This window comes from Streptomyces omiyaensis (assembly GCF_014650895.1).
Lineage (GTDB): Bacteria > Actinomycetota > Actinomycetes > Streptomycetales > Streptomycetaceae > Streptomyces > Streptomyces omiyaensis.
The window spans coordinates 1-53,144 of the sequence record NZ_BMVV01000036.1; the positions used below are offsets into that span (position 1 = coordinate 1).

The 53,144-nt window shown below is 71.7% G+C and carries 61 protein-coding genes and 1 pseudogene; 29 read left to right on the top strand and 33 right to left on the bottom strand.

The genetic code is table 11. The annotated features are described in order from the left end of the window. Both IE287_RS34460 and IE287_RS34465 read left to right on the top strand, forming a co-directional pair. Positions 1 to 715, top strand: a pseudogene (locus tag IE287_RS34460) (tyrosine-type recombinase/integrase); the annotation flags it as partial. Next, entirely contained in the window at positions 712 to 1,248 is a 537-nt protein-coding gene (locus IE287_RS34465; protein WP_189853253.1) for a DUF6262 family protein, read from the top strand. The pseudogene IE287_RS34460 and the gene IE287_RS34465, both read left to right, overlap by 4 nt. Before the next feature lie 89 nt (positions 1,249 to 1,337). On the opposite strand, the gene IE287_RS34470 is transcribed toward IE287_RS34465, so the two are convergent. Together IE287_RS34470 and IE287_RS34475 are read right to left on the bottom strand one after the other, a co-directional pair. Next, complete coding sequence (locus tag IE287_RS34470; protein WP_229883925.1) at positions 1,338 to 1,625, bottom strand: hypothetical protein; 288 nt, start codon at positions 1,623 to 1,625, stop codon at positions 1,338 to 1,340. Continuing rightward, entirely contained in the window at positions 1,622 to 2,050 is a 429-nt protein-coding gene (locus IE287_RS34475; RefSeq protein ID WP_229883926.1) for an RRQRL motif-containing zinc-binding protein, read from the bottom strand. Before IE287_RS34475 ends, IE287_RS34470 begins: the two co-directional genes overlap by 4 nt. A 97-nt stretch (positions 2,051 to 2,147) precedes the next feature. Here IE287_RS34475 and IE287_RS34480 point away from each other — a divergent pair, with 97 nt between their 5' ends. Both IE287_RS34480 and IE287_RS34485 read left to right on the top strand, forming a co-directional pair. Continuing rightward, the gene (locus IE287_RS34480) at positions 2,148 to 2,378 is read left to right on the top strand and encodes a hypothetical protein (RefSeq protein WP_189853255.1); all 231 of its coding nucleotides are present in this window, start codon (positions 2,148 to 2,150) and stop codon (positions 2,376 to 2,378) included. 10 nt (positions 2,379 to 2,388) lie between these two features. Beyond that, positions 2,389 to 2,892, top strand: coding sequence for a GIY-YIG nuclease family protein (locus IE287_RS34485; RefSeq protein WP_189853257.1), 504 nt, complete (start codon positions 2,389 to 2,391; stop codon positions 2,890 to 2,892). Between the two features lie 345 nt (positions 2,893 to 3,237). Here IE287_RS34485 and IE287_RS34490 read toward each other — a convergent pair whose 3' ends face one another. The 8 genes from IE287_RS34490 to IE287_RS34525 all read right to left on the bottom strand — a co-directional run bounded on the left by IE287_RS34490 (position 3,238) and on the right by IE287_RS34525 (position 8,338). Continuing rightward, positions 3,238 to 3,690, bottom strand: a complete 453-nt coding sequence (locus tag IE287_RS34490) for a zinc finger domain-containing protein (protein ID WP_189853353.1) — start codon at positions 3,688 to 3,690, stop codon at positions 3,238 to 3,240. Between the two features lie 45 nt (positions 3,691 to 3,735). Continuing rightward, positions 3,736 to 3,975, bottom strand: coding sequence for a hypothetical protein (locus IE287_RS34495; RefSeq protein WP_189853258.1), 240 nt, complete (start codon positions 3,973 to 3,975; stop codon positions 3,736 to 3,738). A 110-nt stretch (positions 3,976 to 4,085) separates the two neighbouring features. Beyond that, a complete protein-coding gene (locus IE287_RS34500) occupies positions 4,086 to 4,421 on the bottom strand; it encodes a hypothetical protein (RefSeq protein ID WP_189853260.1) in 336 nt (111 codons plus the stop codon). 100 nt (positions 4,422 to 4,521) lie between these two features. Next, on the bottom strand, positions 4,522 to 4,728 hold the full coding sequence (locus tag IE287_RS34505) for a hypothetical protein (RefSeq protein ID WP_189853262.1): 207 nt from the start codon (positions 4,726 to 4,728) through the stop codon (positions 4,522 to 4,524). Between the two features lie 14 nt (positions 4,729 to 4,742). Further along, positions 4,743 to 5,216 carry a DUF6197 family protein gene (locus IE287_RS34510; RefSeq protein WP_229883927.1) on the bottom strand — a complete coding sequence of 158 codons (474 nt, stop codon included), beginning with the start codon at positions 5,214 to 5,216 and terminating at the stop codon, positions 4,743 to 4,745. Beyond that, positions 5,213 to 7,384 (bottom strand): hypothetical protein, encoded by a 2,172-nt coding sequence (locus IE287_RS34515; RefSeq protein ID WP_229883928.1) that lies wholly within the window; start codon positions 7,382 to 7,384, stop codon positions 5,213 to 5,215. The genes IE287_RS34510 and IE287_RS34515 overlap by 4 nt, the downstream gene beginning before the upstream one ends. A gap of 67 nt (positions 7,385 to 7,451) precedes the next feature. After that, the gene (locus IE287_RS34520; RefSeq protein WP_189853266.1) at positions 7,452 to 7,844 is read right to left on the bottom strand and encodes a hypothetical protein; all 393 of its coding nucleotides are present in this window, start codon (positions 7,842 to 7,844) and stop codon (positions 7,452 to 7,454) included. A gap of 23 nt (positions 7,845 to 7,867) precedes the next feature. Next, positions 7,868 to 8,338 (bottom strand): hypothetical protein, encoded by a 471-nt coding sequence (locus IE287_RS34525; RefSeq protein ID WP_189853268.1) that lies wholly within the window; start codon positions 8,336 to 8,338, stop codon positions 7,868 to 7,870. A gap of 16 nt (positions 8,339 to 8,354) precedes the next feature. Here IE287_RS34525 and IE287_RS34530 point away from each other — a divergent pair, with 16 nt between their 5' ends. Further along, positions 8,355 to 8,771, top strand: coding sequence for a hypothetical protein (locus IE287_RS34530; protein WP_189853269.1), 417 nt, complete (start codon positions 8,355 to 8,357; stop codon positions 8,769 to 8,771). Positions 8,772 to 9,154: 383 nt separating this feature from the next. Here the strand turns inward: IE287_RS34530 and IE287_RS34535 are convergent, their stop codons facing one another. The 9 genes from IE287_RS34535 to IE287_RS34575 form a co-directional block, all read right to left on the bottom strand. Beyond that, a complete protein-coding gene (locus IE287_RS34535; RefSeq protein ID WP_189853271.1) occupies positions 9,155 to 9,373 on the bottom strand; it encodes a hypothetical protein in 219 nt (72 codons plus the stop codon). Positions 9,374 to 9,375: 2 nt separating this feature from the next. Further along, entirely contained in the window at positions 9,376 to 10,032 is a 657-nt protein-coding gene (locus tag IE287_RS34540; RefSeq protein ID WP_189853272.1) for a hypothetical protein, read from the bottom strand. A 208-nt stretch (positions 10,033 to 10,240) separates the two neighbouring features. Then, positions 10,241 to 12,481: a DUF2637 domain-containing protein gene (locus tag IE287_RS34545; protein WP_189853274.1), complete on the bottom strand. Its 2,241-nt coding sequence runs from the start codon at positions 12,479 to 12,481 to the stop codon at positions 10,241 to 10,243. 139 nt (positions 12,482 to 12,620) lie between these two features. Beyond that, positions 12,621 to 12,983, bottom strand: a complete 363-nt coding sequence (locus IE287_RS34550; RefSeq protein WP_189853276.1) for a hypothetical protein — start codon at positions 12,981 to 12,983, stop codon at positions 12,621 to 12,623. Between the two features lie 113 nt (positions 12,984 to 13,096). Next, on the bottom strand, positions 13,097 to 13,426 hold the full coding sequence (locus IE287_RS34555; RefSeq protein ID WP_189853277.1) for a hypothetical protein: 330 nt from the start codon (positions 13,424 to 13,426) through the stop codon (positions 13,097 to 13,099). A 226-nt stretch (positions 13,427 to 13,652) separates the two neighbouring features. Then, positions 13,653 to 13,922 carry a WhiB family transcriptional regulator gene (locus tag IE287_RS34560; protein ID WP_189853279.1) on the bottom strand — a complete coding sequence of 90 codons (270 nt, stop codon included), beginning with the start codon at positions 13,920 to 13,922 and terminating at the stop codon, positions 13,653 to 13,655. Between the two features lie 5 nt (positions 13,923 to 13,927). Next, positions 13,928 to 14,137, bottom strand: coding sequence for a hypothetical protein (locus IE287_RS34565; RefSeq protein WP_189853280.1), 210 nt, complete (start codon positions 14,135 to 14,137; stop codon positions 13,928 to 13,930). Between the two features lie 166 nt (positions 14,138 to 14,303). Beyond that, positions 14,304 to 14,729 (bottom strand): hypothetical protein, encoded by a 426-nt coding sequence (locus IE287_RS34570; protein WP_189853282.1) that lies wholly within the window; start codon positions 14,727 to 14,729, stop codon positions 14,304 to 14,306. A gap of 107 nt (positions 14,730 to 14,836) precedes the next feature. Then, a complete protein-coding gene (locus tag IE287_RS34575) occupies positions 14,837 to 15,697 on the bottom strand; it encodes a hypothetical protein (protein ID WP_229883929.1) in 861 nt (286 codons plus the stop codon). A gap of 344 nt (positions 15,698 to 16,041) precedes the next feature. On the opposite strand from IE287_RS34575, the gene IE287_RS34580 reads away from it, so the two are divergent. The 9 genes from IE287_RS34580 (at position 16,042) to IE287_RS34620 (ending at position 25,893) form a co-directional block, all read left to right on the top strand. Next, positions 16,042 to 16,791 (top strand): GntR family transcriptional regulator, encoded by a 750-nt coding sequence (locus IE287_RS34580; protein ID WP_189853284.1) that lies wholly within the window; start codon positions 16,042 to 16,044, stop codon positions 16,789 to 16,791. Continuing rightward, entirely contained in the window at positions 16,788 to 17,375 is a 588-nt protein-coding gene (locus IE287_RS34585; protein WP_189853286.1) for a P-loop nucleotide/nucleoside kinase family protein, read from the top strand. Before IE287_RS34580 ends, IE287_RS34585 begins: the two co-directional genes overlap by 4 nt. A gap of 229 nt (positions 17,376 to 17,604) precedes the next feature. Continuing rightward, on the top strand, positions 17,605 to 18,921 hold the full coding sequence (locus IE287_RS34590) for an NsdA family TPR-like regulatory protein (RefSeq protein ID WP_506004979.1): 1,317 nt from the start codon (positions 17,605 to 17,607) through the stop codon (positions 18,919 to 18,921). 4 nt (positions 18,922 to 18,925) lie between these two features. Then, complete coding sequence (locus tag IE287_RS34595; protein WP_189853289.1) at positions 18,926 to 19,606, top strand: RibD family protein; 681 nt, start codon at positions 18,926 to 18,928, stop codon at positions 19,604 to 19,606. Continuing rightward, positions 19,606 to 20,070 carry a deaminase gene (locus IE287_RS34600; protein ID WP_189853290.1) on the top strand — a complete coding sequence of 155 codons (465 nt, stop codon included), beginning with the start codon at positions 19,606 to 19,608 and terminating at the stop codon, positions 20,068 to 20,070. Before IE287_RS34595 ends, IE287_RS34600 begins: the two co-directional genes overlap by 1 nt. Further along, entirely contained in the window at positions 20,067 to 20,453 is a 387-nt protein-coding gene (locus tag IE287_RS34605; protein WP_229883930.1) for a helix-turn-helix transcriptional regulator, read from the top strand. Before IE287_RS34600 ends, IE287_RS34605 begins: the two co-directional genes overlap by 4 nt. A gap of 1,183 nt (positions 20,454 to 21,636) precedes the next feature. Next, positions 21,637 to 24,048, top strand: coding sequence for a hypothetical protein (locus IE287_RS34610; protein WP_229883931.1), 2,412 nt, complete (start codon positions 21,637 to 21,639; stop codon positions 24,046 to 24,048). Then, positions 24,045 to 24,890 (top strand): DciA family protein, encoded by an 846-nt coding sequence (locus tag IE287_RS34615; protein WP_189853294.1) that lies wholly within the window; start codon positions 24,045 to 24,047, stop codon positions 24,888 to 24,890. The genes IE287_RS34610 and IE287_RS34615 overlap by 4 nt, the downstream gene beginning before the upstream one ends. A 124-nt stretch (positions 24,891 to 25,014) precedes the next feature. Then, on the top strand, positions 25,015 to 25,893 hold the full coding sequence (locus IE287_RS34620; RefSeq protein ID WP_189853296.1) for a hypothetical protein: 879 nt from the start codon (positions 25,015 to 25,017) through the stop codon (positions 25,891 to 25,893). A gap of 190 nt (positions 25,894 to 26,083) precedes the next feature. Here IE287_RS34620 and IE287_RS34625 read toward each other — a convergent pair whose 3' ends face one another. Continuing rightward, positions 26,084 to 26,857 carry a hypothetical protein gene (locus IE287_RS34625; protein WP_189853298.1) on the bottom strand — a complete coding sequence of 258 codons (774 nt, stop codon included), beginning with the start codon at positions 26,855 to 26,857 and terminating at the stop codon, positions 26,084 to 26,086. Between the two features lie 188 nt (positions 26,858 to 27,045). On the opposite strand from IE287_RS34625, the gene IE287_RS34630 reads away from it, so the two are divergent. The 3 genes from IE287_RS34630 (at position 27,046) to IE287_RS34640 (ending at position 28,952) form a co-directional block, all read left to right on the top strand. After that, positions 27,046 to 27,540 (top strand): hypothetical protein, encoded by a 495-nt coding sequence (locus tag IE287_RS34630; RefSeq protein WP_189853300.1) that lies wholly within the window; start codon positions 27,046 to 27,048, stop codon positions 27,538 to 27,540. Positions 27,541 to 27,696: 156 nt separating this feature from the next. Then, complete coding sequence (locus IE287_RS34635; protein ID WP_189853302.1) at positions 27,697 to 28,074, top strand: hypothetical protein; 378 nt, start codon at positions 27,697 to 27,699, stop codon at positions 28,072 to 28,074. 260 nt (positions 28,075 to 28,334) lie between these two features. After that, positions 28,335 to 28,952 carry an NYN domain-containing protein gene (locus tag IE287_RS34640; protein ID WP_189853303.1) on the top strand — a complete coding sequence of 206 codons (618 nt, stop codon included), beginning with the start codon at positions 28,335 to 28,337 and terminating at the stop codon, positions 28,950 to 28,952. A 145-nt stretch (positions 28,953 to 29,097) separates the two neighbouring features. Here IE287_RS34640 and IE287_RS34645 read toward each other — a convergent pair whose 3' ends face one another. Then, on the bottom strand, positions 29,098 to 31,782 hold the full coding sequence (locus tag IE287_RS34645) for an ATP/GTP-binding protein (protein ID WP_189853305.1): 2,685 nt from the start codon (positions 31,780 to 31,782) through the stop codon (positions 29,098 to 29,100). A gap of 158 nt (positions 31,783 to 31,940) precedes the next feature. On the opposite strand from IE287_RS34645, the gene IE287_RS34650 reads away from it, so the two are divergent. Then, positions 31,941 to 32,228: a hypothetical protein gene (locus IE287_RS34650; protein ID WP_229883932.1), complete on the top strand. Its 288-nt coding sequence runs from the start codon at positions 31,941 to 31,943 to the stop codon at positions 32,226 to 32,228. Here IE287_RS34650 and IE287_RS34655 read toward each other — a convergent pair. The 6 genes from IE287_RS34655 to IE287_RS34680 form a co-directional block, all read right to left on the bottom strand. After that, the gene (locus IE287_RS34655; RefSeq protein WP_229883933.1) at positions 32,186 to 34,012 is read right to left on the bottom strand and encodes a zeta toxin family protein; all 1,827 of its coding nucleotides are present in this window, start codon (positions 34,010 to 34,012) and stop codon (positions 32,186 to 32,188) included. The two genes, IE287_RS34650 and IE287_RS34655, sit on opposite strands and share 43 nt — an antisense overlap. 96 nt (positions 34,013 to 34,108) lie before the next feature. Continuing rightward, positions 34,109 to 34,513 carry a DUF4357 domain-containing protein gene (locus IE287_RS34660; protein WP_189853306.1) on the bottom strand — a complete coding sequence of 135 codons (405 nt, stop codon included), beginning with the start codon at positions 34,511 to 34,513 and terminating at the stop codon, positions 34,109 to 34,111. Positions 34,514 to 34,732: 219 nt separating this feature from the next. Then, positions 34,733 to 35,515, bottom strand: coding sequence for a class I SAM-dependent methyltransferase (locus IE287_RS34665; RefSeq protein WP_189853308.1), 783 nt, complete (start codon positions 35,513 to 35,515; stop codon positions 34,733 to 34,735). Beyond that, positions 35,512 to 36,327 carry a class I SAM-dependent methyltransferase gene (locus IE287_RS34670; RefSeq protein ID WP_189853309.1) on the bottom strand — a complete coding sequence of 272 codons (816 nt, stop codon included), beginning with the start codon at positions 36,325 to 36,327 and terminating at the stop codon, positions 35,512 to 35,514. The genes IE287_RS34665 and IE287_RS34670 overlap by 4 nt, the downstream gene beginning before the upstream one ends. 26 nt (positions 36,328 to 36,353) lie before the next feature. Continuing rightward, complete coding sequence (locus tag IE287_RS34675; protein WP_229883934.1) at positions 36,354 to 37,370, bottom strand: hypothetical protein; 1,017 nt, start codon at positions 37,368 to 37,370, stop codon at positions 36,354 to 36,356. Next, positions 37,363 to 38,307 (bottom strand): phosphotransferase, encoded by a 945-nt coding sequence (locus IE287_RS34680; protein WP_189853311.1) that lies wholly within the window; start codon positions 38,305 to 38,307, stop codon positions 37,363 to 37,365. Before IE287_RS34680 ends, IE287_RS34675 begins: the two co-directional genes overlap by 8 nt. Before the next feature lie 48 nt (positions 38,308 to 38,355). Between IE287_RS34680 and IE287_RS34685 the strand changes: the two genes are divergently transcribed. The 3 genes from IE287_RS34685 to IE287_RS34695 all read left to right on the top strand — a co-directional run bounded on the left by IE287_RS34685 (position 38,356) and on the right by IE287_RS34695 (position 41,120). Continuing rightward, the gene (locus IE287_RS34685) at positions 38,356 to 39,027 is read left to right on the top strand and encodes a histidine phosphatase family protein (RefSeq protein ID WP_189853313.1); all 672 of its coding nucleotides are present in this window, start codon (positions 38,356 to 38,358) and stop codon (positions 39,025 to 39,027) included. 9 nt (positions 39,028 to 39,036) lie between these two features. Continuing rightward, positions 39,037 to 40,191, top strand: a complete 1,155-nt coding sequence (locus IE287_RS34690; RefSeq protein ID WP_189853314.1) for a hypothetical protein — start codon at positions 39,037 to 39,039, stop codon at positions 40,189 to 40,191. 176 nt (positions 40,192 to 40,367) lie between these two features. Continuing rightward, the gene (locus IE287_RS34695) at positions 40,368 to 41,120 is read left to right on the top strand and encodes a GntR family transcriptional regulator (protein ID WP_189853316.1); all 753 of its coding nucleotides are present in this window, start codon (positions 40,368 to 40,370) and stop codon (positions 41,118 to 41,120) included. Positions 41,121 to 41,217: 97 nt separating this feature from the next. Here the strand turns inward: IE287_RS34695 and IE287_RS34700 are convergent, their stop codons facing one another. After that, the gene (locus tag IE287_RS34700) at positions 41,218 to 41,667 is read right to left on the bottom strand and encodes a hypothetical protein (RefSeq protein WP_189853318.1); all 450 of its coding nucleotides are present in this window, start codon (positions 41,665 to 41,667) and stop codon (positions 41,218 to 41,220) included. 380 nt (positions 41,668 to 42,047) lie between these two features. Between IE287_RS34700 and tap the strand changes: the two genes are divergently transcribed. Further along, the gene (gene tap, locus IE287_RS34705; RefSeq protein ID WP_229883935.1) at positions 42,048 to 44,264 is read left to right on the top strand and encodes a telomere-associated protein Tap; all 2,217 of its coding nucleotides are present in this window, start codon (positions 42,048 to 42,050) and stop codon (positions 44,262 to 44,264) included. Between the two features lie 3 nt (positions 44,265 to 44,267). After that, positions 44,268 to 44,825 (top strand): telomere-protecting terminal protein Tpg, encoded by a 558-nt coding sequence (gene tpg / locus IE287_RS34710; protein ID WP_189853322.1) that lies wholly within the window; start codon positions 44,268 to 44,270, stop codon positions 44,823 to 44,825. Positions 44,826 to 44,912: 87 nt separating this feature from the next. On the opposite strand, the gene IE287_RS34715 is transcribed toward tpg (IE287_RS34710), so the two are convergent. From IE287_RS34715 to IE287_RS34725, 3 genes are all read right to left on the bottom strand, one after another. Further along, positions 44,913 to 45,512: a hypothetical protein gene (locus IE287_RS34715; RefSeq protein ID WP_189853323.1), complete on the bottom strand. Its 600-nt coding sequence runs from the start codon at positions 45,510 to 45,512 to the stop codon at positions 44,913 to 44,915. Between the two features lie 238 nt (positions 45,513 to 45,750). Further along, positions 45,751 to 46,575, bottom strand: coding sequence for a DUF6292 family protein (locus IE287_RS34720; protein ID WP_189853325.1), 825 nt, complete (start codon positions 46,573 to 46,575; stop codon positions 45,751 to 45,753). Positions 46,576 to 46,778: 203 nt separating this feature from the next. Continuing rightward, entirely contained in the window at positions 46,779 to 47,087 is a 309-nt protein-coding gene (locus IE287_RS34725; RefSeq protein WP_189853327.1) for a DUF6300 family protein, read from the bottom strand. A 132-nt stretch (positions 47,088 to 47,219) separates the two neighbouring features. Between IE287_RS34725 and tpg (IE287_RS34730) the strand changes: the two genes are divergently transcribed. The 6 genes from tpg (IE287_RS34730) (at position 47,220) to IE287_RS34755 (ending at position 50,981) form a co-directional block, all read left to right on the top strand. After that, positions 47,220 to 47,813 (top strand): telomere-protecting terminal protein Tpg, encoded by a 594-nt coding sequence (gene tpg, locus IE287_RS34730; protein ID WP_189853329.1) that lies wholly within the window; start codon positions 47,220 to 47,222, stop codon positions 47,811 to 47,813. A 101-nt stretch (positions 47,814 to 47,914) separates the two neighbouring features. Beyond that, complete coding sequence (locus tag IE287_RS38915; RefSeq protein WP_229883936.1) at positions 47,915 to 48,688, top strand: hypothetical protein; 774 nt, start codon at positions 47,915 to 47,917, stop codon at positions 48,686 to 48,688. Then, entirely contained in the window at positions 48,685 to 48,840 is a 156-nt protein-coding gene (locus IE287_RS34740) for a hypothetical protein (RefSeq protein ID WP_189853330.1), read from the top strand. The genes IE287_RS38915 and IE287_RS34740 overlap by 4 nt, the downstream gene beginning before the upstream one ends. 460 nt (positions 48,841 to 49,300) lie before the next feature. Next, the gene (locus IE287_RS34745) at positions 49,301 to 49,531 is read left to right on the top strand and encodes a hypothetical protein (protein WP_189853332.1); all 231 of its coding nucleotides are present in this window, start codon (positions 49,301 to 49,303) and stop codon (positions 49,529 to 49,531) included. Beyond that, positions 49,521 to 49,778 carry a hypothetical protein gene (locus tag IE287_RS34750; protein WP_189853333.1) on the top strand — a complete coding sequence of 86 codons (258 nt, stop codon included), beginning with the start codon at positions 49,521 to 49,523 and terminating at the stop codon, positions 49,776 to 49,778. The genes IE287_RS34745 and IE287_RS34750 overlap by 11 nt, the downstream gene beginning before the upstream one ends. 489 nt (positions 49,779 to 50,267) lie before the next feature. Then, positions 50,268 to 50,981 carry an endonuclease domain-containing protein gene (locus tag IE287_RS34755; protein WP_189853335.1) on the top strand — a complete coding sequence of 238 codons (714 nt, stop codon included), beginning with the start codon at positions 50,268 to 50,270 and terminating at the stop codon, positions 50,979 to 50,981. A 112-nt stretch (positions 50,982 to 51,093) separates the two neighbouring features. Here IE287_RS34755 and IE287_RS34760 read toward each other — a convergent pair whose 3' ends face one another. Both IE287_RS34760 and IE287_RS34765 read right to left on the bottom strand, forming a co-directional pair. Further along, positions 51,094 to 51,498, bottom strand: coding sequence for a hypothetical protein (locus IE287_RS34760; protein ID WP_189853337.1), 405 nt, complete (start codon positions 51,496 to 51,498; stop codon positions 51,094 to 51,096). Next, positions 51,492 to 52,109, bottom strand: coding sequence for a replication/maintenance protein RepL (locus tag IE287_RS34765; RefSeq protein ID WP_189853339.1), 618 nt, complete (start codon positions 52,107 to 52,109; stop codon positions 51,492 to 51,494). Before IE287_RS34765 ends, IE287_RS34760 begins: the two co-directional genes overlap by 7 nt. Between the last annotated feature and the right edge of the window lie 1,035 nt (positions 52,110 to 53,144).

Below are 53,144 nucleotides of genomic sequence, written 5' to 3' on the forward strand. Positions count from 1 at the left end.
CATGGAGCCGCTGCTGCTGGACGACGGAACCGAGTTCCCCAAGCTGGAGGTCGCGCCCTACTCCTACCGGCACTCCTACGCGCAGCGGCACGCGGACGCCGGAACCCTCCCGGACGTCCTGCGCGAGCTCATGGGCCACCGGTCGCTGCAAACCACGCAGACCTACTACCGGGTCACCGAGAAACGCACCCGGGCCGCCGTCGACAAGCTCATCTCGCACCAGTTCGACCGGCACGGCAACCGGGTCTGGACCGAGGCCCGCCGGCTCCTGGACCACGAACACGCCCGCCTGCGGATCGGGCAGGTCTCGGTCCCCTACGGCATCTGCGTCGAGCCCAGCAACGTCAAGGCCGGCGGGCACGGCTGCCCCTTCCGGTTCCGCTGCGTCGGCTGCGATCACTTCCGCACCGACCCCTCCTACCTCCCCGAACTGCGGACCTATCTCGACTCGCTGCTGCGGGACCGCGAACGCCTCGCGGCGGCGACCGATCTGGACGACTGGGCCCGCACCGAGGCGACCCCGTCCGAGGAGGAGATCAAGCGCATCCGCACGCTGATCCGCCGCGTCGAGACCGACCTCGACGGACTCACCGACGACGAACGCACGCAGATCAAGGAGGCGACACGGACCCTGCGGAAGACCCGCACGGTCTCGCTCGGCATGCCCGGCGTCCGTCCGCCCGCGCCGGACCTGCGGCTGGAGCGCGACGCATGACGACCTCACCTCACCACCTGGCCCAGGCCCGGGCCGCGGACTCCGAACGCCGTCGGGCCCGGGTCCTCAAGGCCCTCGACCAGCTCGCAGCCAACGGCGAGGAGATCACCGTGTCCGCGGTCGCCCGCGCGGCTCGGGTCCACCGCAGCTTCGTCCACCGACACAGCGATCTCCACGCGGCTGTTCTCGCCCGGGCGAGCGAGCCTCCGCCCGGGGCGACAACCGGGACGCAGGCCAGCCGCCGGTCGCTGCTGGCCGACGTCGCGAACCTCACGGCCCGCAACGGCCGACTGACCGCGCACATCACCCGGCTCGAACAACGGCTCTCCGAGGCCCTCGGGCAAGCCGCCTGGGAAGCCTCCGGTCTCGGCGCCCCGGCGGACGTCGACACCCTCACCCGGAGGGTCGGGGAGCTGGAACAGCAGATCCTCGATCTCCGGGTCGAACTCGCCGAACGCGACGACGACCTCGCCGCCGCACGCGCCGCGAACCGGGAACTCATGGCCCAGATCAACACGCCGCACGTCGGCTGACCGCACCAACCTCGACGGCTCTTCGCCCTCCGGGCGAAGAGCCGTCCGCAACACCTGTCGGGCACGAACCCCGGGGCACGTCACCGGGTTCACCAGCGGAAATCAGCGGCCCGGGACTCTCCCGCAGCCCGGAACCCGAGGGAAGCGATGTGCTCCAGGCACGCCTTACGGCCGTCGGCCGTGCCGTGGGTGGTCTTCTCCTCGGTGGCCGGGTCGACGTAGGTGACCGGGTGGTCGTCGGAGGCGCCCTTCACCCGGGCGCAGAAGTCGTTCTGCACCCAGAAGTCGCCGGCGGCGCTGGCGGCGCGGGTCAGTCCGAGCAGGGCTGCGAAGGCGGCGGGCCGGTGAGCCTGCATGAGGTGGTCCTCTCTGTTCATGCGGCCAGCAGGTGCGGGGCCGGGGGAGCGGTGTAGGAGGCGGGGTCGGCGGGCGTGCCGTCGTAGCACTCCAGGCACGAGCCCAAGGTCTTCAGAGGGAGGCAGTGGAAGTAGCGCCGGCGGCAGGTGCCGCAGGTCTGGCGGGCGGCCATCGCGGCGTCGAGCGCCGCTTCCTTGGCGAGGGTCATCGGCCGCTTCGGCTTCGCCAGGTCGATCCGGTACAGCCACGCGAACCTCTTGCCGCCGCGGCACTCGATGCGGGCGACGGGCTCCTGGCCGCCGGGGCGCAGGCCCATCTCCCGCAGCTGGCGGCGGGTGGCGAGCCCGGGGCCGGCCTGGCGCCACCGGAAGACCGGCAGCGAGCCGTCGCCGGGGTCGCGCGGGTCGACGTCGACCAGGTCCTCGTCGGTGTCGTGAGCGTGCACGAGTCCTCCTTTCACCAGTACGACCGATCCGGCGTTGCGATACAAAGTAGCGATACAGGGAAGCGATACGCAAGCGTGTAGCGCTACTCTGTTGCGCATGGATGCTGAACAGGCTCTGGATCAAGCCACCCGGCAGTACAGAAAGACCGAGGAAGCCCACGAGGAAGCGCGGCAGGCTGCGATCACAGCCGTCATCGCTGCGCTGCGCGGCGGGATGCGCCCCACGGACGTCACGGAGCGGTCCCCGTTCACGGCGGCATACGTACGGCGTATCGCCCGCGAGCACGGCATCGAGCCCGCAAGGCCAGGCCCCAAGAGCCGCAGGTAGGGGAGGCGTGATGGTCGCCGATCCCACAGCTCGGACCGCGTTGTACCGCGCCTTCGGCCAGGAGGGAGAGCTGCTGTACGTGGGCATCTCCAGCGACCCTTATGGCCGCTTCCGTACTCATCACCGGGAGAAAGACTGGTGGGAGAAGGACGTCGCCAAACTGACCCTGGAGTGGTACCCGAACCGGCCTCTGGCCGAGAAGGCCGAGTACGAGGCCCTGCACTCAGAACTCCCGCTGCGTAACGAGCGCCGTTCGTACATCTCAAAGTTTGCCGACGAGCGGCCGCTGGCAGAGGTCACCGACGGCATGGACGTGGCGAACGCCCGGAGGGTGGCCGAGTTCCTCCATGTCTCTCCCCAACGCATCGCGGAGCTGAGCAAACGACGCGACTTCCCTCCGCGTCTGGACATCCCGGGTCCGGCGTCGTGGGACTTCGACGCAGTCAAGCTCTGGGCCTCAACCTGGGACCGCGTGCCTAAGTGGAAGCGAGACAGGGAAGCTCGCTCCCACTGATCACATCAACACAAGCGCGCCGCACGGATCATCCGTGCGGCGCGCTTCTGCGTGAAGCCGGCCGGGACGTCACCGGCTCCAGGCGCCGGGGAGCCGGTCGGGGTGCCGCGGGTAGCGGGGGCCGGGGCGCTGCGGACGGGGCCGTCCGATCCGGCGGCGCGGGCGGGGGATGAGCACGAGGTGTCCTCCAACGGGATGGGTGGCGGGCTGTGCTGCGCCCCGTCGACGGACGATCCGTCGATGGGGCGTGAGGTGAGGCGGGTGGCCGGTCGGCCTGCCCGGTCACCGGGACCAGCCGCCCCGGGGCGGGGGCGGTGGTGCCGGTGGCCGGACGGGGTGACCGGATCAGCCGGTGGCCGTGAGGGCGGCGGTGCGGGCGCGGTGGACGTCGTGGCGGCGGGTCCGGGTGCCGCTGTGGGAGGTGCACAGGGCGCGGGGCTTGGCGTCGCAGGCCGGGCAGGCGACGGCGAGCGCGGGGTTGTTCAGCGCAGGCGCCTGGTCCGGGGTGAGGTCCTGCGCGTCGGGGGCGTCGGTCTGGGCCGCGGTCTCGTCGGGGTACTGGGCGCCGAGCTGGTCCAGGAGCTCGCGGATGCGGTCGGCGTTGCCGCGGATCCATCCGGGGACGGGGTGCTGGCCGTGGCCGGCGGTGTAGAAGGCGGCGGTGTCGTGGGGGTCGGCGGCGAGCGCCTCCTCCAGGTGCGCGGCGGCCGCGACCATCGCGGTGATGGCCGGGGCCTCGCAGCGGGCGGTCAGGACGTGGTGCGCGCAGCGGTCGATCGTGTCCGGGACGGTGTGCACGGTTGCGTCTCCTTCGGCGGAGGGTTGGTCGGGCGGGGCGGTCGGTCAGCGGGGGAGCGGGGCGGAGCTCCTCGTCGCGGCGACGGTGAACTGGCCGTCGCCGGTCAGGGCGTCGGCGAGGCGGGTGGACAGCTCGGTGTCCTCGGTCCTGAGGAGCTCCAGGGCCTGGGTGATGCGGTACTCGGCGGCCAGGCGGCCGCGCTCCTGGCTGGCGGCGCGGTCGTGGAGTTCCTGGACGTGGGTGCGGAGCTCGCGAAGGGTGCGGGTGCGGATCAGACGGAGCATCGGGGTCTCCCGGACGGAACGGTGGGGAAGGGCGAGGAAGTGCGGCGCCCCGCCGACCGGGAGGGTCTGCGGGGCGCGGGTGGTGGCCGGGCGGGGCGGTCAGTGCCGGGTCAGAGGGCGGCGGAGACGACGAGGGTGATGAGGGCGGCCGAGCCGCCGATCAGGAGGGCGGCGCCGGCGCTGGCCCACCAGTAGTGGCCCAGCGTCTTCTCGTCCCGCAGGTCGCTGAGGCCGTCGGCGATGCGGGCGTGGAGCACGGCGAGCGGGGACAGGGCGGCGTACCAGCGGCCTAGGCGGTCTATCTCGCCGGCGAGTTCGTCGTCGGGGAAGTGGCCGCCGTGGACGGCCTGGCGGTGGGCGTCTCCTTCGGCGTTGAGGTCGTCGGGGTGGAGGACGACGGGGCTGGTGGTGCGGCAGATGGTGCAGCGGTAGCGGTAGCGGCGCACGGTGGCGGTCTCCCGAGGGGACGGTGTTCGGGCAGGGAACGGCGACGCCCCGCCCGGAAGGAGGTTCCAGGCGGGGCGCGTTGCCGAGCTGTGCGGTGTGTCAGTTGTTGATCTGCCTGCGGACGTCGGCGACGAGCCGGAGGATCTCGGTGGCCATGTCGCTGATCGTCTGGAGCTGCTGGTCGATGTCGGCCGGGTCCGGGCCGGTGAACGAGAACGAGCGGCCGTCATCCTCCGGCTGTGGGTCGGTGAAGGAGAACGAGCGGCCGCCGCGGTCCGGCTGCGGGTTGGTGAACGAGAACGACACAGGCAGCTCCAGCGTCAGATGTTCAGGTGGTGGGCCCGCCGGATGGCGGACTCCCACACGCTACGCACCTCCGCTCCGCTGTGGCAGTCGTTCCAGGACGGGATGGTCTCCCACTTCTTGCCGTGCTGGCGCCGGGCCTCGTCCAGCAACAGGTTCCCGGCGTCGCAGTAGGCCGCGTTGCGGGAGCCGGCCGCGGCGCGCAAGGCGCCGATGGAGCAGCGGGCGCCCTCCGTGTTGATGAGGGAGTACCTGGTCCAGCCGTGGGTGTCGAGGAAGTTGAGGGCGTCGGTGAGGGTCTTCTCGACCGGGCCGGTCAGGCGCATCGGCAGGGTGGCGGTGAGGGGAACCGCCGCGAGGGCCGCAGGGGCGGCGGGGGCGGCGGGTTCCGGGATGGGGTCGGGGCCGGGGTCCAGGAGCTGGAACGCCTTCTCGTACAGGTCCTGGTCGACGGGGGTGAAGTCGGTACTGCTGTCGGTGTGGGTGTTCATGCTGCCCTCCACAGGCCGCTCTCGTTGATGACCTTGTTCTGCTTCTTCAGCTCGGACAGCCGCGGCTTGACGCGAGTGGCGGGGATCTCGAGCTTTCGGGCGATGGTTTCGGCGGTCATGGGGATGGAGTGCTCCTGGAGGAGCTCGAGGATGCGCGGCTTGATCAGCTCCTGTCCGTCGGGGGCCGCCGGTGTTCCGCCCGGCCGGGCGGGCCCGGGGACGGCGTGGAGACCGGTGGGGGTGTGGTGGGCCGCTGGCTCCTGCGAGGAGGCGGCGGCGGTTTCGGCGGCGGCGAGGAGGTCGGCGAGGCTGCCGATGAGGTTCTTGCCGCGCTTGTCGACCATCGGCGTCTGCGCGATGGCGTCGCGCTCGCGCCAGGCGTCGCAGTGCTCAATCCCGACGGGCCGCTCGCCTCCGGCGAGGGAGACGGGTGGCACGTCGAGGTGCAGGGAGCGGAACTGGACGGCCTGGCTGCCGGGGGTGAGGAGGTAGCCCAGGCCGAAGGTGCCGTCCTCGGGAGCGGCGGCGACCTCGGTGGCCAGGCCGGACATGTCCCGGTCGGCGACCTTGGCGTACTGGCCGGGCCACTGCGAGGGGATCATCGACAGGTCGATGCCCTCCGCGCCCTCCACGGAGTTCGTGCCGACCAGGTTGCCCTGGCCGCGCGCGCAGCGCAGGAACACGGCGCCGCCGCCGATGAGGAGCTGACTTCGGATGACCGTGCTGTTGCCGAGGTCTTCGGCCAGCGGAGTCTGGGTGGCCAGAACGACGCCGATGCCCCGCTTGAGGGACCGGCGGGTCAGCTGCTCCACGATCGCCTTGGCCTCCGCGTGGTACGGGGAGGAGGCCGACAGCAGCATGTGCGCCTCGTCGACGACGAACAGGACCAGCGGGTCGGTGAACGGGAACGCCGGGCTGCGGTAGCGGGCTTCGCGGTCGAGCATCAGCGCGTAGGCCAGGCGCAGTGCGCCCATGGCCTCGTCCAGGCCGTCCCCGAGGTAGGCCGAGAGCGAGGCGCCGGCGATGGTCCCCGCCTGCGGAGAAGCGAGGATCACCGCGATGCCGGAGAGGTGGGCCGAGAGCAGGATCTGCTCCAGCAGCCCCGACTTGCCCGACCGCGACCCGCCCACCAGGTAGAGGTGGCGGGCACCGGAGCCGGGCTGGGCGAGGGGCAGGAGCGCGGGGCGGCCGTCGACGTAGGTGCCGGCGCGGACGTAGCCGCGCGAGTCCATCGCCAGCTCGCCGACGACCGAGGAGAGCATCGTGCCGTGCATCAGCGCGTGCTCCCGCATCACTCGGATCCCCATCTGCGACGGCTTGTCGCCGGGGGACAGGGCGATCTGGATGGTCTCCAGGTCGAGGTTGCCCGCGAGGTCCTGAAGGTTGACGGTGCCGATCGCCCGGCGGTCGCGGGTGGCGATGCCTTCCCAGTCCTTCGGCCCGTCGTAGCGGGTGACGGTCAGGGTCGTGCCGGGCATCGCGCCCTCCGGCCCGGCCACGTACGCGGCCCACAGCTCCTGGGGCGTCGTGGGGGCGCCGGTCTGGATCTGCGGCTGCTCCGCCGGTGCCGTCAGCTGCACGGTGACCGGCAGGGCGTTGGGCGCGTAGTGCTTGGGGTCGCCCAGCTCGATCTGAGAGGTGGGGACGTGGTAGACGGAGGCGATGTCGGCTTCCCGGACCCGCACCTGCTGCCCGGGAGGCAGGGTGATGATCCCGGTGAACACCACGTGGCTGCCGTCGATCTGGAGGACGAGCTGCTCCAGGTTGGCGCCGGGCTGGATGAGCTTGCGGTCCTCGGTCTGGGTAGGCCCGGAGATGTACTCCGCCCAGAAAGCGGCGATCACCTGCTCCTGCGACGTCAGCCCCGTCCCCGTGCCCGCGCCCTTGGTGACAGTCGCGGGCGTGAGCTCGGGGGCGGGGAGGTGACCGGCGAGGTTGCGGTGGTGCGCGAGGGCGGCCGCCCCGGCCGGGACGGCGAGCCCGAGGGCGATCAGCGGGTTCATGCCGGCGGCGAGGACCTCGCTGGCGGCGATGCCGCAGCCGGTGGTGGTGAGCCCGCACGCGATCAGGGACCGCAGAACCGGGGCGGAGGCGCCGACGGCCCACGCCCCGGCTCCGGCCGCCGCGGCGGCGAGGGCGGACCAGGGGCCGGCGGCGAGTGGCACCACCGCGAGAGCGGCGGGCGCGTACTGAACAAAGTGAGCTCGAGTCGGCCCCATGGTCCTTCGATCTCCTTTACTGCTGGGCGTAGAAGCCGGCTTCGGCCATGTCGACGGGGGAGGTGGCGACGGCGTCGGCGATGCCGCCGTGGTCGTTCTCGGTGGTGGTCTTCGCGTCGTCGGCGGCCGCGGAGGCGCTGTCGGCGGCGGAGGTGTAGGCGCCGGCGGCGTCCTTGACGCCGGTCATGGTCAGCGCGGCGTCGGCGAACTCGGAGGTCGTGGCGTCGTCGACGGCCAGGGCCTTCATCGTTTCGGAGGCGTCGAGCATCTGTTCGGCGGCGTCGTCGACGTCGGCGGCGAGCTTGGTGACGGTCTGGGCGTGCGCGTGGACCTTGTGGGTGAGCCAGGCCAGCTTGGTGCGCAGCGCCGCGTAGTTCGCGGCGTCCTTCAGGGTCTCGGTGGCGCTCATGCGGGGGCTTCTCCTGTCTGTGGTCAGCGGGCGTTGTAGAAGTCGCGCTCGGCGGGCTTGGTCAGGGGGCTGTCGGCGACGGCGCGGAAGATCCCGCCGTGCCGGGCCTCGGCGTTCGCGGACGCGGTGCGGCACGCCTCCTCGCCGCCCTGAATCTTGTCGTGGACGTCCTTGGCGGCGGCGGCCTGGAGGTCGAGCTGCTCCTTGAGCACCTCGCACTTGGCGATGAGGTTCGCTCCGACGCCCTTCGCGGTGATGTCGGCGATGAGCGTGTCGCAGTCCGTGGCCAGCTCCAGGGCCTCGTCCATGAGCTCCAGGGCGGTGTCGGTGCTGGCCTGGCACAGGGTGGCCGAGCCGTCGGCGAGGTCGATGACCTGGGTGAGGGTCATGACCTCGCCGCCGCTGTAGGTGCGGGACTTGCCCGCGGCGGTCGTGACGTGGACGCCCTTGTCGTCGACGGTCGCGGCGTGCGGGGTGGGCGGGTTGGGCTGCATAGAGGGGTCCTTCCGGATGTGGTCGGGCAGCTTGACGGTGCGGGGCCGCGGAATGGTCCCGGCCGGGGGAACCGCGGACCCCGGCGGCACCGTCACCGGCGGGGTCGTCGGCGGCGGCGGGGTCGTCGGGGGAGGGGGCGCCGTCGGCGGTGGGGGTGCGGACGGCGGGGGAGGCGTCGTCGGCGGAGACGTCGAAGACGGCGGCGTCGCCGTGGAGGACGGGGTGCCCGTCGGCGGCGTCGCCGAGGACGAAGAGCCCGTCGGCGGGGTCGCCGAGGACGGGGTCCCGGTCGGCGGCGTCGTCGAGGACGAGGCCCCCGCCGGCGGCGTCGAGGACGGCTTTCCCTTCGTCGACTTCCCCTTCGTCGACTTCGCCGCAGAGGGGTCTGCGGAAGGGGAAACGGAATGCTTCTCGGTCGGCTCCTTGAGGTAGGCCGAGCGCCATCCGTCGCGCAGGCCACCGGCCATATGCGCACCCGCCAGCAGACCGTAATGCGTTTTCGCCGCGATGTTGTAAGGCGTGTTTCGGAATGTATCCGGCGTCCGGGTCGGATTCCATTTCTCTTTTGTTTTAGCAGGGGGTTTCTTGATTCCTGCCTGCTCGTATTTCCCGTGTGTTTTCTCCACGCCGAAGACGTAGCTGATGGCGAGGAGCAAGAGCAGTTCCATGACCCTCCCTTCTGTGACTCTGTGTGGTTGAGGTCGGTTACCGGTTACCGGTTACAGGCCCCCAGGACCCCGGTTCGGGCCCTCCGGCGGTGGGTTCGAGGGGGCTCTGGGGGCTGTAACCGGTAACCGGTAACTGCGATCTGTCACTCAGCGCGACGCCGAGCCGATGTTGTTCACGGTGGTGTTCGCCGTGTTGAAAACGGACTCCAGCGTGCTGCGGATCGACTCGCTGAACGGCGTGTAGGGCAGGAAGATGCCGGAGACGATGAGCATGATGCAGACGACCATCTGCTTCCCCTTGGTCTTCTTGAAGGTGAAGAACAGGGCCCAGCAGAACAGGGCGAGGGCGAAGAACTGAAGCGTCATTTTTACGCACCCTTCTCGAAGGTGAATCCCTTGTTGCTGACGGTGGTGCCCGAACCTGAACCGGAGGGCGTGGAGAGCTTCTTGTAGGCGATGAATCCGCCGCCGCCGACGAGCGCCACCCACAGCCACGGGCTGGAGGTGATGCCGCTGCTGGAGCTGGCGCCGGCGGGCTGCTGGGCCCGGGCGGAGGTGCCGCTGAAGACCGGGGCGGGGCACTCGGGGATCCGGGAGATCTCGAAGCTGTTCGCCTTGGCGACGGCCGCCGCGCGGTCCTTCATGCACTCGCGGTAGACGGTCAGCTCCCGCTCGTACGCGGCCTTGGCGGCGGCCTCCTCGATCTGGGCCCGCTGCTTGTCGGCCTCGGCCTCGACCAGGGCGTTCGCGGCGTCCTGCTGGGCGCGCGCACGGTCCTGGGCGGCCTGGTCGGCCTGCATGTTGGTGACGGCGATGACCGTTCCGCACACGGCGACGACGGCGATCGTGCCGCACACGGCGAGGGCCGCGGTGTTGCGGCGCATCCCGTCGACCGCGGCGGAAAACCTCGAGGTCGCGGGCTTCTCCGGCTTCTCCGGGGCCTGAGGGGCGGGGGTCTGAGGGGTCGGGGGCTGGGGCTGGGGGGTCATGAGGCTGAGCTCCTTGTCCCAGTCGATGCCGGACATGGCTGGTGGCTCCTCTCGGTTCGGTGGTCGCGACCGCTCAAGTCCGCCTCCGGCGGGCCGGGGGCGAAGTTCAGCGGCGGCATGTGTGGGTGAGCGGCCTGCCGGCCGTGGCCGTCACCGGTCCGCGCTCACGCTCGGGAGCGTGGGCGCGGGCCGGTGGCGACCATGAGCGGCAGGGGTGGTGCGAGGGGTGCAAGCGCTCGGGTGTTCAGGCGCTCGCCGGGGCGCTCGCCGGGGCGCTCGCCTTCGCGCTCGCCAGGGCGTCCTGGGCGCTCTCTTCGACCTGCTCGCGCAGGCGCTGGGCGGTGGGGCGGGAGACGGGCTCGTCGGACAGGCCCGCCTTGGTGAGCGCGTCGCGGATCTCCGTCCACTGCGGGCGGCGCCCGAGCTCGGTGTAGAGGAGGCGGATGCGGTCGTGGCGGCGCTCGGTCAGCGCGTCCCGTTCGCTGCGCGTTCGGGGGCTGTCCGCTCGGTGAGCGTCGTCGTCCTCGGTGGTGCGCTCATCCTCGTGGGCACCCGTGGTGAGCGCCGGACGCTCGCGCTCGCTGTCGGCTTCCCCGGGGGTGAGCGCGCTCATTTCGGGGTGAGCGCCGCTCGGTTCGGGGTGAGCGTCGTGAGCGTCGTGAGCGTCGTCGCTCTCTTCGACGCGCTCGATGGTGTGAGCGTCGTCGGGGGTGAGCGTGTCGGCGAGCGCGGCGGGCGCGGAGCCGAGCTTGAGCGCCATCCGCTGCTCCAGCGGAGCCTTCCACCGCCACAGCAGGCCGTACTGCTCGCGCAGGCGCGCTCGCAGCCAGGTCTCCTGCTGGAGGCGGGTGAGCGCCTCGTCGTAGGAGGTGATCTCCCACAGGATCATCCGGCGGCGCAGCCGGGCGGTGGGGATCGGGGCGAGGATCCAGCGCGAGCGCCGGACCGTCTCCATCCTGATCTTGCCGGTGACCGCGCCGATCCTCGTGGCGTAGACGTGGGAGGCGATCTCCGAGAAGACGACCCAGAGCAGGGTGAGGGCGGCGTGCCCGATGCGGCCCGACGCGGAGTCCGAGGCGTTCCAGTTCAGGTACACGGTCACCGCGGTCAGTACGCGGGGCACCCAGCGGATCCAGCGCAGCTCCATGCCCATCCGGATCAGGATCAGGTTGGCGCCGGTGAACGCCGGGATGGCGACGTCGATGCCGACGGGGAGCAGCCACGGCCACTCCCAGCCCCACGCGGCGGCCTTGGCCTCCAGCGCGGTGTAGGAGGAGAGCAGGCCGAGGGTGGAGACGACCGCGGCCGCCAGGACGATCCCGACGACCAGGAGCAGCTCCTGTCCGGACAGCGGCGGTACTCCGCCGGCGGGCCGGGCGTCGTTGCGGGCCTTGGCCCGCTTGGCGCGCGACTCCGCCTTGATCTCCCGGCGGCGGGCCCGCTGCACGGTGCGCTGCGTCGCTGCCTCGAGGATCCGGGCCGCCTCGGCGCGGGCCTGCGCGGCGGCGGCCTGGTCGGCCGTGGCCTTGGCCGCCGCCTCGCGGGCCGTCTTCGCGTCCGTCTCCGCCTGCTCGCGCAGCCGGGCGACGTCCTTGTCGGTGACGGACCGCAGCTCCTCGGCGGAGGTGCGGGCGTCGTCCAGGGCGCGCTCGGCGTCCTGGCGAAGGCCGGCCGCGGCCTTCTCGGCTCCGGCCCGCACCTGCGTGGCCTGGTCGTCCGCGCTCTCGCGCATCCGGTCGGCCTCGCCGCGCGCCCGCTGCAGGAGCTGTTCGGCGTCGGTGGTGGCACGGGTGCGGGTCTCGGCCGCGGTGCGCTCCGCCGCCGCGAGCAGCTCGGCGCGCTTGGCCTGCGCGTCGGCGAGGGCCTTCTCGGCGGCGCGGGCGGCCTGGGCCTGCACCTCGTCGGCCTGCGCGGCCGCCGTGGCGGTGACCTCCTGCGCCTGGCGGCCAGCGTCGGCGAGCAGCTGCTCGGCAGACGCCTTGGCGTCGGCGAGGACCTGCTCGGCCTCGGCGGTCGCGGTCGTCGTGACGGTGTCGGCCTGGCCGCGCGCGCCGGCGAGCAGCTGCTCGGCCTTCGTCTCGGCGTCGGCCAGGACCCGCTCGGCGTCTGCGGCCGCGCTGCCCGCGACCTCCTTGCGCATCCGGTCGGCGTCGGCCAGGAGCCGGGTCTGCTCGGCCGTGGCCGCCTCGGTGATCGAAGCGGCCTCGGTCCGGGCGCCGTCCAGGAGTTCAGCGGCCCGCTGCTCGCCGTCGGTGAGGATCCGGGCGGCGTCGTCGGCGGCCAGGGCCCGCAGGTCGGCGGCGCGGTCGGCGGCGTCGGCCAGGACCGGGTCGGCCTCCTCGAATACCAGCGGCACGCTCGTCTCGGGGGCGGCGGCCTGGGCGGGGACGGTGTCCAGCGGCGCCGGCGTCTTGGCGTGCCCGGCGCCTCGGGTCTTCGGAGCCGGAGCGGGCTTGCGCCTGCGCCGGGTGGTGGTGTTGGCCACGGGGGTGTCCTCTCTTTCCGGCGCCTCGTGCAAGAGGTCACCGCGGATCGGCGTCGGTCGGTAGGGTCGTGACCAGGCCCTCCGAGGCCCCGGCAGCTCAAATGCCGGGGACTCGGAGGGCCGTCTGCGTGAGCAGTGGTCAGCGCTGCTCGGGCAGCTCGGGCCGCTGGTTGGCGGTCGTGTGCTGCTGGGTGAGCCACGCCATCGCGGCCGCGGTCATGCCGTCGGCGGCGTCGGCGCCGTGCAGGGGGGCGGTGTCGATGTCGCGCATCGCGTCGATCGGCGGCAGCAGCCGCATGTAGTCCGGCCGGACGTAGGGGACCACCTTGCCGGAGGCCAGCGCGGTCAGGTGGTAGGTGCCGTCCGTCCACCTGCTCCCGACTCGGCAGACGAAGGTGTGGTTGGGCTTGCCGGTCCAGAACAGCTCCGGGTCGCGGTACAGGACGTAGTCGCCGAAGTTGTAGGTGACAGCCGGGGTGTTCTGCTCGGTGCTCGTACGCATGCATCTCTCCTCGGTGGTGGAGGGCTGTCCGGACTGTCCGGCTCCCCTCACCCCGCCCGTACCGGCACACAGACCGGGACGGGCGGGGGAGGCAACCGCCAGGCGGGGGAAGGTCACTTGACGCCGACGAAGCGGAACGCGGCGAAGGCGGTGCCGCGGGGGTCGGCGGTGGCCTGGACGATGCGGTCGGCCTCGGCGGTGTCGCCGCGGTTGACGGCGTCGGCCGCCGCCCGGGCCGCGGCCCAGTCGATGCCCGCCGCCGGCGTCACGGTCGCGGCGGGGCGGTGGAGCCGGGCGCGCAGCGTGCGCCAGGCCCGGCGGAGCGGGCGCCGGCGGCGGGCTCGGTTCACCCGGGCGGCGGCGTCGCGGTGCCCGAGCTGGTGGAGGATCTGCTCGGAGTCGTAGTCGGCGGCGGTCCAGCCGTCGCGGCGGATGGTGCGCATGGCGCCTCCTGAGATGGATGTCGATCCGGGTCGATGCCCGGTTCTGGGGATGCGAAAGGCCGGCCGTCCGTGGTGCGGGCGGCCGACCTGGTCGAAGAGCGTGCGACGGGAACGAAGTTCGGTCCGCGTCCTGCAGGGCGGGCTGCTCAGCCGTGCAGGCGCCGGCCGAAGTCGTGCTGCTCGTTGGTCCGGCGGACTTCGTCCTCCAGGCGCTTCTGGTCCTCGCTCATGCCGCCACCCCGTTCTGCGCGCCCCGGGCGCGGTTGCGGGCGGCGCGGCGCTTCATCGCCCGCCGCTCGTTCTCCGACAGACCGCCCCAGACGCCCTCGTCCTGCCCGGACTCCAGCGCCCACTGCAGGCACGCCTCCATGACCGGGCAGCGGCGGCAGACGGCCTTGGCCTCCTCGATCTGCAGCAGCGCCGGGCCCGTGTTGCCGATGGGGAAGAACAGCTCGGGGTCCTCCTCGCGGCAGACCGCATTGTGGCGCCAGTCCATCGCGGTCACCGCCCCTGTCCGGCGAGGGCCATGTCGGCGAGCGTGCGGCGGGCCCGGCGGCCGGCGTCGGCCGCGCGGCGGTCGCCGTCGACGACGAGGTGGCGGACGAGCTGGTGGAACGCGGTGAGGTCGTCGGGCTCGTAGCCCTTCTTGTTGTCCTCGCGCTCGATGTCGTCGATGATCCCGGCGTTCGGCCGGGGCACGGAACGTGTCATGCTGAGCTGCATCAGGTCCTCCGAGTCAGGTCCTGGACAGCCCCGGGGGCGCAATCCCTGGGGCTGTCGTTCGTTTGGCGGGTCGTACGACCGGCCACGACCAGCGGCCACCCCTCGGCGCGGTAGGGGTGGCCGTTGATCGTGGGCGTCCGTCCGGGGCCGGGGGTCAGGCGGCGGCGTACTCGGGGCGGGCCCCGGAGCGGATCGTCCGGCGCAGGTGGGCGGTGTGGGGGAGGAGGACGTCGACCAGGCGCTTGCGGATGCGGGCGGTGATCGAGGGGTCGATGGCGAGGATGTCGCGGCTGGCGTCGACGCGGGCGGTGATCTCGGCGCCGTGCGCGAGGGCGAGCTCGTGGCGGCGGTCGGGCGGGACGGTCAGGACCGCGGCCGCGTACCGGCGCATCTCCCGGGCGGTGCCCGCGGGCTCGTACATCGCCAGCGGCGTACCGAAGGCGATGTCGAGGTCGACCTCGGCGTCGTCGAGGTCGACGGGGAGCGGGACGTCGAGCTCGTCCAGGAGCGCGAGCGTCTCGGTGTCGAACACCTCGCCGCTGCTGGGCCGGTGGGACGTCAGGGTCAGGGTGGCGGGCATCGGGACCTCCAGGGTGCGGTGAGCGGGCAGGGACGGGAGCAGACGGCCCCGGCCCCGACCCCCGCGCGGTGCGGGAGCCGAGGCCGGGGCCGGGGCGGTTGTGCGGGTCAGGCCGCGAGAGCGGGCTTGCGGCAGCGGGCGGTGTACGCCGTGGCGGTCTCGCCCGGGGCCGGGGCGGGCAGCGCGGCCCGGACCGCGGCCACCAGCTCGGTGTGCTTGGACTGGTCGTCCGGGGTCAGGGGGCGGCGCCAGAGCGTGGCCAAGTGCGTGTAGGCGACGCGGGCGAGGTGCTCGTCGAGGACGTCGCTCGCGGAACGGCCCGGGGCGGCGTCGGCCAGGACGCGGAGGGTGCCGGCGGCCAGGGCCCGGACGGAGCTGGCGTCCCGGGCGTTCTGCCGGGGCATGGCGGGCAGGGCGCCGGCGGGGCCGTCGACGGCCCGACCGCGCGTGGTGGGGATCGCGTCGGCGGGAACCGCGCGGGCGGCGTCGGCCCGGCGGGCGGCGGGAACCGCACGCTCCCACTGGGCTCGCCGGTCGGCGGGGCGCTCCTGCGGCCGGGCGACCTTGAGGGTCTGGACGGTGGCGCGGCGGTGACGGGTCAGGTCGACCGCGAGGCGTTCCTCGCGCGCCCACTCCTCGTACTGGCGGCTCCAGGTGTCCGCGCTGATGTCGACGTCGACGAGGCGGTTGCTGGAGCTGCAGCGGATCGCGGCGTCGACGCCGGCCCGGCCGGTGTGGTGCGGGACGAGCTTGAGCAGGTAGGTGCCGCGGTTGGGGGTCAGGGGCACCCAGGTGTCGCAGGCCGGGCAGATCAGCGAGATGCGGCGCTTCTGGGTGGACTCGATCCGCCGCATGTCGATGTGGCCGGGCGACAGGGTCGAGAGGACGATCGGGGCGAGGGGGCTGACGCGGGAGGTACGGGTGCGGCCCCGGCGCTTGGCGGCCTTGGGCATGGCGAGCTCGGGCATGGCGACTCCTCGGCAGGAGAAGGGGAAGGGGTACGCGGGGCGGATGCCTTCTCCACCCACCAGGTCCACGAGCCAACGGCCCGCGTCCCGGCGGATAGACAGCGCATCAGCACTGAGGTCATGCAGCAGTTCCACCGGCCTGGGGGGTTTGGTCGTAGCTACCGCCTCCGGCCACCTGCCCGACTCCGAAGAGACGGGCCGCAGAACTGCAGTGGTGCAGGTGTGAGGTGTTGCCTACCGGCCGTCACCTCGCATTCCTAAGGTTCCCTATGGTCTCCTAAGCTGTCAAGCGGTACGGTAAGGAAACCTAAGATCTGAAGTGACGAGCCACCGAGGAGGCAGACGTGAGCCGGGCCGACAATCGACCGCCGTACGCACGGATCGCAGGTCACTATCGAGATCTGATCGAGTCCGGCGCGCTGGTCGCCGGCACACTCCTGCCGAGCATCAAGAACCTGTCGGAGGAGTGGTCCGTCAGCACAGCCACGGTGGAGAAGGCCCTTCGCGTCCTCAAGGAGGAACGCCTGGTCGCCGGGATTCACGGCATCGGCACGGAAGTGCTCGGCACGCAGGTCTCCCTCTCCTCCGGAGCCGAACGACACGACCGCAGCAGCAGGACCCAGTCGTCCTGGGGCGTCGGGGAGAAGTCGTCCGGCCATACAGCTGGCGTGGTGCAGGCCCCGGTCGATGTCGCCGAGGTCATGGGGATCGCGCCTGGTGCCGACGTAATTCGCCGGAGCCGGGTTTACCGTGACGCGCACGGACTCGTCTCCCACTCGACCTCGTGGATCCCGGCCAGATTCGCCGTGGACATCCCGGACCTGGCCCGCAGCGAGCGCCTCAAGGGAGGAATTTCGCTGGACCTGATCGCTCGGGTGACAGGGCGGCACGCTGTACGCCGCGTAGACGAGGAGACCGCTCGCATCGCCACAGCGCACGACCTCGAGCTCCTGGAGCTGGAGGCCGGCACCGTGGCGGCCATCCTGGTGTTGACCGCGCGGTTCCTTGACTCGAATGGCGAGCTGCTGGAGTACGGCGTGGACCTGGGCGCCCCCGGCCGCACCCGGCGGACCACGTCCGAGGTTCTACGGTGACCGGGCCCAACACCGGCCGTCCGGTTCCCACGCCTCGCGCGATCCTCATGTCGGGCCTGCAGGGCGCGGGCAAAACGACCCTTGCCCGCGCCCTGGAGAAGGCCGGCTTCCGGCGTCTCTGCCCCGACGAGGAGATGTTCCGCCGCTACGGCCACTACGGCCGGGACTTCCCCCGTGGGCAGTTCAGGGTCAGAGAGGCACCCGTACTCAAGGACATCGCTCTTGAGCTCGGAGAGCTCCTGGCGGCCGGACACGACGCCGTGGTCGACCACGGCTTCTGGACTCCGGAGGAGCGGTCCCAGTGGGCAGCGGCTGTGGTGAAGGCGGGCGGTGAACCCATCCTGATCTACCTGCCGCTCCCGCACGAGGTGCGCTGGGACCGAATCCGGAAGCGCAACGAGCAGTCGTTGGTCGACGCGAACTCGATCGAGTTCAGCGAGGAGGACCTCCTTCGGCATGCGGGCCGCTTCTCCCCGCCGACCGCCGATGAGCCGCACCTCGTGTACGACGGCCATCCGGACAGCGTCCTCGCCCTGCTTCGCCGCGCGCAGCAGCCGGATGCGGATGGAACCGTAAAACACTGAGCCTCCTGAGTCGGCGGACCGTTCGTTTCGGTTCTAGGTCCGCCACACTCAGGAGTTCCAGATCTGACATGTGGCCGGATCATCTGGCCACATAGGCCACGAGGTTGGGGGCGGGATGGCGCAGAAGCCGAGGGAGCTGACGCCCTGGGTGTCGCCCTTGCACAACTGGGGGTACCAGCTGCGGGAGCTGCGGACCTCACGGGGACTGAGCCTTCGCGAGCTCGGCAAGATGACTCGTATCGACCACAGCCACCTGGGACGATTCGAGCGAGCGGAGCGAACGCCCGACCGTTCGCAGGCCGTGGTCCTGGACGACAAACTGGGCGCCAGCGGCATGCTGCTCCGCCTGTGGGAGCGGATCGGTGACGAGCGTGGCCATGTGGCCAATCCCCCGGCCCATGTGGCCAGATCATCAGTGGACCTAGCTTTCGCCATGGCTGACCAGGCAGCGTCGGACGAAGGGATCTCGGTCCCGTGTCGTCTAGCTGATGGGTCGGTGATTTGGGTGGCTCTGAATCGGCGTGCGCTGCTGCGCACGGGGATGGGGCTCGGGGCTGCGGCCGCGGTCGGCGTCGGCTCGCCGGCCTTCGCGGACTCCGGTGCCGTTCCCGGTCTGGTCCGCAAGGCCCGGGCCGCGTACGCGTACGGCTCGACGCCTGTGGAGCACCTACGTCGCACCCGCCGCCTGCTGATCGACAACGACAACCTGCTCGGGCCCCGGCACGCCGTCGCCGCAGTGCGCGACCACATCCAGGTCATCCAAGAGCTGCGCCGGGACGCGAAGGGCGCCGACCGGCGCGACCTGATGGAGCTCCAGACGCAGTACGGCGAGTTCCTGTCCTGGCTCTACCAGGACCTGGGCAACCCGCAGGCGGCGTCGTACTGGCTGGACCGGGCCATGCAGTGGTCGCACACCGTCGGCGACAACGACCTGACCACGTACGTCATGGCCCGCAAGGCACAACTGGCCGGTGACACGGCCGACCTGGTCGACGTGGTCGACCTCGCCGAGGCCGCCCAGCGCATGGCCCGTCCGCGCAGCCGCCTCGCCGCCGTCGCGCGCACCTACGAGGCGTACGGACACGCGCTGCGCGGTGACGCCGACGAGAGCGAGCGGGCGATCGACGACGTCCGCAACGCCCTCGATGGCGCCGCCGCCGACCCCACCCCGTGGGGCGTGTGGCTGAATGCCTCGTACGTGGAGGTCCACCGCGCCCAGGGCCTCGAGGCCCTCGGCAAGCACGACCAGGCCGCCGCCGCGTTCGGCGCCGCCATCCGGCTGATGCCGGACGGCTACCACCGCGACCGGGGCGTCTACATGGCGCGGCAGGCCGTAGCGTTGGCCGGCGCCCGCGCCCCGGAGCAAGCCGCCGCACTCGGGATGCACGCGCTGACCGTCGCGGAGGACACGGGCTCCGGCCGGATCACGAACGAACTCGTCCGGCTCGACAAGGCCCTGATCCCCTGGCAGCGCGAGCCGGCCGTAGCCGAGTTCCGCGCCACCTTCGACTCCACCCTCTTCCACGAGACAGAAACGGAAGCCTGAGCAGATGACCGCCCGCCCGTACGTTCTGCTGTCCGCCGCCATGTCGGTCGACGGCTACCTGGACGACACCAGCTCCGAGCGGCTGCTGCTCTCCAACGCTGAGGACTTCGACCGCGTCGACCAGGTCCGCGCGGAGTCCGACGCCATCCTGATCGGCGCGAACACCATGCGCCGGGACAACCCGCGCCTGTTGGTCAACAGCGACGAACGCCGTGCTCAGCGCGTCGCCGACGGCAAGCCGGCCTACCCGCTCAAGGTCACGGTCACCCGCACCGGCGACCTAACCGCCGACCTGAAGTTCTGGCACCACGGCGGCGACAAGTTGGTCTTCACCGTCGACAGCGCGGTGGAAAAGGTCCGCGCGACGCTCGGGGACCTCGCTGACGTCGTCAGCGTCGGGCCCGACCTCGACTGGGACCTGGTCCTCGATGAGCTCGGGCGCCGCGGCGTCAAGCAACTGATGGTGGAGGGCGGCGGCACGATCCACACCCAGCTCATGGCGCAGAACCTGGCCGACGAGGTCCACCTCGCCGTCGCGCCACTGCTCGTAGGCCAGGCCGACGCCCCGAAATTCCTGGGCACCGCCGACTACCCGGGCGGGTCGACCTCCCGGATGCGTCTGCTGGAGGCCCGCGCGATCGGCGACGTCGTGCTCCTGCGCTACGCCCCGAAGGAGCGCGGCTGATGTACGCGCCCGGCCGAGACGAGGAACTCCGCTGGATGCGGCGCGCGATCGACCTCGCCGCGCTGTGCCCTCCGGCCGCCGGGGCGTACTCGGTGGGCGCGGTCATCGTTGCCGAGGACGGCACCGAGCTCGCGGCCGGCTACTCGCGCGAGACCGATCCGCGTGAACACGCGGAGGAGGCCGCCCTCGCGAAGCTCCCGGCGGGCGACCCGCGGCTGGCCACGGCGACGATCTACTCGTCCCTGGAGCCGTGCTCCCAGCGGAGCGCGGATCGTACTCCCTGCACGCAGCGGATCCTCGAGGCCGGGATCCCGCGCGTCGTCATCGCCTGGCGCGAACCGCCGTTGTTCGTTGCCGACTGCGTGGGGGTCGAGCAGCTCGCCGAGGCGGGCGTGGACGTCGTAGAGCTGCCGGAACTCGCTGAGGCCGCACGCGCCGCGAACTCGCATCTGGGGTTCTCGTGACCACGCCTGTCCGTGATCTCGGCAGCGCCGTTTCGTTGGCGGCAGGCCAGGCGCTTCCCGAGCAGAGATCGAATGATGTATCTTTTCGGGAAGTGCTGGATAGGATGGAGGCTGTGATGTCGGATCCGCTGCGTCGAGTTGATGCTCTGGTGGATGCTGACACGCTGCCCCCGCCTCATATCCGGCAGCAGTTGCGGATCGCTGCAAATCTCACCCAGGCGGAAGTTGCCGAGGCCATCGGCGTCCAGCGGCTTGCCGTCGTGCGATGGGAAGCCGGCCAGACGCAGCCCCACCGGGGAAACCGTCTGAAGTACGCGCAGCTGCTCCGCCGCCTGGCCGAGGAACACCCGTCCGTCGCTCAAGGAGGACTGGGTGAAGGCTGACCTCGCACCTGTTTTCCGGCAGGCCGACTCCACCTTCAAGATCGAGGGGGTCGGGATGACCTAGGTCATCGGCCGCGCGCGCCAAGTAGTGGACTCGCAATCCACTGCGGCCTCGCGCGGCCCGTCGTGCCGACAAGGGCTTCGCAACCCGAGTCGGCTGCCCAGTGTCCGATTGACGTCGGCCCTGGGCCCAGCTCATCGAGCTGGTTCTTCTTCTCAATGCAGTCCCCGCCTTGACAAGCGGGTCGCTCCACTCGGCTGACAACCGAGCTTCGCAGTTCCACCCGGTCTGACAGGACCGGGCTCGTTCCACCCGGTCCGGCAAGACCGAGCTTCACCGCAGTAGCCCCTTCGCAGGGGGCTCCTGTCGTTCCTCAGCCCCGACAAGGACTTTGGAACATCCGTTCGAATCACAGAGAGAAAGGGATTGCCTCTGGTTCTTCGTCCGGTCGCCCGCTCCTCACGGAGGGGGCGGCCACCTCACCCATTCACTCGCCGGCTGCCCTGTTCTCACAGGTCGGCCCGGCTCGCATATGAGAGTTGGTGTCCTCGTCATAGTGCCCGATCTGGTGTCCCCTGAAAAGTCGACCACTGCCCGTTTCGATACGATTCGCGACATTCGCGCACTTCGCGCGGCAGAACTTCCTATGGGAAGTCGCGCCCTGGCCAGCCCCGCCCGGCCGACGTACGTCCACGTCCGCAACGACTCCGTCAACGACGTCTGCGACGAGGCCGTCCCATGTGGCGGGACGCGATCTGAAGTCGTCGCCCGCCGTGCGGGAGCGCGGGGGGCAATCGGGGTTCGACGGTCTTTGTCCACAGGGCGGCCGGTCCAGGCTGCCGAGGTGATCATTTCTCGCACCGCTGTGCCCCGCCCGCGCTTCGCCCCCCGAGGGGGTGTCCGGTTTGGCTGGTACACCACGGCCATGACCGCCTGCACCGCCCTGTCCGCCCCGGCGCCTCTCTACGTCCGCGCTTCCTCCATGACGCTCGTCGGGGGTGCCCGATGAGCGCCGCCGCGGCATCGGCCGCCGTACTCCCGCGCTCCCGCACGGTGTCCGCCGGCGGGGCCTCGCGCCGCCGGCTTCGGTCGGTTCCGGCGCAGCCCGGGCCGGTCCCGAAGCGGGCTGCGGGTCATCCGCTGTCGCTCGGTCGCGACGCGCGTGCACGTCTGGGTGGTGCGGTGCGCGCCCTTCTGGATGCGGCGGGCCTGGACGGCGCGTCGGACGCGGTGCGTCTGGCGGTGCTGGTGCTGGCGTCGCGGACCCCGGCGGAGAACGGTGTGGTGAAGATCCATACCTCGGAGCTCGGCCGGTGGATCGGGATGTCGGCGTCGTACACGGCATCTGAGGTGGTGTCGGGGCTGCGCGGCTCGGGTGTGGTGTCGGTGGAGACCGAGAAGGGCGAGTACCGCGAGGACATCGGCCTGGAGTGCAAGGTGCTGCCTCTGTGGGCGGCGCAGGACGTCGTCGGGCACCCGCTGAATCTGGCGAAGAAGGAGTACGCGACGCTGCAGCGGCTGATGGAGGCCGTGATGGCGCCGGGCTGGAAGCACAAGGACGGCCGGGTCACTCCGGCCGGGCTGATCGGTACGCGTACCGGCCGGGGCGCGGCGACGGACCGTCTGGCGCTGCTGCTGCTGGTGCTGGAGGCGCGGGAGACCGGGCGGGTGCGGCAGTGCGGCGGGACGGTGGACACCAAGCGCGGCCGCGCGGCGGCGACGGTGGCCCGGCTGCTCGGGTGCACGGCGTCGGCAGGAGAGCGGGTACTGGAGCGTCTGGAGGCTCGGGAGCTGGTGCTGCGGGTGCGGCTGAAGACGGGCTCGGGCATGCCGAACCGGTCGCGGCTGATGGTGCCGGCGGTCGCCGCCGCGCACGGCCGCACGGTCGCCGATGACGTCCAGGAGGACTGCGAGGAGGACCTGGGGCCCGTTTTTTCAGACCCCGACGTTACGGCAGGGCCTAGTGAGGTCCTAGAGGTGGCAGCCGAACCGCAGGTCAGCGGCCCGTCTGTGACGGATGAGGCAGATGTTGCAGAGCCCGACGTTGCGGCAGCCCTTCACACTGACCACCCTCACCTGGTTACTCCCGTCGTTGATCTCTCGGTCTCTGGTGGCTTTTCCGGCGAAGGCCGTGGGGGTGAGGGCCGTCGGCCGGGACGCGCGTGCGTGCGCGAGGACCAGGCCGCCGACGGCGAGTCCGCCGTGGCCGGGTCCGGGAGCCTGGTGGCCGGGGTCGCCCCGCTTCGCGGTGAAAAGCCCACCAAGTCACCCGTCGACGAGCAGGAGCAGGCAGGCGGCGTCGCCGCTGGTGCTGGTGCCCGGCTGACGGTCGTGGGTGGTGGAAAGACGCGGCAGCAAGGGCGGTCGGAGCTTCCGGCCGATCTTGATCTGCGGGTGGCTCTGACACCGGTGTCCTGGCTGTGGACGAAGCTGAACCGCTGGCAGCAGGACCGCGTCGTGGAGGCCGCGAAGGCGGAGCTCGCGCAGCTGCGCCAGGTGCTGGAGTGGGCGGGGCAGGCTCCGTCGGCGTTGGCCGCCCGGCTGACGTCCCGGCTCGAGGAGACCGGCGGCGAGGCCCTGATCGCCCGCCCGTACGGCTGGATCACCCGCCGCGGGCTGGTGCGCCGGCCGTCGTGCTCGGACGTGCGGTGCGACGACGGCGCCCGGCTCGACACCGGTGCCGACTGCGACAACTGCGCCAACATCCTGCACTCACGCCGTGCGTGGCGGGTGCGGATCGCGGCCGAGGTCGACCAGGAGCTGCCCGGCCTGGAGACGGACGCCCGGTACCGGGAGATCGAAGCCCGGATGCGCCGTCACGCCGAGGCCGAGGCCGCCGACTTCGTGGCCCGTCAGGCCGAGGCCCGGGAGCGAGCGGCCCAGTGCGCGGCGGCCCGTGCCGAGGCCGAGGCGCAGGCCCTGGTCGAGCGGGAGAGGGCGGCGGCCGAGGCGGCGGCCCGGCAGGCTGTGGCGTGCGCGGACTGCGGCCGGGAGCGGTCGGCCGGGCTGTGCGAGGCGTGCGACCACCGGCGCCAGACCAAGGTCCTGATCGGCGAGGCCGGTCTCCTCGCGGCCACCTGGTCGGCCGACCCGGCCGACCCGGTCGCCGTCGCGGCCGTCGTCGCCGAGGTCCGTACGGCCATCGAGGACGCCATCGCCGCCTCGTGGGCCCAGTTCCAGCAGATCACCGACCCGGCCGCCCTGGCGGCAGCCGGTCCCGACGCCGTCGAGGACGCCGCCGCGCACAACGCGTTCCTGACCGCCGAGAGCGCGGCCGCGGAGTACCGGCACGAGGCCCTGGTGATGCTCGGCCGCAGCACGGAGGCCCAGGCCGAGGCCAGCAAGGCGTACACCACGGAGCTCGCCAAGCCCTGGTTCCAGGCCATGCCCGACAGCGACGACGCCCAGCGCGCCGCGGCCGAGGCCGCCGCGAAGGCGCAGACCCGCACCGGCGAGCACCTGCTCGCCGTACGGCTGGAGCAGCTGCGCACCCTCGCCCGCCCGGAGCCGGTCCGGCCCGCTCCGTGGTCGCGGCGTCTGCCCGAGCTCGCCGCCCGCCCGCTGGACGGCGAGGGCCTGGAGGTGATCGCGTGACCGCCGTCCCGGAGCTGTCCGGCGTCGACCTCGCCCGCCAGGCCCTGCTCGCCGCCCGGGAAGCGGCGAAGAAGAACGGCGCCCAGACGAAGAAGCCTAAGCGGCGCACCGGCACCGCCGTACGGCGGGACGGCCGCGAGCCCCTCGGGCTCGGTGCGGCGATCACGATGATGATGACCGAGCGCGGCCTGGTCGCCCCGGCTGCCGGCGGCAGCGTCCTGGCCCAGTGGGAGGCCATCCTCGCCGCGGCCGCGCCCGAACTTGCCGGGCACGTCCAGGCCGTCGGCTTCGACGCGGACACCGGCCGCCTGGACGTCGCCCCCGACGCTCCGGCGTACGCCACGAAGACCCGCTGGTGCGCGTCGAAGTTGATTGAGGCCGCCAACCGCGCGGTGTCCGGGGTGAACGTGCGGGCGGTGAACGTCCTGGCGCCCGCCACCCGTGCTGCGGCTACGGCGACGTCCCCGGCAGCTGCCGACGACCTGGCCCCGCAGCCGGTTGCACCAGCGGGGCCGGTGAAGACGCGGGAGAGCGCGTCGGCCGGCTATCGCCGTGCCCTCGCCGCTCACCACGCGGTCGCCCCGCCTCGCCAGGAAGACCCGGCCATGGCCACCGCCGTCGTTGTACGGAAGGAACAGGTCCGCCGCGGCCTCGACGAGCGCGCTGTCCCCGACATCGACCAGGAGCAGAAGGACGAGGCACCGGCCTCCCCCGAGGCTGTCCGTGTCCAGGAGCGCCAGGAGGCCGAAGAGATCCGTGCGGCCGCGATCCTGCGGGCCCGCGCCGAACGCGCAGGGCGAACGGTGCCGCTCGTTACACCCGCCCTGCGCCAGGCCGGGTGACAGCCCTGCGACAGGGCGATCAACCGGCAGATCCCATAGGCCCTTTCGGCTGATCGAGGTACAAGTGCCCCCTGGCGGCTGCAAGGATCATCGAGCCACGAAAAGGCGAAGGAGAGCGACGAGGATGCCGAAGAAGCGCAAGAAGAACCGCAAGCCTGCCGCAGTTCGTACAGCCCCGACCCAATACACAGGCCCGGAGCAGGCGGATTGGGATGATGCTCCGGAGGAGGAGTTCAACCCGCTCGCATCCCTCAAGGATCGGTTTCCCACTCCTGCTGACGCCGTGAAAACCGTTCAGGCTGGCGAAGAAGTGGAGTGGATCGGCAGCGTCGAAGGCGCCAAGATGCGCCACCGCGTCGTCCTGACCGACAACGGCGAAGCTCTCGTCGAGCAGGCCGTCTTCCTCGACGGCGCCCTGGAGCAGATGGTGCTGTGCGCCGCGCACCAGGCCGGCGAACACGGCCGGGACGAACTGCGCACCGGAGTGCTCGCCGCTCTCGATGTCCTGCACGCCGTTATCCGCCCGATGACGGAAACTGATGTCCGCGAGTTCCAGCCCGGCTACACCGCTGCTGTACTCGAGTCCTTCCAGGAAGCGCCTGAACCCCATGGCCCGGGTACCCCGGTGTTCGGGTGGCGCACCTTCCACAGCGTCGGCCCGAACACCACCTGGGATGACACGATCGACACGGCCACCTGGAACAGCTCCACCGTGATGTCCGGTTTCCTCGGAGACTCAGACGACGTGCCCGAGCTCCAGCCTTTTCAGCTCGCACGGGTACTGCGCGACCACGGGGTCCCGGTCATCCTCTGCGCCGTTTGCGGCGATCCCCTCACCGACCGACACCCTCGATGGAACGGTGTATGGGTCTCGCCCGGCAACGACACTGGCCCGCTCTGCGAACCGCCCGTTCCCGCGCTGCAGCTCCCGGCCCCCCGACTTGGGTGGCTCACCGACGCGGAGTTCGGCCACCCGCACCAACCTGCCCCCACGACTGACTGACTAGGGGGCCGCCGCCCGTGCGGGACGGCGGCCCCCTTCGTGTCTTGCCCTCCCGGAATATCGCCAGAAGTGACTTGATCATGTCGGTGGGTAACCGTCGGTTGGCGGGGCGCTTTCCGGTCTCGCTCACGCGAAGGGCCCGCCGTGAGGGCACGGCGGGCCCGGACCGGATGGGGCGGATCGTGGGGGACTAGGCGTAGAGCTTGGCGTGGTCGCGGTTGGACTCCGCCCATCCCTCGTACTTCTGTGCCTCGTGGAGGTGTTCCTCGGCCAGGGACGGCTCGGCGGCCGCCAGCTGCCGGAAGACGCTGGCGATCTCCTGGCTGTGGTCGGCCGTCGCGGTCAGGTTGTCGGCCAGGGCCCGGGGGTCGCCGGTCTCCTTCAGGAGGCGGTACGCGTTGCTGAGTTCCTGAAGCTGGTCCTTCAGTACGGTCAGCCGGGCGTTCAGGGCGGCGCCCCGGGCGCGTAGGGAGCCCTCGTACTCGCGGGAGCCGGGGAAGCGGACGGCGTCCAGGCCGGAGCTGACCGCGGTGGTCTGCTCCGGGAACAGGCGGGCGTAGTAGCGGTCGAGCATGGCCGCGTTCTCCATGGAGTCCTTCGGGCTGTGGGCCGGCAGGTCGGACCGGCCGGTGGCGGCCCAGGCGCGCACGTTGCCGTGCCACCGCTCGTGGGCGGCCTGCCGGGTGGTGCCGGCCGCCGCGCCGATCTGGTCCCAGGTGGTGCCCCGCTCGCGTTCGGCGATGGCGGCGCTTGTCACGGCCCGGTCGGCGAGCTCGGCGAGGCGCAGGGCGGCGCGGAGCAGGTCACCGGGGGCGGGGTCGAGGGCGATGGGAATCTGCTCCAGGGCCTCGTCAGCGAGGAAGAAGGCGGCGGAGGCGTAGTGCAGGCGGCCTTCGTCGCGGGGGGAGAGGCGGGCGCCGGGGATGGTCTGCTCGCCGTCGGAGGGGAGGGCGGTGTCGGTCATGAAGTCAAGGTAGCCCTGACGGAGAAGGCTAGTCAGGGTTGCCTTGACGAATTCGGCCATGATCGTCAAGGGCGGGCGCCAGGCGGTCCGCAGAGTGCGGACGCCGTCCGTTTCGTCATGGTGGGCCCGATGGCGGCCCGGCTCCGCGGCGCCCGTTCCCCCGACCCCGTGACGGCCGTTATCAGGGCATGGACACCCTCCCGTCTCCTTCCCGGACCCTGCGAGACGTCCGGGGGGAGATCCTGGCCCTCGACCTCGTCCGCGACTGGGCGGCCGGGCAGGATCTGGTCGCCGAGCTCGACAGCGCGATGCGCGCGCTCACCGACCCCACCGGCGGACTCCCGCTCCACACCGCCGCGCAGAACGCTCTCACGGGCCTCTTCGAGGACGAGCTCGTAGCCCTGGACGTCCCGCCGCACGACCCCGCCAGCCGGATCCCGACCGCTCGCCTGACGGCCGAGACCGACCTGCTGCTCACCGGGACGACGACCGCGCCCGAGATCTGCGACGCCCTGGCCGCGTTCGCCGTCGGCGACTTCGCCGGCATGGTCTCGGTGCCGACGACCAGCTGGTTCGTCGTGGTCGGGCTCGCGGCCGCGGCCGCCGGACGAGTCCGCCACGGCAGCGCCGACGCCTACCTCACCGCCCTCGAACGCCGCCGCACGGTGTCCGCCGCCCTCTGAAGTCCTCCAGCGCGGCAGACATCGCCGCTGCGCGGCCGCGTGCCGGGGAGAGAAGGACCGAGACCCGGATTCCAGGGCCCCACTGAACCGCACGGTGGCCTCGGACCTCTTGACGTGCCAGGATCCCGATCAGCAACAAGGGGAAGGGGAGCGGGTGTGGCTGGGAGCGTGGTGGGGCCGGGTGTGGTGGTGCGCGGGGTCGAGGAGCTGACCATCGAGGAGGTTGAGAGGCTGCTGGGCTGGCTCTTCCCTCACCTCGATCCCAAGGCGCCCGGCCTCTTGGCGACTGCGCAGCTCGCCGAGGGAAGGGTGCGTGAGCAGCTGGCACGGCGGGATGCCGAAGCCGTGCCGGGCTGGTCGGTGCTGGCCGATCTGGCGCAGGACTGGCAGTTTCTGCGTCAGGTCGCGCGCGGGATCGCCGGCCGCGCGCTTCCGGACGACCGGACGGTGTTCTGGAAGGGGACATTCGACTACATCCCCCGAGGTGCAGGCTCGGGGGAGGTGGCCGCTGCAGGGGCGGTGCTGTGGTGGTGAGGGGCGGCGGCCGGTGCGCTGTTTTCCGCCTGGGTTCAAAGATCGACGCGTGGAGTTCGGAGATTGACGCGTAGAGTTCAAAGCCGTACCATCGATCCATACCCCGCCGGGTCTGCAAAGCCCCGGTTCGACGGCCCCGCAAGGGGCCGTTTTTGTATTCACAGGCAGGTTGTGCACGCAGGCGAGCGAACCCCGGCTGTTCCTGGCCGGCAGTACCAGGGCCCGGGCATTACCTCGGGCTCTCGGGAGGGGAAGCCAGCGTGTCCGAGCTGATCGTCTATGTGGACGGTTTCAATCTGTACCACGGTCTGCACGAGAAGTACGGTCGTAGATTTCTCTGGCTTGACCTGGAGAAACTCGCTCGGACGCTGCGGCCGCGTGACCAGCTCGTGAAGGTCAAGTACTTCACCGCCTCGGTCATGAACGACCCGGACGCTTTGAGCAGGCAGGACACCTACCTCCAGGCTCTCTCCGCGTACAGCGGCGAAACGGTGGAGATCGTCAAGGGGCGCTACCAGGCGAAGCGGAAGACGTGCAAGCAGTGCGGCGGGAGCTGGACTCACTACGAGGAGAAGGAGACCGACGTCAACATTGCGGTCTCCCTCGTCGCGGACGTGGCAACGAAGGCTGCCACGTCGGCCGTCGTCATCAGCGGAGACAGCGACCTCGCGCCCGCCGTCCGCAAGGCCAAGAGCCTGGCCCCCGGCACCCACATCATGGCGGCGTTTCCTCCTATGAGGGGCTCCAACGAGCTGAAGACCCTGATGCCGGCCTCCTTCTATATCGGCCGTGCCAAGTTCGCCGGAGCCCAGCTGCCGGATCAGATCACTGACCCGGTGAGGGGACACGTTCTCGCTCGGCCCGCGAAATGGTCCTGACAGCCGTCAGCAGCGCTTTCTCTACCCCTCGCCGACGGCTGCCCTGATCCGGCCCTGGCCAGCCGTGAAGAGGCTGCCGCCCGGCCTGTACGCGACTGCGGCTCCGACCAGAGGTGTCTGGTCGGAGCCGCAGTCGCGTCTGGGGTCAGTGTCCGGGGAGCAGGCGTTCCTGCCGGGCCTGGACGAGGCCGCGCCACGCGGAGCGGACCTCGTCCTCGCTCTTGGTCCAGCGGACGGTCGAGGGCGCGGGAAGGGGGAGGTCGGCCATGAAGTGGGCGATGTCGGTGAAGTAGGCGAAGTCGCCGGTGGTGGTGAGCGTGCGGAGCCGGCCGATGGTGGCGGCGAGGTCCTGGTCCGCGCCGCGGACGGCGTGGTGGAAGGCGAGGGCGAGTTCGACGAACCGGTGGAGGAAGGGGAGCCCCGCGGTCTCGATGTCGGTCCGCAGGTTCTCGGCGCGGGCGGCGACGTCGCGGTCGCTGGTTCCGGCGTCCTTGATCAGGGCGACGACCTGGGTGAGGAGGGTGTTGGAGCGCTGGTCGAGCCCGTCGAGGAGCTGGTGGGCGTAGGCGAGCTCGTCGGCGGCGCGGTCGGGGTCGGCGAAGGAGACGGCCAGCGCGAGGCGGACCTGCATCATGGCGCGCTCGCCTGCGGCATTGTGCTGTTCGGCTTCGGCGCGGCCGGCTTCGAAGGCGGTGATGGCGGCTGCGGTGTCGGCGTGGGACCAGTGGATGTCGCCGAGGACGCGGTGGTGGCGGCCCTTCCAGCCCAGGGTGGGGACGGCGGCCAGGGCGGTGGGGAAGTCGCCGGCGAGGCGGGCCAGGTTGGCGAGCGCCCGGCGGGCCTTGACGGCGAGGCGGCCGCCCGTGTCGGCGACCTGCTGCATGCCGGTGCGGGCGGCGTCGTTGTGGCTGAGGTCCTTGTGGGCCTTGGCCCGGTAGTAGAGGGCCATCTCGGTCAGCTCGGCGGGCAGCAGGCCGGTGTCCAGGACGGCGGTGAGGCGGTCGGCGGTGCGCCGGCGGTGCTCGCGCTGGCGGCGGGCGATCGCGGTGAGGAGCTCGGCCACGGCGTCGGCCGGAGTGTCCGGGGCGCCGGTGGCGGTGGTGGGTGGGGTGAGGGGTTCCCAGATGGAGTCGTCGGTGTAGACGAAGGCGGCGTCGATGAGCCAGCCCAGGCCGGTCAGGCGGTGGTCGCGGGCCAGGCGCAGGCCCTGGCGCAGGCACGCGACGAGGAGCATCCGGCTGGGGGCGAGGGCCGCGGCCCTCGCCCACTGGTCGCCGAGGGCGGCCAGGGCGCGGCCGGCGGCCTGATGCCAGTCGGCGTCCGTCCAGCGGTCGTCGCTGTGTTCGTCCTCCTGTACGGCGCTGCGGATCGCGCGGTGCAGGTGGTAGGGCCACAGGGCGTAGGGGTCCTCGGTGACCAGGGGCCGCTCGACCAGGCGGCGGGCCGGGGCCTGCTGGGGAAGGCCGGCCGTCCGGGTGGCCAGGTCGAGGTCGAAGGCGTCCAGCAGGGCGACGGAGCGCAGCAGGTGTCGTTCCTCGGGGGTGAGGTCGGACAGGGTGCGGGCGAGGAGGGCGGGGAAGGTGCAGTCGAAGTCGGCCGCGGTGGGGGTGCGGCCGGTGCGGCGGATCTCCAGGAAGCGGCTCACGGCGAGGTCGAGGTGGAGGGGCAGGCCGTGGGAGCGGGCGGTGATCGCCGCCCGGATGTCGGCGGCGATGAGGGGCTCGCCGTCGTGGACCAGGCGGCGGGCGAGGTGGGTCTCGCAGTCTTCGGGGGAGAGGTCGCCGATCAGGAACTGCCGGGCGCCGGAGCCGGCGGCCCGGGGCTGCGGAACGGTCAGGGACGTGGGGGCGGTGGCCAGGCCGGGCCAGGCGGCGGGGCCGGTCCAGTCGAGCTGGCCGTGGAGGGCGGGGTCGGCCCACTGCAAGCGGCTGCGGCCGCCGATGACGAAGAAGACGTTGGGCATGAGCCAGACCAGGCGCTGCAGCAGCCGCTCGAAGTCCCGGTGACGGTCCGCGGTGTCCTCGAAGGTGTCCAGCAGGATCACCGGGGTGAGCCGCTTCTTCGCGGGCAGCTGGTTCAGGTCCCAGGCCAGCAGGTGCGGGTAGTAGGACAGCGCCTCCAGGTCCGGGGTGGCTTCCAGCAGGGCCGCCGTCCGGGCCGCGCCGGCCAGGGCCCGGGCGCGTTCTTGGCGCTCGCGCAGCGCCGACACGAGCGCGCCGGTGAGCTGGCCGGCCGCGGAACCGACGAGGCCGGGCAGTGCCAGGGCGGCGGCGACCTCTCCGACTCCGGCCTGCAGCTGCCCGGGCAGCAGGTTGGCAAAGCGGCCCGCCAGCCCGGACCGCCGGACGTACTCGTCCAGCGGCTCGCCGGGGTGCGTGTGTTCCCAGTAGTTGCGCAGGGCCACGTCGAAGGACACCGTCGTGCGGTCCAGGGCCCCGGCGAGCGCGAGGCGGATCGTCAGGATGACCCGCTCGAAGTCCGAGCCGGTCGACGCGGCCCTCGACAGATCGATCCGGATGGGCAGAACCCGCTCGGTCCAGGTCGGTGCGCCCCACTGCTCGGGCCGGTGCTCGGCAGCGGTGAGCGCGGCCTCGATCTTGCGGAGCAGGGTCGACTTACCCACCCCGCCGACACCGTGGAAGACGATCACGTTGGTGCGGGGCGCCTCGAGGTCCTCCACGTCGAAGGCACCGCCGGCGACGCGGCGCAGGTGCTCCTCCAGGGCGGCGGCCACCACGGCCCACTGGCTGTTGCGGTCGGTGAACGCCTCCGCGACGTCGAACGCCGACGGGTCGTTGGAGCTGAACAGCGCACGCAGGTTGTCGGCCATGGTCCCCCCAGGTGATCGTCTGCGTCCCAACCTATGCCGCCCGGCACGCCCTGGAGGACACTCCGCTCGGCACGTCCGGTGCCCGCCGGTGGTGGACTGGATATCGGCCCCGGCCGACAATGATCCTTTTGCCGTCACCCTAGTGAAGGTTGGTTCCCGTGCACGATCCGGCATCCCCCTCCAGCTCCTCCGAGCCGGCCGACGAAATCAGCCGCCGGGCCCCCGCCGACGTGGTGGAGGAGGTGATGGCCTGGTACAGCCGGGCGATCCTGGCCGAACGCCGCGCACCCAACTCCTCTCCGGAGCGGCTGGAGCAGCTGCTCGCCCAGCGGCAGGAGTGCGTGCGTGACCGGGCGCGGCTGGAGGAGGCCGACGCCGAGGAGACCGCCCGGATCACCGCCTCCTACGCGGCCCGCCTGCGGGAGCTCGGGGCCACCGGCCCGTAGCCGTCGCCGTCGTCAGCCTTCGGCAAGGGGAGGGCGGCTACGGTCGCGGGACCGGCGAGGCGACGCGGCTGGAGGTGCGCGGGCATCAGCGCCCGCGCCAGCCGGGTGATCTGCTCGATGTCGTGGCGGTAGTGCGGGAGCTCGGCGCGCAGACGGCGCTGGACGGCTCGGAAGCGTGCCGCCTCCTGGTCGGTGTAGGGGCGCTGCTGCTCGGCGAGCAGCGTGTCCGCCGCCCTGGCCGGCCGCGCCCAGGAGCCCTTGGGGGTGAGGTCGTTGCGGTAGAGGACCGTGCCGTCGCGCCCCCACACCAGGACGCGGTCCACCGCCGCTTCCTGTTCGGCCGCGGCCACCGCGTCGGCGAGCACCGTGAAGTGGTGGTCGTGCCCGGCCGCGGTGGTGAAGCGGCCCTGGCCGCCCAGCCGGTTCACCTCGGCGCAGCGCACCGCGGTGCCCTGTCGGGAGTCCGCCGCCCGTACGGCCAGCACCACCAGCTCCACCCGGTAGCCCGCCCGCCGGTAGGCCATCGCTCCCTCCACGAAGCCAGCCGCACTGCCGGGGGCGATCTCGATCGTCACATCCCCGCGCCGCTCCCGTACGGCCGCCTCCGCCATGGCCTGCCAGGCCCGGTAGTCCGCCCGGATGCGCTCGCCGGCCGTGCGCGGCTCCTCGCGCAGCAGGTCGTAGTAGTCCGGGTGCGACGCCTTGAAGAAGTCGCCGCTGATGTGTGTCGGACGGTCGCGCAGGGCCCGGCGCAGCACCCGGGCCGTGGTCGACTTCCCGGATCCGGGCTGGCCCATCACGTACACCGCGACCGGCCGCTCCTGCGGCGTGATGCCCTCCAGGAGGGACGGGGCGATCAGCGTGTCGAAGATCCACCGGTGTTCCTCGGCGGAGAGCCGGTGGTAGTCGACGCCCGGCGCCTCCCGCCGGACCTGGACGCCGCGCCGCACGGGCTCGGCCAGCGCGGCCGCGCGCTCGCCGTCGCGCCGCACCGCAAGAGCCCAGTCCTCGGGTAGTCGCGGATCGTGCGCACGCCGGTCGGCGTCTGCGAGCTGGCGGCGGAAGACGCCGGTCTCCGCCGCGCTCCACGGACGTAACCGCTCGCCCAGCAGCGCCTCGCGCGCACCGGCCGGCCTCCACCAGCCGCCCTCGGTCGTGAGCTCGTTGGCGTACAGGACTTCGCCGGCGCGCCGGACGACAACGACCCGGTCGGCCAGGCGCCCGGCCTCGATGTCCGCGAGGGCGGCGGGCAGCGCGGCGGCGCAGGCGTCGTGGTTGTCCCACCCGACGTACCGGGCCCGGCCCTCCTCGGCCAGGCGCAGGTACCGGTCCAGCACACCGAGCTGGGAAACAGCCTCCGGCACGGCCAGGGCCACCACCTCGACCCGGTAGCCGGCCGTGCGGTAGACGGCGAGGGTGGCCAGCCACCCGGCCGGGTCGGCCAGAGCCTCTTCCGCCACCACGTCGAACCGGCTGCTGCGGGCGAGCGCTTCGACCTCGGCCTGCCAGCGGTAGGTCTCCGGCCGCACCCGCACACCGGCCGTCCGCACGTCCTCGGCCAGGAAGGTGCTGTAGTGCGGGTGCAGGGCCTTGTAGCCGTCCCGGTCTACCCGCACCGCACCGCCCCGCTGTTCGAGGGCGGCGTGCACCAGGTCCATCACCAGCGTCTTGCCGCTGCCGGCCTGCCCGGCCACGAACACCACCACCGGGTGCTCCTGCGCCACCGCGCCCGCCAGCAGCTTCGGCGCGATCACCTCGGCGAGCAGCTCGCCGTACTTCTCCACCAACGTCTCCCGGCCGCGTTCGAGCTCTTCTGACTCCTCCGTGCCCGTTCCGGCCCGCCGCAGGGGCCTGCGGCGGGCCGGAACGGGCGCAGCGTCCTACTGGGCGTCCAGTTCCCGGCGCAGTTCGTCCAGCGTTCGGCCGTCACCCTCGACATGCCACAGGGTCCAGCCGTTGATGACGTTGCCCGTGACGGCCTCTGCCGCCTTCGACGGCGAGGGGAACACGGAGGAGTGACCGTCGACGATGAGCTGCCCGTCGGCGGTCACGACCGCGCGGCCCGACCGGTTGGCTCGGCGCTGGTGGAAGGTGAGGACGGTGTCCGGCTTCAGCAGGCCGGCCTGCATCAGCGCGGCGAGCGGCCCGTGCGGGATGGCCGGCGAGGCCGTCGCGCCGTCGGATCCGCTGCCGAGGGACAGGGTGACGTGGATGGTGTCGTCGCCGCTCGCGCTCGTGAGCCGGGCGATCACGGCGGGGTCGAAGTGGATGCTGAGAGTGGCCATGCGTTCTCCTGCCATCGAGGCCCCAGGACCTGTTTCGCTGACTTACGCTTCGATATTAAGCAGCATAAGCAGCTCGAATCAACTTCGCATGTCAGTGATTCAGCAGAAGTGTGGAGGGGAAACCGCCGAACGTCCGCTCCTCGCCGCGAGCCGGCCTGCCGAGCCGTGTGACGCAAGGGCGGCGGGGGCAGGCCGACGGTGCTTCAAGCGGGCGGGCGGCTACGGCCTGGTGGCGATGACGGCTTCGATGGGGACGGTGTTCTCGAAGACGCCGCTCGGGCTGAACGCGGTGAGCTCACGGCGCAGGAGCTCGTCGAAGGCGGCCTGCCGGGTGCCGAGGACGGCGGGGCTGGAGTAGGAGAAGGAGTACTGCAGGCCGACGAGCTCGTCCAGGGTGCGGGCGAAGGTCTGGTCCCAGCGGGCGGTCTCGATGCGGGAGAACGCGGAGCGGGCGAGGGCGTCGTCCCGGCCTTCGGCGGGGTGGGCGGCGGGACCGTGCTCCTGGCGGTAGCCGGGGCCGATGACGTCGGTGCAGACGCGGTCGATGATGTCGAGCCACGCCGGCCTGGGCGCGCTGGCCCTGGGGCCGGTGGAGACGAGGACGACGCCGCCTCCGTCGCGGATGAGGGTGTCGAGGTCGGCCAGCACCTGGTCCTGGTTCATCCACTGGAAGGACTTGCCCATCGTGCACAGGTGGAGCAGGGGCAGACCCATGCCGGTGAGACCGGCGGCGTCGCCGCACGCCCAGGTGATGTTCCCGGCGCCGTGCACGGCCGCGGCCTTGCGGCCCTCGCGGATCATCGCCGGTTCGATGTCGATCGCGTGGACGTGGCCGGCCCGTGCGGCGAGGGGGATGGTGATGGTGCCCGGCCCGCAGCCGAGGTCGAGGACCGTCTGGGTCCCGTCGAGGCCGAAGCGGTCGACCAGGAGGGTGAAGAACTCCTCGGGGTAGTGGGGGCGGAAGGCGGCGTAGTGGTGTGCGGCGGAGGCGAAGGTCGTCACGGGGTGGTGCTCCTTCCGGGGCGGGTGGCGATGAGGACTTCGGTGCGGATCACCTCGTGGTAGAGGCCCGAGGGGTCGTGGTCGAGGAGCGCTTGGCGCAGGTCGCGGGTGAACGCGTCCAGGCGGTCTCCGAGGAGGGCGGGGGTGGAGTAGGAGTTGGACAGCTGCAGTCCGACGAGCTGGTCGAGGTCGCGCGTCACGTGCTGGTCCAGGGACGCGAGCTCGACGCGGGAGAACGGCGAGCGCTTCAGGGTGTCGGTGAAGCGGTCTTCGGGTTCGGGGTAGGTGCCGGTGCCGGCGCGGCGTACGGGCCCGAGGTAGGCGGTGCGGACCTGGGCGATGACGGGCGCCCAGGCGGGCAGTGGCGTGGTGCCGGGCGGGCCGGCGGAGGCGATGACGATGCCGCCGGCGGGGGTGATGAGCGTGTCGAGGTCGGCCAGGACGCGGGGCCGGTCGAACCAGTGGAACGACTTGGCCATGACGCACAGGTCGATCGGGGGCAGGCCCAGGGCGGTGATCTGGGTGGAGTCGCCTCTGATCCACTCGATGTTCCCGGCGCCGCGCTGGGCGGCGAGGCGGGCGCCGGCGGCGAGCATCCCGGGCTCGGGGTCGATGGCGTAGAGACGGTCGACATGCGGCGCCAGCGGCAGGGCGGACATGCCCGGGCCGCAGCCCAGGTCCATGGCCGTCTGGGTGCCGTCGAGGCCGAACCGCTCGGCCAGGAGCGCGAAGAACTCGTCGGGGTACCAGGGGCGGAAGCGGACGTAGTGCTCCGCTGCCGATGCGAACAGAGCGGTCGGATCTGCTGTCACGGCGGGCCTTCCTTCGCGGACAGGGGTTATCGGGCGAGGGTGGCGAGGTAAGACTCGGCGGCGGTCCAGGGGGTGAGCTCGATGCCGAAGCCGGAGCGAGGCCCGTCGGTGGTGTGGACGAGCCGGCCCGACAGGTAGACGGTGTCGCCGGTGCGGAACGCCCCGGTGTAGGCGCCCAGGTAGGAGCGCATGTGGGTGATGCGGCGGGCGAAGATCTCGGGGTCGTCGACGGTGGACTGGATGACGGTGTCCACGCCGATGCCGTACAGCGCCGGCGTGGCCAGGCCCTGGGCGTCGTCGGTGATGGTGGCGACGACGCTGATCGCGCCGACCTCCTTGGTGGTGACGCCGGTGAAGGTGGCGTCGCCGTCGTCGCGCAGGGGCTCGCAGTTGATGTGCGCGTCGGCCCCGGCGGTGAGTCCCTGCAACTTGCGGGTCTCCTGGCGCATCAGGACGTCGAAGGAGCTGCCCGTCATGTACTTGGCGCGGCGCAGGTACAGCCGGGTCAGCGCGTCGCCCTCGTACGGGCGTATGAGCGTGCGGTCGGAGAAGAGTTCGCGGGCGGCTTCGTAGCCGCGGGGCCCGTAGCAGACGAGGTCGACGTCGGAGCGCGCGTTGAAGCAGCCGACGAGGAACGAGCCGGTCACGCCGATCACGTCCTGGGCGTCGAGGTCGACGACGCGGTCGATGACGGCCTTCAGGTCCCGGGAGACGGCGAAGTCGCCGAGGAGCTCGGGCGTCTGGTGCAGGACGGCCAGGGCGTGGCGGCAGGAGTAGTGCCGGACGACGTCGTGGCGGGGCACGCCGGTGATGACGCAGCCGATCGTGTCGGAGTAGAGGTAGCACTCGGGCCGGTCGGCGAGGATGCCAAAGGCCTTGGAGACGACCGTGTTCTGCCGGTAGGTGCGCCCGAATAACTGCCGGTCGCCCTTGTCGTCCGGGTAGTACTTCACGTACCCGAGGTAGTGGCTGGGCGGGTGGACATCGCCGATGACCTTGAAGACCACGCCATGGCGGTCCAGGAGGTAGTCGCGGTCACGCACCGCCGGTACGGCAGTGCTCAGGCTGAGCGGCGAAGTCGTCGAGGCTGGGGAAGGAGGCGGTGTCGATACGGCCGGTGCGCTCATACTGCTCGACTCCCATCGTGAACAGGGTGCGGCGGTAGTCCCACTTCAGGACCTTGTCGGTGTCCGTGAGGTCGGCCGGCTTCATGAGCGCGAGGAAGAACAGCGCCTTGATGAGCAGGAACTCGCCCAGGTGCCGGCCCGGCTTGCTCCCGAGGACGTGCAGGGCGGCTTCGTCGAGCGCGGCCGTGTACCGCTCGCGCTGGGCGGCGGTGGCGAAGTAGCCCTTGGTCCCGCCCTTGAAGGCGATGATCTCCAGGGCCGGGTAGGTGTCGTAGCCGACCGGGGCGAGGCCGTGGTGCTGCCAGTCGATGACGCCGGAGGGGAAGGCGTTGGGCAGGCCGTAGTCGTAGTGGGCCAAGCACATCGGCGTGTGGGCGAGCCGGTCCAGCGCGCTGTCCACGACGGCGCGGGTGTGGGGGGTGTCGAGGTCGGGGTTCTCGGCGAAGACGTTGGCCGTCCACCCCGCCTCGGTCACCCAGGTGTCGAGTGCGGTGCGGGTGGCCGGCTCGGCGTGCTTGGCCTGGGCGGCGAGCAGCCGGGCGCCGACGGCCGCGGCCTCGTCGACGACCCTGTCGGGCATCGGTCCGTAGGCGCCGCCGACGGCGTTCCAGGCCGAGTCGTGCAGCGAGGCCGGCCCGAGCGAGGGCTCCACGAAGAAGAACTCGGTGCCGTCGAAGCCGGTCTCCAGGACGGCGGGGACGGGGTAGCCCAGGGCGGCGATCCGCTGCTGAAACGCGGCTTCCGCCTCGAGCCGGCTGTCCCCGGTCCGCTTGAACTTCGAGCGGTCCTGGTTCACCCAGACGGCGCCCTCGGCCGCGGTCCGCTTCTTGACGAACGTCCACTCGTCTTTCATCGCTTTTCCTCTTTTCTCGGGAGGTATCGGGGCTTATCGTTCGGCGGCATGAGACTGGCGGTAGTACGGCACGCGGAGTCGGTCGAGAACGCCGACAAGTACAACGGCTTCTACCAGGACCCCCGCCCGTGGGCGGGCGCGGCGGCGCACGCCCTGTCGCGGGATGTCATCGGGTTGACGGTCCGGGGCTTTCGCCAGACGGAGTGGCTGGGCGAGACCCTGCCGACCGTGGTGGGAGAAGAGCCGGCGGTGTTCGTGTCGCAGTACCGGCGGGCCCGGGACACCGCCGAACTCGCGATGCCGGAGATTCAGGCGGAGGTCACGGGGCTGCTGAACGAGCAGCACTACGCCGACGCCACCTACATGACGATGCGGGAGCTGTTCGCCACCTTCCCCGACGGCGCGGACGACCGCCGTCACCGAAAGCACCTGTGGACCCCGCCCGGTGAGGGCGGTGAGTCCCTGGCCGTCGGCGTCCACGGGCGGGTGACCGCGTTCCTGACGCTGCTCTCGTTCGGCGCCGTCGAGGCCGGCCGCAGCGTGGTCGCCTTCACCCACCACACCACGATCCTCGGCCTGCGCGCCGTCCTGGAGCAGCGCCCGGTGACCGAGGTCGTCGAGGAATCGCGCGCCCGCAAGCTGCCCAACGCCGCCGTGCTCGTCTACCGGGCATCCGCAGGCGGATACGAGCTGGAGCAGGTCATCGAGCCTCCCGCGTAAGGAGAGACCGTGCGCATCGCCTTCTTCAACGGACCCGTCCAGAACGGCGACTTCACCTTCGCCGACAAGCCCGGCAAGGCCGTCGGTATCCGCGTGGCCGCCGCCCTGAACACGCTCCTTGGCGAGCCCGCGGTCCCTCACCTGTGGAACACGGTCACCCTCGAAGGCGACCTGCGCCACCAGGCGGAGCTCGCCGCCGGCTCGGACCGGCATCAGCACGAGCAGGACCTCATCCGCGCGAAGTACCCCGAGGGTCTGCTGCCTGCGGAGGGGGTGGTCACCGACGTCGACCCGGCCGTCGCCCGCCTCGCCCACGACATGATCCGTGACCGGCTGGAGACGGGCGTCCTGAGCGTGGAGGAGGCGGTCACCGTGGTGTGCTCGTCCTGCGCCCACATGGCGGGCGTCGGCTCGCCCGCCTGCAAGGCGTGCGGCAGCACCGACCTGGTCAAGAAGGTCGCACCCCAGCTGACGGCCCGCCGCCCCGCCGGCGCTCCGGTCCTGGGCCCGGACGATGTCCACGGGCGGCGCCTGGCGCACCTGGAGAACATCGCCCGCAACGTCCCCGACCAGCTCATCCTCTCCCGCACTCGCGCGCACGGGATCAGCCTGGCGCCGTTCGGACTGGCCGGGACGGTCCTCGATCCCCGTGCCGCTCTTCACATCGAGGTCCTGGCCGCGGCCGAGCGACACGGCGCCGAGCGCGCCCTCATGCTGGCCACCGAGACCGCGGCCGCGCACGTCGCCGCCTACGGCCTGCCGTTCAGGAGCCACGGCGACATCCGGCTGGGCTACGCCGTCCACGGCAAGGTGCCCTACGGCGACCCGCTGCTCGGCCGGCTCTACGAGGTCCACCGCCTGGGCGAGGCGCAGCGCACGCTGTTCGAGGAGTGGTTCCTGCCGCTGTACGCGCTGCGCGAGCGGGGCGGCATCCACCCCGGCAAGCTGCCCGCGCTGGTGAAGTTCTTCCGCCGGGTCTGTCTGGCCTCTTCCGGCCCGGAGGCCGAAGGCCGTGCCGGTGAGGTGCGGCGTGCGGTGCGCAGCGGGGACATGGGCTGGCTGATGGACGCGCGTACGGTGACACATCTGCTTCCCGCCTTCCCGGCCGGGACGCCGTCGGCCGGCGGCGGTGAACCTGGACCGGTCCGGCGGCGTCGCCCTTGAGAGCGATGGTGCTCCTCGAAAGTAGGGACGCCCCGATACGCTGTCAATACAGTTTGCATCTGCCCTGTCAGCGGTGACCGGTTCTCAGCAACTCGCGCTGTCAATACAGTTGAAGTCCTGGCTTGACACAGGATCAGGGCGCGAGCCAGGCACCGCCGCCGAGCCGGAGGACACACATGGACGCCAGCACGATCGCAGCGCAGCTACGGCAGAAGATCATCGAAGGTGAGTACCCGCACGGCAGCAAGCTCCCGACCGTGCGAGACCTCGCGGCAGAACATGGAGTGAGCCAGCAGACGGCATCCGCCGCCTACGCCGCGCTGGGCGCGCTCGGCCTGGTCCGCACCGATGCCCGCAGTGGAACCCGTGTCACGGCGTCCCGGCAGTCTGACGCCCATCTGGGCACCTTCACGCCCCCGGACCTGGCGGTCGCCCAGGCGTGGAAGCCGACCGCCCAGGGGGCCGCGACAGAGGAGACGACGCTGGTGCGCCAGCTCGACGCGACGGCCCAGATGACGGCATGGGGCATCACCGAGGGCGCGACCGTCGTCGAGCGCACCCGCATCCGGTCGGTCGACGGAGTGCCCGTGCAGCACAAGATGACGGTGATGCCCTACGAGATCGCGGCCAAGGTGCCCGACGGGTACGAGGGCACCCCGCCGATGCTCACCCCCGCCGGCGAGACGTCACCGAAGGCACCGGCCGGCGTCCGCGTCGCGGACTGGCTCGGCTGGGACGTCGCCCGCACCGAGTCGGTCATCACCGCCGAACCGATGAACGAGACCGTCTGCGCGGCCCTCGGCATCCCGGCCGGATCCCCCGGCTTCCGGATCGTCGGCATCACCCGCGACTCCCAGGGCGAGACGGTGTTCGTGACGATCACCTCGGCACAGCTCCATCACCGCGTCACCCTCGACATCATCGGCTGATGAACAAGCCGTCCGGCTCCGGCGTCCCAACGGGGCGGCGCCGGGCCCGGACGCCGATGCCGGAGGTCAGGAGGGGCACCTCGGAGCGTCGCAGTCCTTACTTGCCGGTCGCGCTCAGCTGGGCCATCCGTGCGGAGAACGCCTGGACGTTGGCGCGGATTTGGCGCTCCTCGATGAGTTCGCACGCGCTGAGCGCTGCCCCGATGCACAAGCGGAAGATGTCTCGTTCGTCGCCGTTCAGCAGCCGGTGCGCTCCCGTCAGCGCGATCCATGCCGACAGCCGGCGAGCAGAGCGGTCGCAGTGCGCGGACCACCAGGACGGCAGGTTCGCGGCGAGCCGATCGCTGTACCCCGTCGGCGGAAAGAGCGCGGGGGTGTCGTCCAGCAGGGCTGCCTCCGCGCGGCGCAGGAAGTCGACCGCCTCGTCCTCGTCCTTGTTCTCGTCCCCCAGACACGCCAGGACGATGCCGAAGTAGGGGACGGACAGCAGGACGCCGTCAGGCCAGTCGTCGGGCCGCTCACCGAACGTCTCGGCGAAGGTCTCCATCAGGACGTCGTTGGGGTCACGGTGCACAGCCCACATGTACTCCCTGGCCCGGACCGTGAAGGGCAGAACACGACGGCCCGGGAAGCGGATCGCCCGTACGAGCTACCCGCAGCCCGTGAGCCGCACCCGCTCCGCATGGCGGCCGGACCCGGGTCTGAAACGTCGCCGTGCCGCCCCGGGACTTCCGGGGGGGCGAGCCTGCAACACGCGGTGCAACACGGCACTGCAACGCACCTGTGTTGCAGCCCTGACCTGCACGAATGCCCGTTGCGTGGCTTACCCGCCCGCGTGTTGCACTCCCACGCAATGAGCGATTCATGCGCGACTGGGTGCGCGAATCAATGCGCGATCGGATATGCTGTCTATTGGAGGTGACCTCTGTGTCCACTGAGAACGAGCTGTTCAGCGCTGTCGATGCGCTGCTGGAGCAAGTCGCACAGGATGACCTGCCGGCCCCTGCGGAGCGCAAGCGTCTGCGGGAGGCGGCGGGCCTGAGCCAGGCGCAGATCGCGAAGGCGCTGGACGCCCGCCGGGAGGCGGTGGGGAACTGGGAGACCGGCAAGACCGAGCCGCGGCCACCGAAGCGCGCCGCCTACGCCCGGCTGCTGGAGGGCCTCGCCGCCCGCTTCCCCGCCTCGCCCGACGACGCGCCCGCCCCGCCTTCGGCGCCGAGGGTGCCGGAGGCGTTCACCGGGCCCGCGCCCGTTCCCGCCCCGGCGGCCGAAGCGCCGGCGCCCCCGGCACCGGCTGCTGCCGTACGACCGACGCCCGCCGTGAAGCCCGCCGCGTCGTCGCGGCGCCCGGGCGCGAAGAAGGCGGTGGCGAAGAAGACCACGGCGGCCGCGGCCGCTGACGTCGACCCGCGCTTCGAGAACGGCCCCCTGGCGGTCATCGACGTCGACGCCGACGGGCAGGTCTCCGCGTACTGCGTCGGCGGCCTCGTCCTGGACGTGCCCGCCAAGACGATCCCGGCCCTGGTCGACTGGACGCTGGCGGAGGCGAAGCTCGGGCAGGCCCGCCTGCACCGCAACGGCCGCGACGCCGACCCGATCCTCGTCCTCACCGCCTCCGCGCTGGAGCGCTACGGGCTGCCCGCCGCCCTGTCGGAACAGGAGCGGCACGCGGGACGGCTGACGGCCGGCCACAAGGTGGTCAAGCAGATCGAGCGCGCCGGGCTGCAGATGACGCAGCGGGGCCTCGGGCCGTGGGCCCGGCTCTACCGCGACCCGGAGGGCTCCCGGCGGCGCTGCGTGCAGCTGTGCATCCTGCCGTGGGACGCGCTGAACACGAGGGAGTGGGGCCGTAAGGACGACCCGGAGCTGCTGCTGACGATGCACCCGGCTGACCTCGCCCGTTACCTCGGCCTGTACGCGGCGCGGGTGATGACGCCGCGCGGCTCCACCGCGACGACCGGCCTGGAGCTGATGACCGCGCTGCGCCCGCCGACCCGCGCGGAGAAGGACCCGGCCACCGGCGAGTTCAAGCGGGCCTTCAACGACGACGCCCTCACCCAGCTCTACCCGGTGGTGGAGTGCGAGGTCCCCGACGAGCACCCGATCCTCAAGGACAAGTTCGCCCGGCACCACATCCGTACGCCGGCCGAGATGCTGATGGAGGAGGCGTACGACTGGTGCCGGCCGCTGACCGACGAGGAGTGCGCGAACCCGTACCTGGTCGCCATCGACATCAACATGTCGTACGCCGCGGCCGCGAACGGGCTCACGATCGGGCTGAACGGGCCGACCCACCTGCCCGGCAACCCGCAGTTCGACGCGTCGCTGCCCGGCTCCTGGCTGGTCGACCTGTCCCACGTCGACCTCTCCCGCGTACGGGTCAACGGCCGCACCGTCGACGGCGACCGGCTCCCCTCGCCGTTCACGCCGACCGGCGAGCGCCCCACCGGCCCGGCCTGGTACGCCACGCCGACCGTCGCCTACGCGGTGGAGCTCGGCTTCGACGTCGCCCCGATCGAGGCGTACGTGCGCACCCAGACCGGCCGCTACCTGGACTCCTGGTACAAGCGGCTGCGCGACGCGTACGTGGCCACGATGGCCGACATGGGCGTCACCACCGACCTCCAGGGCGAGGATTTCCTCGAGGCGATGGCGCGGCGCAAACAGGTCGACCCGACGATGGCGCTGCTGGAGACCGCGATCAAGGCCACGGCCAAGGGCGCGATCGGGAAGCTGCGCCAGCGTTCCCGGGGCCAGGTGCCGTACTACGAGCCCTATCCGGCGCTGGAGCGGGTGAACTGGCGCCCGGACATCCGGGCCGCCGTGCTCGCCAGCCAGCGCACCGGCCTGCACCGCAAGCTGATGAAGACGGCGGCCGCCGCCGACCTGTACCCGACCTCCATCGGCACGGACGCGATCGTCTACCCCTCGCCCGGCCCGTCCCCGCTGGACCTCCTGCCGACCACGCCCGAGGGTAAGCCGGTGCCCGGTGGCTTCCGGCTCGGCGTCTCGCCGGGGATGGTCAAGCACCAGGGCACCCAGACCGTCCTGTGGGCGGAGCAGTTGTTCGAGGAGCGCGGCGGCGTCTTCAACATCTCCAACCTCATCAAGACCGCTGACCCGACCGCCGGAGAAGGGGAGTAACCCATGGTTGACTCGCTCGGGGACAGCCTGGACCGCGCACTGGAGAAGGCGTTCACCCGCCCCGCTCCCAAGAGCGCCCAGGCGCAGATGAAGTACCTCGTCAAGCAGCTCAAGGGCACTGCGGCCGTCGCCCAGGCGCTCGGGGTCTCCCAGCGCACCGTGGAGCGGTACGTGACGGGCAAGCTCAAGCGGCCCCGCCAGGACCTGCGCGCCCGCCTGGAGAGCGAGGTGAAGAAGAGGTGGCAGCCGCAGGTCCGCGCGAAGGCGAGGCAGAAGGCGGCGACCACGACCGGGATCGTCGTCTCCACCCGCGCCCGCTTCGGCTTCGAAGCCGCCGGGGGGACGACCGACGATGCCCGGATCCGGGACATCACCCAGGCCCTGCCGCCCGAGTACGCCGACCAGCTGTTCACCGCACGGGAGCAGGGCGCCGGCGAGGACCAGCTCCGGCAGATCGCCGCCGACGGGCTCGCGAGGATGTACTTCCGGGCGAACAACTCCAGGGCGCACGGCCTGGACGTGGAGTTCACCGACGTGGAGCGGCTCGACATCGACCTGTAGGCCGGCTCCCGCACGAGCGCCGCGCCCCCCGGCATTGGAGCTGCCGGGGGGCGCGGCGCTTCGCATCCTACGGAAGGCCCGCCACGGTCAGGCTGTACGCGCGGCACGGCGCCGTGCCCACCAGGACAGCCGTGGCGCGGTGGCGGCGTTGACGGCCCGGCCGAACGCCTCCAGCGCGGCCTCCAGGCGCGCGGTGTTCTCGACGTTCGACAGGGCGTTCAGCAGCTGCTCGGTGGCGGTGACGACGGCCGGGTCGGAGGAGCGCATGAGCGGGGCGGCGGCGGTGGCGGCCCGGGTGAGCGGCTCGCGCACGGCGGCCACGGTCTGCTTGCTCGCCATCCGCTCCCGGCTCAGCAGCTCGGCCGCGCGCCCGAAGCCCACGAGCCCGCTCAGGACGTCGGTGCCGCCGGCGACCCGGGCGCGGGCGGCACCGCCGGCGAAGGCGAGCACGGCCAGTAGGAACGTCCGGCCGCGCTCGGCCGGCCCCTCCCACAGCAGCCGGTTGGTGGTGGCCGCGCTCTGCAGTTCCATCACGGCCACCGTCATCGCATCCGCCTGCACGCGCAGGGCGCCGATCTCAGCCTGCTGCTCCTGGCGGTTGCGGGAGCGGTTGGTCAGCCACGCCGCGAGGACGGCGATGAAGGCCCCCGAGACGAGTGTGCTGGCCAACTCGATCAACTTGTCCATTCCCACAGACTGACCGTGCGCCGGGCCCGTCGTCCGGGCCGTTGCGCACCTGACGCACAACCCGCACCCTCCTGTTGCCGATCAAGAGCAGAGGCGGCGGCCGGGACGCCGTGAGGCCCCGCCCTGCGCTGCTGCGCCGGTGCGGGGCCTCACACGCGTATCCGCGGGGGGTCGGATGTTCATGCACGCGCTGCCGTGTCCAACGTCGCCAGCCGGCCCGGGTCACGGCTCGCCTCTCCTACTCCCCGTCGTCATCCTTCTGCTGCCGGCGTTCCGCCTGCTCCTTGCGCTCCTTGGCCTCGAGCGCGTACGCCAGTGCCCTGCGGTGTTCGTTGACGCTGCCGCCTTCGCCGCGGCGCTGGGCGATGTCCCCGGCCAGGTAGTCGGCGAACAGGCGCACGGGCTTGTGGCTGCTGCCCTCGGCGAACTCCAGCAGGTGCAGCAGCGCCTCCAGCTCGCTCCTGCGCACGGGCACGTTGACGATGTCGTCGGCACCGGAGGTCAGCGCCTGGACGGTGCGGTCGTAGTAGGCCCCGCAGCGGGCTTCGTCGAAGCGCAGCTCGTAGCTGGGGTTGCCGTAGTAGAGGCGCCTGTGTGCTTGCAGCCGTTCGCACAGGCCGGAGAGGTCCTCAAGGGGCTGGCGGTAGAAGGGGCGGTCGTCGCTGCCCGCGGAGTGCGGGTCGAGCTGCACGGCGGAGAGGAAGGCCGCCACGCGGTCGGGCTCGGGGATCAGGCCGGCGCCCAGCCAGCGTGCACCGTCGTAGAAGGAGCCGCCGGCGCCCGCCCGGCCCTTGGGCATGCTCCACAGACACCAGCCGGACGTCCCGGACCAGTGCAGTCCAGCCTCGGCGTCCGGGAGGAACCGGCGGACGAAGCTCTCGTTGAGGTTGACGCTGCCCTCCACGTCATTGTGGTGCTTCTCCCGGTCCTCGTCATCGTCGTACCGGCCCCAAGCGGTGACAGAACTGACGGGTGTCCCCTCGGCCAGCAACTTCTCGGCGACAGCCGTCGCGTAGTGGCCGATGGCGTTCTTCAGCGCGGCGGCCAGTGGGGTCTCTGCCATGCGGTCTTCCCTCCCTCGCAGGCCGTCGGTGAGCCCGCCCCCGCCTCAGCAGATGGCGTCGCCCCGGTCGGCCGACACTGTGACGCTCCTTTCTAGCGGCGCCGGGCACCTGACCGGGCGGTTTCCGGCCGCGCAGCGCACGGCAGCCGACCGCAGCCCTACGCGGCATGCAGAGGCCCGCCAGCGGGCCGCCTGGCGGCCGTTCAGGGTTGCTCGGGCGGGACGTCCTTCAAGTACCAGCCGTGAGCGGCCATGCACTCCTTCGTCCACTCCATCAGCAGGTGGGCGGCCTCCTGAATGCGGCTCTCGTCGTGGCCGCCGGCGTCGGCGAAGAACTGCACGAACAGTCCCGCTGCGGGCCGGTCCACATTGCCGGCGTCGCACGCCGGGCACAGCTCCAGGTGGATCGGCCGCCCGTGCTCGTCGTCCTGCGGCGCCACCGCGCTCATGATGAGATCGCCTCCGCAGCGCGAACACTGCGGCAGCCGGTCCGACAACTTGAGCAGCTCCATGGTCGGCCCCCTTGCTCTGTACCTGGCCTTCCACCCAAGACGCGCTGACCTGCGCCGTCAACCCTTCGAGGGCAAGGGAAGCCGTCTGGTCACCGGTCTCTGTCCACAGGCCCGGTCCGGTGGGGTGTTCGTATGACTGATGAGGAGAAGGCAGCGCAGGCGGCCCGGACGCGCTCCAAGCTGATGGAGGGCCTCGCCCGCGCGGAGCGGAAGCTGTTCACCCGGCCTGCGCCGAAATCGCCGCGCGCCCAGATGAAATTCCTTCGCACGCGGGAGAAGGGCTCCATTAAGTCCCTGGCGGAGCGCCTGGGCGTCTCCCGCAAGACGGTGCAGCGCTACCTCTCGGGCGAGTCCACCAAGCCCAACAAGCGTCTGAAGGAGGCGCTGGTGCAGGAGACGGAATCGGAGTGGCAACCGCAGGTCAGAGCACGTGCGAGGCAGCACGCGGCGTCTTCGGGCGGGATGGTCATCTCCTGCCGGGCGTACTTCGGGTTCGGTCCGGAGGGCACCTCGGACGCGGGCCGGGTCCGGGACATCAGCGTGGCCGTCAGCGCCTTCCACGCGGCCGCGATCCTGGCCGCCCAGGAGGATGGTGCGACGCAGAGCGATCTACACGACGCGGTCGCAGAGGCCATCGCGGACACCTATTTCCGTCAAGGCGGCGGTGGCCGTGCGGGCCTGGAGGTGAAATTCGCGGACGTGGAATGGTTGAACATCGCGTTTTAGCAGCGCGTAATTCGGGCGTGCGGTAGACCTGGGTAAGCGGCCCGCCGAACCGCATTACCGACGGGCCCTCATTTTTCGTACCAGAGCTGAAGCGAGTGCTGATGACCACGTCCGACAGGTGGCGGCCGCGCCGTGTCTCCGAGGCCCGCGGTCGCGCCGGCGCTCCGCGCACGCCGATCGACTACGCGAAGGTCGGCCGGTCCTCGGTGCGGCGCCGCGCGCGGGGCATGACGCACAGCGAGGCGGTGGCGGCGCTCGAAGAGGCCGAACTGCACGCGCACCTGGACCGCCGCGACGAAGCCGCGGCCGACGACGGCGGCCGCCGTGCCGCGGAGCTCGCGGAGTGGCAGCGCGTCGTGCAGCTGCTCGCCGCGACGGGCGGCCCGTACGACCCGGACGCCGACGCCGTCGTCCAGGAGGAGCTCGCCGCAGACCGCCGCCGCGAGGAAGCCGAGCAGCAGCGCCGCCAGGAGCAGCAGCAGCTCGCCGACCGCGCCGAAGAACTCGCCCGGCTCGGCGGGGCTGGCCGACTCGACCGGAGCGTGCCGAGCCGGGCCGGGGACGAAGCCGCCCGCGACCTCCTGGACGACCGCGGCGACTACCGCGCGGCGAAGGTCGACGCCTGGCTCGCCCGCGCCCTCGCCGACCGGTCCGGTTACTACGCCGACCCGGCTGCCCGCGCCGCCGCCGTCGGCCTGCTGCCCGTCCCCGTCCGTGCCCGTGCCGCGCTGCTCGCCGCCCTCGCCCGCACCGGCGCTCCGGTCGACGGCGACCTCGAGTTCGTCGGGCGTCTCGCCCAGGCCGACCCGGACGCCACGACCGCGCTCGCCGCGTGGCTGGAGAACGCGGCCGCGGTGAAGGGCGGTACGGCGTGAGCGCGGCGGACGAGGTGGTGGTGGCCGCCTGGAGCGAGCACAGCGAGATCGGGCACCACTACGAGGACCTGCTCGCCGACGGGTCCGTCATCGCCTGGACCGAGCCGCCCTTCGGCGAGAGCCTCTACCCCGGTGGCGACGATCCCGACTAGAACCCGATCTGCCACTGCCCGCTGACCCCGCGCCAGTTCTGCATGGAGTGCGCCGGCTGCGCCGCCTGCGGGCAGTGCACCGGCCCGCACATCTGGCCCCCCGCTCCGGACCTGACAACCAGTTGTCAGGCTCACTGTGGGTAATTGCCCCCTGTCACGCCCGCTGTCACGTCGCCGGAAGACCGCGTGACAGCCCACGCTCGAAAGTCTGCCAATTCGGACATATAGGCGTGGATACGGCCCGGAAACCCCCCTCCGGGCCGTTTCCACGTGACAGGCGCGACAGCGTGACACCCCACCGGCCGGTGATCACGTTCCGTGTCGGGTGGCGCGGAGCCGAAACCGCCGGCCCCGCGCCCTGCAGAGCCCTTGCCGCTCCGGTTCGCCCGTACTGGGGTCAGGTGGCACGCCCCGGCGATACCGTGGTGCCACACGCCAGACAGAAGCCCAGGAGCCCCGGATGAGCCAGCAGCCGGCCCCCGCGCCCGCCCGCCAGCCCCTCGACGAGCACGCCGCCGCTTCCGCCCGCGCGTACGCGGCCGCGGAGCGCGCCAAGACGGACGCCCTCGCTTCGGTCCTGGAGGACATCGCCGCCAACGGCTACCCCTCGCCGGAGTCCGGCGTGCCGTGGGAGACCGCCCGCGACGCCCACCTGGCCCGCCTCGCGGACGAGCAGCCGCGTGTCGCCTGACCACGGCGCGCGCCGCTCGCGCGTCATCATGGTCGAGCCCGCGCTCACCCAGCTGGCGAAGCTCACCGCGTCCGAGACGCACCGCCTGGACCGAGCGATCGTCGCGATCAGCGTCAACCCGGAGCTCGGCACCGAGGTGCCCGGCACCCTGCTGCGCGACTACGCGGACGAGGTCGACGGCGTCCGCGTGATCTTCTTCGCCAGCGCCTTGGGGACGATCACGATCGTGGCGTACGTCGAAGCCTGATCAGCATGCAGCAGCGCCCCGGACCTGCTCGGGTCCGGGGCGCTGCTGCGTCTGCTGCTCGAGGTGCTGCTACCGGTGATCCGGGTGCCGGAGAGCGATGACATTCGAAGGCCGGCCCCAGGCACCGCAAGGGTGCTGCTCGGGCAGCAGGCCCTGCTGCACCGAGAGCAGCACGCCGTGCAGCAAACAGTCGTTCGGCTGCCGCACGGCGCGCTGCAACCCTCAGCGCCAGCCCGCTGGCGGGTCCCCTACGGTGCCGCTATGTCCCATGCGACGACTCGCCCCCAAACCGTCGGCGTACAGGCCGTCTTCAGCGACCGAGCCTTGTGGGCCGCGGGGATGTCCCGCCTCATGACGCCACGGCTTGTCGAACGGGTCCTGCAAGCTCAGCGCGTGGTTGAACGTCATCGCGCCGGCCGCTGTCGAGGCAGTTGGAACGTCAACGGGAACGGCGACCCACGCTCCTGCAGGTACGGCACCCTTCCGGGAGTGCCCGCCTGCCTGCGGCATCTGGACCAGGAGGAACTCGGAGCCGTCCAGGAGATGGTGGAAGGTGCGCAGAGGCTGGTCGACCGCTGGCTTCCGCACCTGGCACCCGCGTGCTGGTTCTGGCCGCTGCCCGCGTCTGCCCTCGCCCCAACACGGTTCAGCACGGAAGCGAGCCTCTTCACCTGGCAGAAGGACCGTTGTGCGATCTGTGGACGCCACGGTCGGCAGGGCGGGACGTCGTCCGACTCACTCGTCCTGGACCACGACCATCAGACCGACCAGGCCAGGGGCTTTCTATGCCACCCGTGCAACAAGCGGGAGAGCCAGCGCGATCCCGGCGATGGGCGCTTCGCTAACTACCGGCGCCGCCCGCCGGCGGTCCTACTCGGCATCACCGCCCGCTACAGCCACGCCGTACGACTTCGTCCCCCGCTCCCGCGCCAGGAACCACCGGCGCCCTCCCCAGCGGACTTCTCGCGGTCCCTCACGAAGATCCGCAAGATGGCTCCGCAGATCGAGGAACAGCTGCGTTCGGCAGCTGACAATCCCAAGAGCCGCAAGTACGTCGGCGAGGACGTGTGGCAAGCACTCCAAGCCCTGGTGCCCGTCTTGCTCGCCGCCACAGAGAGGGCCGACCGCGAACTCCCCCAGGCCGATCTGGCTCCCCTTGTCCACTGGCTGAGGGAGTTTCCGCCGACGTCAACACCGCGATGAGTGCCGTGCGGGGTGGCACCTCCCAGCGCACGAGAACGGCGCCGCGCCCCGTTGAAGGGTGCGGCGCCGCTGATGTCGTGTCACCCGGGCGGTCGCCCGGCCGGGCGGCCGGTCAAGCGCTGCGACGCGTAGGCACGGCGGACAGGTGCCGTTGCGGGGCGGGCGGGGTGGGGACCTCCGGCGCGGCCAGGGCGCCGGCCTTGATGGCCTCGGTGGCCTCGCGCAGCGCCCCCTCCATCTCTTCGACCGTGGCGTACCCGGCGAAGTACGGGTGGATGAAGTAGCTGCGGTAGCGGCCCTCGGGGCGCAGGACGACGTTCCGCTCGACCAGCTGGCTCATCGCGATCGACGTGCGGTTCTTGCTGAGCCCCACGCGCGCCCGCAGCTCGGCCTGTGAGGCGTTCACCTCGCCGCCAGGGCGCTGGACCTCCATCATCGCGCTGAGAAGGTCGTAGGCGGCCTTGGAGAGCTCCAGACGGTGCAGCTGCGCGAACCCGAGGGTGGCCTGGATCAGCATGCTCGCTCCTCCACGTCGTTGTCGCCGAACGCCAGCTGCCGCGTGCGCGGCTCCGGAACCGCCGGCCGCGCGAACTCCGGGAAGCTCTCGCTCGCCGCCTGCTCCAGCGCCTCAACATCTTCCCGCATCTCCGGGAAGTGCTTCCTGAGCGCCGCCCTGGCGTCCTGCCGCAGCTGTTCCAGGGCCTCGCGCTGAAGGTCGCCGTTGCCCTTGAAGCAGATCAGCGGGTTGACCACGATCAGCGAGTTCGCCCTGCGCTGGATCATGTGCCAGTTCTCCAGGCTGCCCAGCGCCCGGGTGACGTTCGCGCGCTCCACCCCGAGGTGGCGGGCGACCTTGATGTGGGTGATCCGCAGCCGCCCCTCCACCTGGCGGCCCATGCAGAACAGCAGGACGGCCGACTGGACGGGCGACATGCCGTACCGGGCGATCAGCACCGCCAGGACGTCGGCGAGGAAGTCGTTGCTGACCATGCTGTAGCCGCTGCGCCCCCACGCGTCGTGGGGCTCGCGGTACTTGTACTCGACGCTCGCCGACTTCACCGGCCGCCCGCGCTCCGGCGGCGTCCGGTCCAGGGCCCTGGCGAAGCTGTCCGCCAGCGGCGACGTCACGGGCTCACCGCGGCTCGCCGACCGCCGGCCTCTGCTGGTGGAGCGACTCGCTTCCCCGGCCACCCTGGCTCCTGCTGCTCGATCTTGTGTGGTGCCCGGCACCCTAGCCGAGATTGTCCCCGCCCAGGGGGACCTTTGTCCCTGTCGGCGTGGCCCCCTGGTGTCGACGCCGACACATCACCTCCCGCCACCCGACCGGCGAATACGCCCCTGACCAGCACGAACGCAGTTTGTACCTCTTTCCGGGGCCAAATGCGGTGCTCTTGTGTCGGGCGAGGCACAAAACCGCAGGTCGATGTGTCAGGGGCAACACATAGCCCCTCACAAAACCGCAGGTCAGAGCGGGTTTCCTCGCGGGCCCCTTTTATCAGTAAGACGCGCACGCGCGCGCGAGGCTCAACCGTGGTGCGTCGCCCTCGCCCACCGACGGCCCCGAACACAGATACCCCGCCGCGCGCAGCTCTCATTCCCTCCAGCACCCGAACGCCACCCGGTCCGTTTCGACTAATCACCCGCGAATGCTCCCACTCCATTTCCCTCCGTTTCCGACACCGTTATTTCCGGCAGGTTCTCCCGGCAATTGCGCACTTTTCTCGCTAACCTCAACCCACCTCTCCCCAATCGTTATCCACGCCGCATTTCCCGGTCAGGGGTGGCGGACCCTCATTCCAGTCTCAATCTAGCTCCTATCTTTGAAGCACCGGCCCGCCCCGGCAACCCATGCCGCCCCGACCTGTGTTCGGCCTCTCACCCTCCCGACCACCTGTCACCCCCTCTCCTCTTGTTGCTGCTTGTGGCCTGAGCCCTGTGGGTGGGCCGCGCGGAGCGTGGCACGCCTGGCCGGTAGGGGGAGTCTGACCCGCGCTCCATCCCCGTCGCTGCGCTTTTCGTGGCTGGAGCGCAGCGGAGGCCACGGGCCGGCTGGAGGCCGGCCCCGGCCCGCAACGCGGGCCGGATGCCCTGCGGTTGGGCGGCGGGCGCGGAGCGCGTGCCGCCGGCGGTGAGCGAAGCGAGCCGCTCCGCTCACGCGGAGCG

What these genes read in the sequence shown, in the direction of transcription:
- IE287_RS34465 (WP_189853253.1), top strand. Translation starts at nt 712, where the DNA reads ATGACGACCTCACCTCACCACCTGGCCCAGGCCCGGGCCGCGGACTCC.
- IE287_RS34470 (WP_229883925.1), bottom strand. Translation starts at nt 1,625, where the DNA reads ATGAACAGAGAGGACCACCTCATGCAGGCTCACCGGCCCGCCGCCTTC.
- IE287_RS34480 (WP_189853255.1), top strand. Translation starts at nt 2,148, where the DNA reads ATGGATGCTGAACAGGCTCTGGATCAAGCCACCCGGCAGTACAGAAAG.
- IE287_RS34485 (WP_189853257.1), top strand. Translation starts at nt 2,389, where the DNA reads ATGGTCGCCGATCCCACAGCTCGGACCGCGTTGTACCGCGCCTTCGGC.
- IE287_RS34495 (WP_189853258.1), bottom strand. Translation starts at nt 3,975, where the DNA reads ATGCTCCGTCTGATCCGCACCCGCACCCTTCGCGAGCTCCGCACCCAC.
- IE287_RS34510 (WP_229883927.1), bottom strand. Translation starts at nt 5,216, where the DNA reads ATGAACACCCACACCGACAGCAGTACCGACTTCACCCCCGTCGACCAG.
- IE287_RS34520 (WP_189853266.1), bottom strand. Translation starts at nt 7,844, where the DNA reads ATGAGCGCCACCGAGACCCTGAAGGACGCCGCGAACTACGCGGCGCTG.
- IE287_RS34525 (WP_189853268.1), bottom strand. Translation starts at nt 8,338, where the DNA reads ATGCAGCCCAACCCGCCCACCCCGCACGCCGCGACCGTCGACGACAAG.
- IE287_RS34530 (WP_189853269.1), top strand. Translation starts at nt 8,355, where the DNA reads ATGTGGTCGGGCAGCTTGACGGTGCGGGGCCGCGGAATGGTCCCGGCC.
- IE287_RS34535 (WP_189853271.1), bottom strand. Translation starts at nt 9,373, where the DNA reads ATGACGCTTCAGTTCTTCGCCCTCGCCCTGTTCTGCTGGGCCCTGTTC.
- IE287_RS34540 (WP_189853272.1), bottom strand. Translation starts at nt 10,032, where the DNA reads ATGTCCGGCATCGACTGGGACAAGGAGCTCAGCCTCATGACCCCCCAG.
- IE287_RS34550 (WP_189853276.1), bottom strand. Translation starts at nt 12,983, where the DNA reads ATGCGTACGAGCACCGAGCAGAACACCCCGGCTGTCACCTACAACTTC.
- IE287_RS34555 (WP_189853277.1), bottom strand. Translation starts at nt 13,426, where the DNA reads ATGCGCACCATCCGCCGCGACGGCTGGACCGCCGCCGACTACGACTCC.
- IE287_RS34560 (WP_189853279.1), bottom strand. Translation starts at nt 13,922, where the DNA reads ATGGACTGGCGCCACAATGCGGTCTGCCGCGAGGAGGACCCCGAGCTG.
- IE287_RS34565 (WP_189853280.1), bottom strand. Translation starts at nt 14,137, where the DNA reads ATGACACGTTCCGTGCCCCGGCCGAACGCCGGGATCATCGACGACATC.
- IE287_RS34570 (WP_189853282.1), bottom strand. Translation starts at nt 14,729, where the DNA reads ATGCCCGCCACCCTGACCCTGACGTCCCACCGGCCCAGCAGCGGCGAG.
- IE287_RS34575 (WP_229883929.1), bottom strand. Translation starts at nt 15,697, where the DNA reads ATGCCCGAGCTCGCCATGCCCAAGGCCGCCAAGCGCCGGGGCCGCACC.
- IE287_RS34590 (WP_506004979.1), top strand. Translation starts at nt 17,605, where the DNA reads ATGACTCGTATCGACCACAGCCACCTGGGACGATTCGAGCGAGCGGAG.
- IE287_RS34595 (WP_189853289.1), top strand. Translation starts at nt 18,926, where the DNA reads ATGACCGCCCGCCCGTACGTTCTGCTGTCCGCCGCCATGTCGGTCGAC.
- IE287_RS34600 (WP_189853290.1), top strand. Translation starts at nt 19,606, where the DNA reads ATGTACGCGCCCGGCCGAGACGAGGAACTCCGCTGGATGCGGCGCGCG.
- IE287_RS34620 (WP_189853296.1), top strand. Translation starts at nt 25,015, where the DNA reads ATGCCGAAGAAGCGCAAGAAGAACCGCAAGCCTGCCGCAGTTCGTACA.
- IE287_RS34625 (WP_189853298.1), bottom strand. Translation starts at nt 26,857, where the DNA reads ATGACCGACACCGCCCTCCCCTCCGACGGCGAGCAGACCATCCCCGGC.
- IE287_RS34630 (WP_189853300.1), top strand. Translation starts at nt 27,046, where the DNA reads ATGGACACCCTCCCGTCTCCTTCCCGGACCCTGCGAGACGTCCGGGGG.
- IE287_RS34645 (WP_189853305.1), bottom strand. Translation starts at nt 31,782, where the DNA reads ATGGCCGACAACCTGCGTGCGCTGTTCAGCTCCAACGACCCGTCGGCG.
- IE287_RS34660 (WP_189853306.1), bottom strand. Translation starts at nt 34,513, where the DNA reads ATGGCCACTCTCAGCATCCACTTCGACCCCGCCGTGATCGCCCGGCTC.
- IE287_RS34680 (WP_189853311.1), bottom strand. Translation starts at nt 38,307, where the DNA reads ATGAAAGACGAGTGGACGTTCGTCAAGAAGCGGACCGCGGCCGAGGGC.
- IE287_RS34685 (WP_189853313.1), top strand. Translation starts at nt 38,356, where the DNA reads ATGAGACTGGCGGTAGTACGGCACGCGGAGTCGGTCGAGAACGCCGAC.
- IE287_RS34695 (WP_189853316.1), top strand. Translation starts at nt 40,368, where the DNA reads ATGGACGCCAGCACGATCGCAGCGCAGCTACGGCAGAAGATCATCGAA.
- IE287_RS34700 (WP_189853318.1), bottom strand. Translation starts at nt 41,667, where the DNA reads ATGGAGACCTTCGCCGAGACGTTCGGTGAGCGGCCCGACGACTGGCCT.
- tpg (WP_189853322.1), top strand. Translation starts at nt 44,268, where the DNA reads ATGGTTGACTCGCTCGGGGACAGCCTGGACCGCGCACTGGAGAAGGCG.
- IE287_RS34715 (WP_189853323.1), bottom strand. Translation starts at nt 45,512, where the DNA reads ATGGACAAGTTGATCGAGTTGGCCAGCACACTCGTCTCGGGGGCCTTC.
- IE287_RS34720 (WP_189853325.1), bottom strand. Translation starts at nt 46,575, where the DNA reads ATGGCAGAGACCCCACTGGCCGCCGCGCTGAAGAACGCCATCGGCCAC.
- IE287_RS34725 (WP_189853327.1), bottom strand. Translation starts at nt 47,087, where the DNA reads ATGGAGCTGCTCAAGTTGTCGGACCGGCTGCCGCAGTGTTCGCGCTGC.
- tpg (WP_189853329.1), top strand. Translation starts at nt 47,220, where the DNA reads ATGACTGATGAGGAGAAGGCAGCGCAGGCGGCCCGGACGCGCTCCAAG.
- IE287_RS38915 (WP_229883936.1), top strand. Translation starts at nt 47,915, where the DNA reads ATGACCACGTCCGACAGGTGGCGGCCGCGCCGTGTCTCCGAGGCCCGC.
- IE287_RS34745 (WP_189853332.1), top strand. Translation starts at nt 49,301, where the DNA reads ATGAGCCAGCAGCCGGCCCCCGCGCCCGCCCGCCAGCCCCTCGACGAG.
- IE287_RS34760 (WP_189853337.1), bottom strand. Translation starts at nt 51,498, where the DNA reads ATGCTGATCCAGGCCACCCTCGGGTTCGCGCAGCTGCACCGTCTGGAG.